Origin of the sequence: Lysinibacillus sp. A1, from assembly GCF_000801965.1 — a bacterium.
GTDB classification, from domain to species: domain Bacteria; phylum Bacillota; class Bacilli; order Bacillales_A; family Planococcaceae; genus Lysinibacillus; species Lysinibacillus fusiformis.
Map to the genome: position 1 here is coordinate 1 of NZ_JSZM01000008.1, position 57,671 is coordinate 57,671.

General features: G+C 37.5%; 46 protein-coding genes and 1 pseudogene (1 of these 47 running past the window's edge). 17 read left to right on the forward strand and 30 right to left on the reverse strand.

Features of this window, described 5'->3' with window-relative positions:
* Window positions 1–648 precede the first annotated feature (648 nt).
* On the reverse strand, window positions 649–2,838 hold the full coding sequence (locus PI85_RS05230) for a DNA topoisomerase III (protein WP_036127568.1): 2,190 nt from the start codon (window positions 2,836–2,838) through the stop codon (window positions 649–651).
* A 132-nt stretch (window positions 2,839–2,970) separates the two neighbouring features.
* On the opposite strand from PI85_RS05230, the pseudogene PI85_RS24825 reads away from it, so the two are divergent.
* Window positions 2,971–3,177 (forward strand): annotated as a pseudogene (locus PI85_RS24825) (hypothetical protein); the annotation flags it as partial.
* A 237-nt stretch (window positions 3,178–3,414) separates the two neighbouring features.
* Here the strand turns inward: PI85_RS24825 and PI85_RS05235 are convergent.
* The 5 genes from PI85_RS05235 to PI85_RS05255 form a co-directional block, all read right to left on the reverse strand.
* The gene (locus PI85_RS05235) at window positions 3,415–4,485 is read right to left on the reverse strand and encodes a glycosyltransferase family 2 protein (RefSeq protein ID WP_036122797.1); all 1,071 of its coding nucleotides are present in this window, start codon (window positions 4,483–4,485) and stop codon (window positions 3,415–3,417) included.
* Window positions 4,486–4,622: 137 nt separating this feature from the next.
* Complete coding sequence (locus tag PI85_RS05240) at window positions 4,623–5,375, reverse strand: hypothetical protein (protein WP_036122794.1); 753 nt, start codon at window positions 5,373–5,375, stop codon at window positions 4,623–4,625.
* 1 nt (window position 5,376) lies between these two features.
* Complete coding sequence (locus PI85_RS05245; RefSeq protein WP_036122791.1) at window positions 5,377–9,159, reverse strand: ATP-binding protein; 3,783 nt, start codon at window positions 9,157–9,159, stop codon at window positions 5,377–5,379.
* A 112-nt stretch (window positions 9,160–9,271) separates the two neighbouring features.
* Window positions 9,272–9,826, reverse strand: coding sequence for an NADPH-dependent FMN reductase (locus PI85_RS05250; RefSeq protein WP_036122789.1), 555 nt, complete (start codon window positions 9,824–9,826; stop codon window positions 9,272–9,274).
* A 119-nt stretch (window positions 9,827–9,945) separates the two neighbouring features.
* Window positions 9,946–10,791 carry an oxidoreductase gene (locus PI85_RS05255; protein ID WP_036122786.1) on the reverse strand — a complete coding sequence of 282 codons (846 nt, stop codon included), beginning with the start codon at window positions 10,789–10,791 and terminating at the stop codon, window positions 9,946–9,948.
* Window positions 10,792–11,012: 221 nt separating this feature from the next.
* On the opposite strand from PI85_RS05255, the gene PI85_RS05260 reads away from it, so the two are divergent.
* From PI85_RS05260 to PI85_RS05280, 5 genes are all read left to right on the forward strand, one after another.
* Complete coding sequence (locus tag PI85_RS05260; RefSeq protein WP_036122783.1) at window positions 11,013–12,059, forward strand: PseG/SpsG family protein; 1,047 nt, start codon at window positions 11,013–11,015, stop codon at window positions 12,057–12,059.
* 204 nt (window positions 12,060–12,263) lie between these two features.
* Window positions 12,264–12,449 (forward strand): SE1832 family protein, encoded by a 186-nt coding sequence (locus PI85_RS05265; protein ID WP_008176146.1) that lies wholly within the window; start codon window positions 12,264–12,266, stop codon window positions 12,447–12,449.
* 34 nt (window positions 12,450–12,483) lie between these two features.
* Window positions 12,484–14,049: an ABC-F family ATP-binding cassette domain-containing protein gene (locus PI85_RS05270; RefSeq protein WP_036122779.1), complete on the forward strand. Its 1,566-nt coding sequence runs from the start codon at window positions 12,484–12,486 to the stop codon at window positions 14,047–14,049.
* Between the two features lie 410 nt (window positions 14,050–14,459).
* A complete protein-coding gene (gene spx / locus PI85_RS05275) occupies window positions 14,460–14,864 on the forward strand; it encodes a transcriptional regulator Spx (protein ID WP_008176149.1) in 405 nt (134 codons plus the stop codon).
* A gap of 23 nt (window positions 14,865–14,887) precedes the next feature.
* Window positions 14,888–15,334, forward strand: coding sequence for a MarR family winged helix-turn-helix transcriptional regulator (locus tag PI85_RS05280; RefSeq protein ID WP_008176151.1), 447 nt, complete (start codon window positions 14,888–14,890; stop codon window positions 15,332–15,334).
* Window positions 15,335–15,447: 113 nt separating this feature from the next.
* On the opposite strand, the gene PI85_RS05285 is transcribed toward PI85_RS05280, so the two are convergent.
* Complete coding sequence (locus tag PI85_RS05285) at window positions 15,448–15,996, reverse strand: RNA polymerase sigma factor (protein WP_008176154.1); 549 nt, start codon at window positions 15,994–15,996, stop codon at window positions 15,448–15,450.
* Between the two features lie 313 nt (window positions 15,997–16,309).
* On the reverse strand, window positions 16,310–17,443 hold the full coding sequence (locus PI85_RS05290; RefSeq protein ID WP_036122773.1) for a LuxR C-terminal-related transcriptional regulator: 1,134 nt from the start codon (window positions 17,441–17,443) through the stop codon (window positions 16,310–16,312).
* A gap of 193 nt (window positions 17,444–17,636) precedes the next feature.
* Here PI85_RS05290 and PI85_RS05295 point away from each other — a divergent pair, with 193 nt between their 5' ends.
* From PI85_RS05295 to PI85_RS05310, 4 genes are all read left to right on the forward strand, one after another.
* Complete coding sequence (locus tag PI85_RS05295) at window positions 17,637–18,392, forward strand: SDR family NAD(P)-dependent oxidoreductase (protein WP_036122772.1); 756 nt, start codon at window positions 17,637–17,639, stop codon at window positions 18,390–18,392.
* 20 nt (window positions 18,393–18,412) lie between these two features.
* Window positions 18,413–19,156 carry an SDR family NAD(P)-dependent oxidoreductase gene (locus PI85_RS05300; protein WP_036122770.1) on the forward strand — a complete coding sequence of 248 codons (744 nt, stop codon included), beginning with the start codon at window positions 18,413–18,415 and terminating at the stop codon, window positions 19,154–19,156.
* A gap of 291 nt (window positions 19,157–19,447) precedes the next feature.
* Window positions 19,448–20,374 carry a serine O-acetyltransferase EpsC gene (epsC, locus tag PI85_RS05305; protein WP_025115502.1) on the forward strand — a complete coding sequence of 309 codons (927 nt, stop codon included), beginning with the start codon at window positions 19,448–19,450 and terminating at the stop codon, window positions 20,372–20,374.
* Between the two features lie 257 nt (window positions 20,375–20,631).
* Window positions 20,632–22,014: a dipeptidase gene (locus tag PI85_RS05310; RefSeq protein WP_036122767.1), complete on the forward strand. Its 1,383-nt coding sequence runs from the start codon at window positions 20,632–20,634 to the stop codon at window positions 22,012–22,014.
* 66 nt (window positions 22,015–22,080) lie between these two features.
* Here PI85_RS05310 and PI85_RS05315 read toward each other — a convergent pair whose 3' ends face one another.
* Both PI85_RS05315 and PI85_RS05320 read right to left on the reverse strand, forming a co-directional pair.
* Window positions 22,081–22,653 (reverse strand): nitroreductase, encoded by a 573-nt coding sequence (locus PI85_RS05315; RefSeq protein WP_036122764.1) that lies wholly within the window; start codon window positions 22,651–22,653, stop codon window positions 22,081–22,083.
* Window positions 22,654–22,747: 94 nt separating this feature from the next.
* Window positions 22,748–23,242 carry an amidase domain-containing protein gene (locus tag PI85_RS05320; protein ID WP_036122761.1) on the reverse strand — a complete coding sequence of 165 codons (495 nt, stop codon included), beginning with the start codon at window positions 23,240–23,242 and terminating at the stop codon, window positions 22,748–22,750.
* A 188-nt stretch (window positions 23,243–23,430) separates the two neighbouring features.
* Between PI85_RS05320 and PI85_RS05325 the strand changes: the two genes are divergently transcribed.
* Window positions 23,431–24,453, forward strand: coding sequence for a DUF2804 domain-containing protein (locus tag PI85_RS05325; protein WP_036127564.1), 1,023 nt, complete (start codon window positions 23,431–23,433; stop codon window positions 24,451–24,453).
* 85 nt (window positions 24,454–24,538) lie between these two features.
* Here PI85_RS05325 and PI85_RS05330 read toward each other — a convergent pair whose 3' ends face one another.
* Window positions 24,539–25,255, reverse strand: a complete 717-nt coding sequence (locus PI85_RS05330; RefSeq protein WP_036122757.1) for a glycerophosphodiester phosphodiesterase — start codon at window positions 25,253–25,255, stop codon at window positions 24,539–24,541.
* A gap of 152 nt (window positions 25,256–25,407) precedes the next feature.
* Between PI85_RS05330 and helD the strand changes: the two genes are divergently transcribed.
* A complete protein-coding gene (helD, locus tag PI85_RS05335) occupies window positions 25,408–27,636 on the forward strand; it encodes an RNA polymerase recycling motor HelD (RefSeq protein ID WP_036122754.1) in 2,229 nt (742 codons plus the stop codon).
* A 256-nt stretch (window positions 27,637–27,892) separates the two neighbouring features.
* Here helD and PI85_RS05340 read toward each other — a convergent pair whose 3' ends face one another.
* The 4 genes from PI85_RS05340 to PI85_RS05355 form a co-directional block, all read right to left on the reverse strand.
* On the reverse strand, window positions 27,893–28,759 hold the full coding sequence (locus tag PI85_RS05340) for a GNAT family N-acetyltransferase (protein WP_036122751.1): 867 nt from the start codon (window positions 28,757–28,759) through the stop codon (window positions 27,893–27,895).
* A 368-nt stretch (window positions 28,760–29,127) separates the two neighbouring features.
* Window positions 29,128–30,960 (reverse strand): ABC transporter ATP-binding protein, encoded by a 1,833-nt coding sequence (locus PI85_RS05345; RefSeq protein WP_036122748.1) that lies wholly within the window; start codon window positions 30,958–30,960, stop codon window positions 29,128–29,130.
* A complete protein-coding gene (locus PI85_RS05350; RefSeq protein ID WP_036122746.1) occupies window positions 30,960–32,681 on the reverse strand; it encodes an ABC transporter ATP-binding protein in 1,722 nt (573 codons plus the stop codon). The genes PI85_RS05345 and PI85_RS05350 overlap by 1 nt, the downstream gene beginning before the upstream one ends.
* Before the next feature lie 66 nt (window positions 32,682–32,747).
* Complete coding sequence (locus PI85_RS05355; protein WP_036122744.1) at window positions 32,748–33,641, reverse strand: DMT family transporter; 894 nt, start codon at window positions 33,639–33,641, stop codon at window positions 32,748–32,750.
* Window positions 33,642–33,827: 186 nt separating this feature from the next.
* Here PI85_RS05355 and PI85_RS05360 point away from each other — a divergent pair, with 186 nt between their 5' ends.
* Window positions 33,828–35,852: an EAL domain-containing protein gene (locus PI85_RS05360; protein ID WP_036122741.1), complete on the forward strand. Its 2,025-nt coding sequence runs from the start codon at window positions 33,828–33,830 to the stop codon at window positions 35,850–35,852.
* 53 nt (window positions 35,853–35,905) lie between these two features.
* On the opposite strand, the gene PI85_RS05365 is transcribed toward PI85_RS05360, so the two are convergent.
* Window positions 35,906–36,382 carry a threonine/serine exporter family protein gene (locus tag PI85_RS05365; RefSeq protein ID WP_036122739.1) on the reverse strand — a complete coding sequence of 159 codons (477 nt, stop codon included), beginning with the start codon at window positions 36,380–36,382 and terminating at the stop codon, window positions 35,906–35,908.
* Between the two features lie 12 nt (window positions 36,383–36,394).
* Complete coding sequence (locus tag PI85_RS05370) at window positions 36,395–37,147, reverse strand: threonine/serine exporter family protein (protein ID WP_025115515.1); 753 nt, start codon at window positions 37,145–37,147, stop codon at window positions 36,395–36,397.
* 326 nt (window positions 37,148–37,473) lie between these two features.
* On the opposite strand from PI85_RS05370, the gene PI85_RS05375 reads away from it, so the two are divergent.
* On the forward strand, window positions 37,474–38,880 hold the full coding sequence (locus PI85_RS05375) for a polysaccharide deacetylase family protein (protein WP_036122737.1): 1,407 nt from the start codon (window positions 37,474–37,476) through the stop codon (window positions 38,878–38,880).
* A 57-nt stretch (window positions 38,881–38,937) separates the two neighbouring features.
* Here the strand turns inward: PI85_RS05375 and PI85_RS05380 are convergent, their stop codons facing one another.
* From PI85_RS05380 to PI85_RS05395, 4 genes are all read right to left on the reverse strand, one after another.
* Window positions 38,938–41,034 (reverse strand): beta-propeller domain-containing protein, encoded by a 2,097-nt coding sequence (locus PI85_RS05380; protein WP_036122733.1) that lies wholly within the window; start codon window positions 41,032–41,034, stop codon window positions 38,938–38,940.
* Between the two features lie 134 nt (window positions 41,035–41,168).
* Window positions 41,169–42,362, reverse strand: coding sequence for an acyl-CoA dehydrogenase family protein (locus tag PI85_RS05385; RefSeq protein WP_036122730.1), 1,194 nt, complete (start codon window positions 42,360–42,362; stop codon window positions 41,169–41,171).
* Window positions 42,363–42,371: 9 nt separating this feature from the next.
* Window positions 42,372–43,544 (reverse strand): saccharopine dehydrogenase family protein, encoded by a 1,173-nt coding sequence (locus PI85_RS05390; RefSeq protein ID WP_036122727.1) that lies wholly within the window; start codon window positions 43,542–43,544, stop codon window positions 42,372–42,374.
* Between the two features lie 26 nt (window positions 43,545–43,570).
* A complete protein-coding gene (locus tag PI85_RS05395) occupies window positions 43,571–45,049 on the reverse strand; it encodes an aldehyde dehydrogenase family protein (RefSeq protein ID WP_036122724.1) in 1,479 nt (492 codons plus the stop codon).
* Window positions 45,050–45,462: 413 nt separating this feature from the next.
* Here PI85_RS05395 and PI85_RS05400 point away from each other — a divergent pair, with 413 nt between their 5' ends.
* Window positions 45,463–46,263, forward strand: coding sequence for a TIGR00266 family protein (locus PI85_RS05400; RefSeq protein ID WP_012292620.1), 801 nt, complete (start codon window positions 45,463–45,465; stop codon window positions 46,261–46,263).
* 40 nt (window positions 46,264–46,303) lie between these two features.
* Here the strand turns inward: PI85_RS05400 and PI85_RS05405 are convergent, their stop codons facing one another.
* The 4 genes from PI85_RS05405 to PI85_RS05420 all read right to left on the reverse strand — a co-directional run bounded on the left by PI85_RS05405 (window position 46,304) and on the right by PI85_RS05420 (window position 51,085).
* Window positions 46,304–47,266, reverse strand: coding sequence for a D-glycerate dehydrogenase (locus tag PI85_RS05405; RefSeq protein ID WP_036122722.1), 963 nt, complete (start codon window positions 47,264–47,266; stop codon window positions 46,304–46,306).
* Window positions 47,267–47,484: 218 nt separating this feature from the next.
* Window positions 47,485–48,777, reverse strand: a complete 1,293-nt coding sequence (locus PI85_RS05410) for a globin-coupled sensor protein (RefSeq protein ID WP_036122720.1) — start codon at window positions 48,775–48,777, stop codon at window positions 47,485–47,487.
* A 291-nt stretch (window positions 48,778–49,068) separates the two neighbouring features.
* Window positions 49,069–49,902: an undecaprenyl-diphosphate phosphatase gene (locus PI85_RS05415; protein WP_036122717.1), complete on the reverse strand. Its 834-nt coding sequence runs from the start codon at window positions 49,900–49,902 to the stop codon at window positions 49,069–49,071.
* Window positions 49,903–50,005: 103 nt separating this feature from the next.
* Window positions 50,006–51,085: a metallophosphoesterase gene (locus PI85_RS05420; protein ID WP_036122714.1), complete on the reverse strand. Its 1,080-nt coding sequence runs from the start codon at window positions 51,083–51,085 to the stop codon at window positions 50,006–50,008.
* A gap of 308 nt (window positions 51,086–51,393) precedes the next feature.
* Between PI85_RS05420 and PI85_RS05425 the strand changes: the two genes are divergently transcribed.
* Entirely contained in the window at window positions 51,394–52,542 is a 1,149-nt protein-coding gene (locus tag PI85_RS05425; protein ID WP_036122710.1) for an acyl-CoA dehydrogenase family protein, read from the forward strand.
* A 40-nt stretch (window positions 52,543–52,582) separates the two neighbouring features.
* Here PI85_RS05425 and PI85_RS05430 read toward each other — a convergent pair whose 3' ends face one another.
* From PI85_RS05430 to PI85_RS05440, 4 genes are all read right to left on the reverse strand, one after another.
* Entirely contained in the window at window positions 52,583–54,787 is a 2,205-nt protein-coding gene (locus tag PI85_RS05430) for an MFS domain-containing histidine kinase (protein WP_036122707.1), read from the reverse strand.
* 15 nt (window positions 54,788–54,802) lie between these two features.
* A complete protein-coding gene (locus PI85_RS24510) occupies window positions 54,803–54,958 on the reverse strand; it encodes a hypothetical protein (RefSeq protein ID WP_008176206.1) in 156 nt (51 codons plus the stop codon).
* Complete coding sequence (locus PI85_RS05435; protein ID WP_036122705.1) at window positions 54,936–55,628, reverse strand: response regulator transcription factor; 693 nt, start codon at window positions 55,626–55,628, stop codon at window positions 54,936–54,938. The genes PI85_RS24510 and PI85_RS05435 overlap by 23 nt, the downstream gene beginning before the upstream one ends.
* A gap of 76 nt (window positions 55,629–55,704) precedes the next feature.
* Window positions 55,705–56,583: a DMT family transporter gene (locus tag PI85_RS05440; protein ID WP_036122702.1), complete on the reverse strand. Its 879-nt coding sequence runs from the start codon at window positions 56,581–56,583 to the stop codon at window positions 55,705–55,707.
* Between the two features lie 151 nt (window positions 56,584–56,734).
* On the opposite strand from PI85_RS05440, the gene PI85_RS05445 reads away from it, so the two are divergent.
* Entirely contained in the window at window positions 56,735–56,965 is a 231-nt protein-coding gene (locus PI85_RS05445; protein WP_036122699.1) for an excisionase, read from the forward strand.
* 65 nt (window positions 56,966–57,030) lie between these two features.
* On the opposite strand, the gene PI85_RS05450 is transcribed toward PI85_RS05445, so the two are convergent.
* Window positions 57,031–57,671, reverse strand: the 3' portion of a protein-coding gene (locus PI85_RS05450) for a homoserine dehydrogenase (protein ID WP_036122696.1). The gene runs 346 nt beyond the window's last position; 641 of the gene's 987 nt are visible here — the last part of the coding sequence; its start codon lies beyond the right edge, outside the window; its stop codon occupies window positions 57,031–57,033.

The window sequence follows — 57,671 nt, forward strand, 5'->3', positions numbered from 1 at the left end:
CAGTTTTCAAGGTTCATTTTTATTTATCGTCCTGCGACAAGAATTAATATTATCAGAATGTAATACAATAGTCAACAACTATTTTAATATATTTTTTTCGTTGTCGAAGTGACAGAATATATAATATAACATAATAACATTTTATCTGTCAGCACTTTCCTTCAAATGTTTAACACTACGAATCGCTGCTCCTATTTCGTTAGGCGGTGTAAAGGTGAAAAGAATGAGCGGTGTACTTTAATGTCCACTGTTGTATTTAGTTTTAAAGATACATCCTCAAGTTAGAGAATCGGCAACTTTTGTTACTGAAAGACATCCACATCGTATGAGTATTTTGCAAATGAGATATATCTTCCAGTCGCGCTGGAATTATGGGAAATTTGCAGCCCCATCAATAAAAACACAGGTACGCTACACATCTATGAAACAATGGCGCACTCATTGAAGTAATTCAAATTTTGATGAGAGCATGATAAAAGTGTCACTACTAGGAAAATACCAGAAGTACGTTTAGCTTATTTAAAACTGAAAAATACCTTATTTAAAATCGCTAAAGTCATTGAATCATAATCCCAAACCCGGACTTAAATAATATTAAAAGAAACCAGACACGTCTTTTGAACGTTCGGGTTTCTTTTAAATTAATATTTATTTTTCTACATTAAAGCCTTTTAATAAATCTGCAAAAGCATTATTCAAAGGCTCTGCTTCTTTCTCTTGCTGTTTCATGTACTTTTGTACACTACGTTTATCCACTTTACCTCCACCTTCTTTTTTACGGCGAGCTTCAAAAGCAGATAACTTCTCACGATAGCCACACTTACATACGAAGATTTGACCATCACCTTCGCCACGTAATTCAAGCTTTTTCTTACACTGAGGACAACGTGCATTCGTCACACGCGACACATTCTTACGGTGACCACATTCACGATCTTGACAAACAAGGATTTTACCTTTTTTCCCATTCACTTCAAGCATTGGCTTACCGCATTCAGGGCAAGTTTTTGTTGAAATATTATCATGCTTAAATCTCTTATCGCTATTTTTAATATCAGCTACAATTTCTTTTGTATGTTGCTTCATTTCATTAATGAAGGTTTCTTTTTTCAGTTTACCTTTAGCGATTAATTCTAACTTTTGCTCCCATTCGGCTGTTGTTTCAGGAGATTTTAACTCATTAGGAACTAAATCAAGTAACTGACGACCTTTAGAAGTGATATGAATATCCTTACCACGCTTTTCAATTAGGAATGAATTGAATAACTTATCAATAATATCGGCTCGTGTTGCCACCGTTCCTAATCCACCTGTCGATTTTAACGTATCAGCAAGCTGCTTATTTTGCGTGTTCATATACTTTGTAGGATTTTCCATTGCCGATAAAAGTGTAGCCTCAGTGAAACGTGCTGGAGGCTTCGTTTGACCTGATGTTTGAGTAATTAAATTTACTTTTAATACTTGGCCTTTTTCGAGACGAGGCAATAATTGTTCCTTCACATCTTCGTTTGATTCCTCATCATCAAAGCGATTTGAGTAAACTTCTTTCCATCCGGCAGAAATTACTGTTTTACCACGAGCAATGAATTTTTCGTTACCAATATGAGCTTGCACTGTTAACTGTTCATATTCATAAGCTGGGAAAAGCACCGCTAAGAAACGTTTTACAACTAAATCATAAATTTTACGTTCTTTATCGGTAAAGTTTGCAAAGTTTACGTATTCTTCTGTAGGAATAATTGCATGGTGATCAGATACCTTGCTGTCATCCACAAATGATTTATTCGCTTTAATTGGTTTTGAAAGCACTTTGTTTGCTAACGTTCGATATTCTCCTATACCGCATGCTTTTAATCGTTCTGGAAGGGTGCTAACGATGTCTGAAGATACATATCGCGAATCAGTACGAGGATAAGTAAGCACTTTATGAGACTCATATAGTTTTTGCATGATATTTAATGTTTCTTTAGCTGAGTATCCAAATATTTTGTTTGCATCACGCTGTAGCTCCGTTAAATCATATAACCCTGGAGAGAAAGATTTTTTCGGCTTACGTTCAATTTCGATTACTTTTGCATCTTGTTTATCTAATGAATTAACAACAGCATCTACTTTTTCTTTACTAAAGCTGCGTGAATTACCATTCGCATCTTGCCATGTTAATTTTAATTCTTTTGTTTGTGCCTCAATTCCATAAAACGTTTGTGCCTTGAAGTTCTTGATTTCATCTTCACGAGTAGCAACCATTGCTACTACAGGAGTCTGAACTCGCCCTGTATTTAACTGAGCATTAAATTTAGTAGATAGCGCTCTACTTGAGTTCAATCCCAAATACCAGTCTGCTTCACTACGAGCTACTGCAGCTTGATATAGATTGTCGTAGTTCTTTCCAGGTTTTAAGTTTGCAAAACCATCTTTAATTGCCTTATCAGTAACAGATGAAATCCATAGACGCTTGATTGGTTTATTCACTTTCGCACGATCAATAATCCAACGAGCCACTAATTCCCCTTCACGTCCGGCATCTGTTGCGATGATAATTTCATTCACATCATTACGTGTAAGTTGAGATTTAACTGCATTATATTGCTTACTTGTTTGTTTAATTGTTGTTAATTTCAGACGCTCTGGTAGCATTGGTAAATCTTCTAAGTTCCACTTTTTATATTTTTCATCATAGCTCTCTGGGTCGGCTAAAGTGACTAAGTGGCCTAAAGCCCATGTAACAATATATTTATCTCCTTCAATATAACCATTTCCTTTTTTATGACACTTCAGCACGTTTGCTATATCACGTGCAACTGAAGGTTTTTCTGCTAACACTAAACTTTTAGCCATATATAACATCCTTTCGTACTTCCTCATGTTTAATATAGCACATGCTTTATACTTAAACTTCTTTTAAGCAAAACAGAAAATCAACTGGAAATTAACAGGAGTTCTCTTTTAGATGCTATACAACGATTATGAGAGCTTCGCGGCGAAGGCGATGGTCCAATCTTTATATGTAAATGTGGCTATCGTGAAAAACTTTCTGCCTTTGAAGCAAGACGAAAAAAAGAAGGTGGAGGCAAGGTTGATAAACGTTCCGTACAAAAATACTTAAAGCAGCAAAATAATGAGGAATCTGTAAACAACGCACCTGCGGAAGCCTTAAAAGGTTTAAAGTTAGATTAACGATAAAGAGCAAATTCACACCAAATGTGAATTTGCTCTTTTATTATGCATACTCAAATCCACTAAACATATCTTGAATTAACTGAATATTCTATATATAAAAGGAGGTTTTTATGGAAGCAAAAAATTTTAGGCCTCGTAATGTGATTTTTATGACGATTGTTGTTGGTGTATCTGTGTTAATTGGTCAAGCTATTTATGTTTTGTTTATTGATGTACCATTCCCTTAATAGAGATTTATATCTTTAAGCGACTGAGTAGATATTTTTCATTTTCTTTGATTTCCGAATGATTCGGTTTCCATTTTCGTGCCTCTAGGTTATGTTGATAGGCATTTTCGTATAACCGTAACTCCCTATATAACAGACTTAGTTGTAAATGAGGTAGCCATGTTGAGTAAGCTCGTTTTTGAATAGTCATTGAATCGACGGAAGCTTGTTGCAAAGCTTGGGAGTACCAATAGATAGCCTCTTTATGTTTCGTTTTCTCCATAAAAAATTGGCCCATTCTGCAACATGCTTCTGGCTTTGGTCGATCATACAAAAAAGATTGTAAAATAGCTTGTTGAGCGTGATGATCATCCTGTAACAATCGATAGCATTCCCCTATATGCAAACATGCTTCAATGTGATCATCTGTAGCGCCTAATTCGCTATCTAGAAATGTATTATATTGATTTATGGCTTCTAAATATCGTTTATGCAACTTTAATTCATTTGCATAATGAAATGAATCCCTTGCTGAAAGAGTATGCCCCTTTTGAATTAAACCTTCATAGATACATAAGTTGCGATGAATATCCTTTGTTAACGGTAAATGTGTGACAGCTATATCACTGTGAAGGTGCTGACCAGATACCTTTAAATATTCATGGACAGCGCCCTGCCATTGAAAGTGATTGCCTCTTTTTACTAGACGATACTTTCGCTCACTGCACTCCACTATCCCATCGTCATCTAGTACTAGGTAATGATCCATAGTGACGGTATCAACCGTTGGATACAAGGATTGCTTTAGTAGTAATAATTTATGTTGGTTTTCCTTTGTCATAATATCGTCTGCGTCTAGCCATAATATATATTCTTTTGTTGCCTGCTGAAAGGAAAAATTGCGTGCATTTGCAAAATGATCACACCATGGAAAATCAAAAATACGAGAGGTATAATTTTGGACAATATCTTTTGTACGATCAGTTGAGCCTGTATCAATAATATTCATCTCATCCACTATATGCCGAACTGAATCTAAGCATCTTTCAATCGTACATTGTGCATTTTTAACAATCATACATAAACTAATCGATACCATCTGTCCCCTCCTTATCATGTAGTAATATACTATGCTAGTTCATTCATTTTTCAAAACAATTTTTCGATATCACCTCACTTTTAGAGCTGACATGGTAAATAAAAAAAACGAACGCTATCCACGCTCGTTTTTTCGTTCTATAAATATTGCTCACGCCACATCAATTGTTCTTTATCAGTAAGTTGTTGTTCTAGACGGTGGTCCCATTGATTTAATAACATATTCCACACACGAACAAATAGTATATCTTGTTCCTTATCGTAAAGGATAAATTCTAAGCATGGACTATCATTAATTTGTTGGGCTTCTACTTCAACAACACTTGCGATCATTCTTTGTGAGTTGCCTGTGGTGTCTTCTTTTTCCACTTCTTGTAAGGCAGCTATAATGAGTGATTCATCAAATCGCTCCTGTTGTTCAGCTTCTTTATCTACATACCGATAAAGCTCTGGTAACTCATCGTATTCATCATTATTTACATCACTAGTCAAAAATGATTGATGACAAGGACTAAAGTAAAGAGTGGATGCCTCTACCTCAAGCTCCTCTTCAAAGATACCTTGTGCAAGCTGTTGCTGCCCTTTTTCTGTTAGCTTAAAGAAGCCTTCCTCACTTTTCATAAGACCTACGCGAATCATTAAAGACGTCAGGTCTTCGATAAATAATGGATCTACAAGCAATAATTCGCTCAATTCTTCCACATTTCCAAAATCCGCCTCTTGAATGCTCAGTAGCAGCATTGTCATTAAGACATCCATCGTAGAACGGCGAACTGGCTCGAACGTTACATCCACTGTACGAATTGGAATACACCATTCAGCAGTTTTGACAATTTTAATATTGCGATTTTGTTGCAGCTCACGCATTAATCGTTGCTGTAATTTTAACACTCTACATCACCAATCCTTCATGATTACGCAAGCCTTCGTAGGATTTTACAGTATTTAATAACTGGGTATACATATCTCTTGTATCTTGATGTTTTGCACGTTTCGCAAACATGTCTGCACTTCCTACAAGTAGTAGTAACTCCCGAGCACGGGATAGAGCGACATTTAAGCGACGATAATCTCTTGCAAAGCCAATATCTCCACCTTTTGGTGTATTACGAACCATACTGACGAGAATTACGTCCATCTCCATACCTTGGAATTTATCAACTGTCCCCGTTCTAAATTGTAAATGCGGCAACTGTAGCTCCTGCTGTAGGAGACGATTTATTTTCTTCACTTGCTCGCCGTAGAAGCTAATGACTCCAACGCTTTTCAAGGCATCCTGTGGCATACGCCCTGCTTCTTTTGCTACCTTCACTGCATCATTTAGATCTAGCAAAATACGACGAATTGTTTGTAATTCCCCTTCATTATAACGACTTGTTCCTCCCTTAACCTGTTCCTCTAAATAAGGTTTTTCGGTTGGAATATCAATCCATAATAAATGGTCATCACGTTTGACAAATTGTCCCTCTAAGCCATGATCTCTCGCCGAATCTGAGTCTGGCAAGCCACATTGCAACCCATTTTCTTCTTGCGCGTAAAACGGGGTAATACTTTGCATAATTTTTTCATGCATGCGGTATTGAAGAGCCAACATTTGCTTATGGGTTTGAGGCAAATTATTGAATAGGCGCTCAAATAATGATTCACGTAGTAAATTTTTTAATTCCTGTGCGCCTTCAAAATTCGGATTTTCTTCTAGCATCGCCTTCAATGTTTCCTCCAATGTATCGTCACCAAGTAGGGGTGGTAGCTGGTGATGATCCCCTACCAAAATAACCTTTTTCCCTTTCAGCATTGGTAATAGTAATTCTGGCGGTGTTGCCTTTGAAACTTCATCAATAATAACAACATCAAAGGTTGGGTAATTTTCCATAAACTCTTTACTCGCCGAAGCTACACATGTGGTACCAATAACATTTGCATGTCGTACGTACAATTTTCTAATTTCATCTAAATCATATTCAGTAGCGTTTTGAAGTTTCTCTCGCCATTGCTCTTGCAATTTTTTTCGAAGTGGTAGTTGTTTTTCCTGACGCTGTAAATCTTCAATAGCTTTCTTTGAAGTTTGAATAGCTTCTCTAACCTCTTCTGCTGTTCGCTCTGGCGTCGACTGTAATAGCTTTGTGTATGTGGCCAATTGCTTTTCCTTTTTCAATCCCGCGACATTGATCTCCTTTAACCGCTCTTCCATTTGTGATAGCAGTAGGTCTACTTCCTCCAAGCTAGCTTGTACGGTTTGAAGTGAAGCTTGTTTTGGTACTAATTGAACGCTAGCCTTTTCAACTCGTTCTAGTTGCTGATTGGCTTCCTGAAGAGATTCTCGTAATTGTCCCATAAGAATTTTTAAATATTCTACGGATTCCTCTGGTACTTCTTCTAATAGGAAGTTGCTTGCTAGCTGTTGTAATCGCTCTGTATGCTGTATAAATGGCTGCAATTGCCGCTGAATGCTTTGTACATCAAAGCTTGTAATGGCACACTCTTGATGCAGTAAACTAACAAGATTTTTTCGGAATGACTCGTATTCTTCGTCTTTATGGTCTTGTTGCTGCTTAAGTGCCATTCCTTTTTGCCATACAAAATCACGACGCATATAGAGCCCCAGCAAATAGCTTTCAATTTCATGAATGGCAGGCGTTTGATCATCTTGAAATGCCTTGTTTAATTGAGCAAATACACCCGTAAGATTTTGTAAAGAAAAGGATTGCACAGGCTGTAATCTACTTTTTGCTTGCGCTTTCTCCTTTACCTCATCCGTCACTAACGCCTCTAGCTTTGCAATGGCTTTTTGGAGACGACTATTAATGGTAGACCATGCCTCTAAATCTTTTGCATCCTCTAAATGTTGTATTCGATTCATTTGCTGTGAAAGGACATGAGAAGGACGAATTTGATAATGCTGTAAATATCGTTGGATACGCTCATAGGACGTCAATGTATGGACATACTTTTGCGCTTCCTTCATAATGATGAGTCGATTATTTTCTGTTTCATATTTTTCTTGTACATCCTGGAATTGAACTGTTAATTGTTGTTTTTGCTCCAGCAATTCTTTATATTGAGCAGCTGCCTCTAATTGCTCCACCTTTTGTGAAGCCTCTTGAATGGAAAGCTGAAGATTTTCAATTGAAGGATGATCAGCAAGTGTCTGTTCAAGCTGCTGTATAATGGGCTCTATTTGTGCGAGCTGCTTCTCATAATGTTCTTTTTGAGCTTCATATGTCTGTTGCTCTGTTTTGGCAGCTTTTAAGTCTTTTTTTAACGCTTGAATTTCCTGCTGTAAAATTGGTTCTTCAATAGCAGCTTGCTCTTTAGCGGCTATTTCCTGCGTCAATTCCTCAAGCCATAACTCTAATTTTTCAAGCTCAGCTTTTGCTTTGGTCAAATTGTCCTTGAACGTCTGCTCACGTTCAGGAAAGATCAAGATTGCCTCTTCAATCGCTGCCAATGTTTGCTCACGCCACTGCAGAGCTACATTTTCTTCAATAAATTTTTTTCCCTCTTCCTCAATACTTTCCGTTCTACCATAGCGTAAAATTCGAATTTCTTGATTGGAAAGAAGCCGTCCTAAAGCATTATCTACCGCTAGATTTGACTGAGAAGCAACAAGAGTTTTTAAACCAGCTTTCACATTTTGCTGACAAATCTCTGAAATGACAGTTGTTTTCCCTGTACCAGGTGGACCTTGTATGACAAATAAATCTTCAACAGATAAAGCGCCTAAAACCGCTCTTCTTTGATATTCATTTAAATTATTATGAAATTCAATATCTTCTTGAAGCTTCGATGCTCGTACAGAGGGACGTTTTTCAAATAGGATCGTCTCTAAATTAGGATTAACAGCCTCACCCTTTTCTAACTTGGTAAAGCCATTACGTAATCTTCTAATTTGACTTAATGTTGCAAAGTTGCTGAAGCTCGCTTGTTTCGAACGAAGATTAAGCTGATCCTTGCGAGCCAATTCTTGTGTAAAAGGTTTTAAATCAATTTCAACTGTTTGCTTTCCAGCATGTGTCTTCAACACTTGTCCTATTTCACCACGGACACCTTGAATACTAACACTCAAGCCTTCTAATTGCTTCCATTCCTTATTCTTTATGTAGGGACAAACAAGCGTTAAGCGTGTAAAGTCTTCATTGAAATAGCTTTGCTTAAATTCACTATGAATATCGTCAATAGTCGCATCGCGCTCTTGTATTTTTAAATAACCTTCCCAGCTAGCAATACGTTTTTTTACATATTCAGTCCGTTCTTCCGCAATCGGTAGCTGTCTGATCTTCGTATGAAGCTCCAGTGGAACACCTGCTCCGTTATTAGGCTTTGTAACAAATTGCAGTGCTGCTGCTAAACGGCGATTTGTGTTAATCGGCCCTCGCATATGCACAAAACGAATATTTGTAGCTAGTAACCCTTCTAGCTTTAATACACAGTCCATAATCACCGTTTTCTCGGCAATACTATCACTTAATTTTTCATTGTCTTCAGCATTAAAATAGATAGATAAAAATATTTCACCCACTGTTTTTGCTTTGCGTTTTTCAATGTAGACCGTAAAAGATCTTTGTAACGCAAAAAAGGCATGCTCGTTTGCTGAGCATTCCTCTACCGCTTCCTTTGCCTTATTAGTCAAAATAAGACAACAGCGTTGTTTTTCTAGTAAAGCGATGTCCTGCATGAGCAGCCCTCCTTCCAGTGTCACTAAAGTTTTATTTTATCACATACTAAAAGAATACTTACAAAGAAAAATCCCCTGCACAGTGATTTCTTACCACCGTGCAAGGGTACTATTAATGTTGATCGATTGTTTCCTTCGGCAAGTTCTTGCTCATCTCACAGTATTGAACAAATACACGTGCTAATTCACGTAAGCGGCTATGAACATCCTCATCCACAATACGATTATCTGCATCAAAATGGGATGTATGTGTATACACATAGTTCGGTGTAACAAGAGCACGGAAGTAGTCTAAAATAGGTTTTAATTGATTTTCAACAACAAGATGGTGTTGATATGTGCCGCCATTTGCAACGATAGATACAGGTTTATAGCGCATTGTTTTAGGGTGTAGGAAGTCAAATGCATTCTTCAAAACGCCCGGGATTGATGCTTGGAAAATTGGCGTTGCAATAATATAAGCATCCGCCTCCTCAAATTGTTGGATCATTTTCTTCATATCTTCATTTAATGGTGAGCCATCAACAATTTGATGTTTATATTCACTAAAATGCATCATTTCTAAATCGAAACTAGCATCTAATTCTTTAATGTATTGTTCCACTTGCTCTAAAATAGCACCAGTTTTTCGACCAAACATTGTGCCATCAACGAGTAAAATTTTCATCTTCACTTTGCCTCCACATTCATCTTCTACAATAATATTGTAACAAATGAAAAGTGGCTCGGAAAGAATAGGAATGAGGAAAGCAAGAAATTCAGTCTTTAGGCGGAAAGTAAGAAAAGTTACTCTTTATCATCTGGTCGAAAATGAACTTCTTTATCGACAACCTTATCGTGGATAGTATATTTCTCACGGTCAATCACTACATCGCGATTAACCTTTTCCTCTTCATGAAGCGAATCTGCTTTTTTAACTTTATCCCAATTAAATAATGTCTCCCTCGAAACATCTTCTTCTGCCGTTTCAGGAAATGCCGATATTGCTAATTCATGAGAAGGATAAATCGTCACTAGTTGTTGCTTACCGTGTAGCGCAATAATCATCATTGCCTTTGCTACTTGAGAGGCTTCAATAGCTCTAAATCGCTTTAGTGGTCCTATTAACAAAGGCTTGGCTAGTTTTAATACCTTTTCTCCTACCTTCTCCCCTAAACGAAATTCATTTCGTTCTCCTACTAAGAGTGAAGGTCGAATAATAGAAAGCTGCTGTAAGCCCAACTCCATTAAATCATGTTCTAGCTTTCCTTTAACTCGGTTGTAGTAAAAAGGAGAACTCTCGTTAGCCCCCATTGCAGTGATGACCAGAAAATGGGGAATCCCACGCTTTTTCGCCAATGAAGCAATCGCTAAAGGATATTCAAAATCTACCTTTTCGAACGCCTTTCGAGAACCTGCCTTTTTTATAGTTGTGCCTAAACAGCAATATAGTTCATGCGCAAATGCTATATCTTGTTCCTCTAACCTATCAAAATCACGAATTTTCACTTCTAGCTTGGGATGCTTAAAAGTTGGTGTTCTTCTCGCGATTACTGTCACGGATACATATTCATCATTTTCACATAATTGTTCTACTAGAGAGGAGCCCGCTAATCCAGTTGCTCCAACCACAATTGCAGCACGCATACCCATACTTCTTCCCACCTTTCATCATCACCATCTTTGATATGTATCTTAATAAACTCACTATATATATCGACCACTTTTTTAATGATTAAAAGTTATTTATCGTACCTATAAGATAGCTATTTGAAAGATTTATTTAAAAAGATCATTTATCAAATCCTAAATTTTACACATACTTGCTCTTCCTTCGCCATAATTTAAAGAGACAGAGAAAGGGTGGGATACATTTGCAAAACGAAACGCAAGCAATAGTACCGAAAAAAACGATTGTTTTCATTATTGAAAGCTGTATTGATAAAGGGCTGTATCCTTTTGAACGGGTTTCAACATTAGCTAAACTTCTGACGAATGAGAAGGTTTTTATATTTGTAAAAACTCCTTCAAATGACGGGATTCAAATTTTAATAAATGAAGGTCTAACCCCCGTTTTATTTGATCATTTTAATGAGCTTCCTAAGCAAATGAAAGGCATCCAGCCAGATTTAATTGTCAGAGATGGCCGCAATTCCGAGGCTTTGCAAGTACAGGATTTACGACCTTTCTGCAAAACAATTATTCACTTTGATGATTTTGGTGAAGGTGGTCAAGCCTGTGACTGTGTACTACTAGCACTCTATCACGAGGTAAAAGATTATTTACCGTCTCATTATATTGGCGGGAGCTTTGTTTTTGCACTACCCGAAGACTATCAAAACTTTAGTGATAGACCTGAAAGCAAAACACCTGAAAATCCTCCCCATATCGTTGTAGCTTTTGAAGATGGGGACGAGCATAATTTAACCTATCGTACACTTCGACACTTAACACAGCTCCAAATTCCACTACAAATCACAGTTATGATTGACGACAGCTACCGCCATGCTATAGACGACTTGCAAATGATGGTTTTAAGTCGTCGCAACACAGCCATCCTTCGTGATAAAAACGCGCTTCTCAAACTTTTACCAAAAGCAGATGTTATTATTTGCAATGCCAATTATACGCCTTACAAAATTGCCTCTTATGGTGTGCCATGCATTACGCTTGCACAATCGGAGGCAGAGCTATTACATGCTTTCCCAAGAGAACAGAACGGTTTTATTCATCTAGGGCTAGGTCGTAAAATGAAACAATCACAAATACAAAATGCTGTTATGGAGTTTCTTTTACATGAAGCACGCAGTGAACGTGCCGTAAAAAAACAACGCCAGCTCAATCTCGTTAGTAATAATGAAACACTCTTAGAACTACTTTTAGACTTTGCTTATGATCGTCATAATATCGCTTCTACTTAGTGCTACTTCAAAGACGATTATGATACAATATATAAGAAATTTTCACTTTAGTATCTCATCTTATAAAAGTTGGGACTTAGGTAAGTTCAAATTTTTTCAGTTCCCGATTGATTTTAATGACTAAGCGGTGGGGGATCAATAAAACCCCCATCGCTTTTTACACGCATTCGCTATACAAATATTCTTAAAAAAGGAGCAACCATCATGCCAACCAAAAATGATTTAGAATATCAAATTAAAGAATTAAAAATGGACTATATCAATTTACAAGGCGATATTGAAAAACTTGAGTCTACAGGACACAACGATCAAGTAGCACAGGCAGAGCAACGTCTTGCAAATATGGAATCGAAGCTTGCAGAGCTGAATAAGCAACTTGCAGAACTATAAAATGTAAACTTGAAAGACAGTTGGAGGAACATATATGGCAATTTTAACAGTAGAAAATTTAGGTCATTCATTCGGAGATCGTACACTTTTTAAAGATGTATCGTTTCGTTTAGTAGAGGGTGATCATATTGGGCTCGTTGGGGCAAATGGTGTAGGTAAATCAACTTTAATGGGCATTATCACTGGTCAAACAATTCATGATGAGGGAAAAGTGGAATGGCTCCCCGGTACACATTATGGTTATTTAGATCAACATACAGTACTCACAGCTGGTAGAACGATGCGCGATGTATTGCGTGACGCATTTCTACCCTTGTATAAAAAAGAAGAGGAACTCAATGAAATTACAGGTAAGATGGCTGAAGCTACACCTGAAGAATTAGAAGTTCTATTAGAGCAAATGGCTGAAGTTCAAGATGCGTTAGATGCAGGTGACTTCTATTCACTCGATATGAAAATTGAAGAAGTTGCGCGTGGACTTGGGCTCGATGCTATTGGCTTGGAGCGAGATGTGGCTGCTCTTTCTGGTGGTCAACGTACAAAGGTTTTACTAGCTAAGCTGTTATTAGAAAAACCAAAAGTTCTATTATTAGACGAGCCTACAAACTATCTTGATGAAGAACATATTACATGGCTAAAAAACTATTTAAAGAACTATCCATATGCCTTCTTATTAATTTCGCATGATACAGAATTTATGAACGAGACAGTGGATGTCATCTTCCAACTTGAATTTTCAAAGCTAACTCGTTATACAGCAACATACGAAAAATTCTTAGAGCTTGCTGAAATCAATAAGCGTCAGCATATTGACGCGTATGAAAAACAACAAGAATTCATCAAGAAGCAAGAGGATTTTATTGCCAAAAATAAAGCGCGATACTCTACTACTGGCCGTGCCAAGTCTCGTGCCAAGCAGCTTGACCGTTTAGAGCGAATTGATCGCCCAGAAACTGCTGTAAAGCCTGAGTTCGGTTTTAAAGAAGCACGTTCATCAGGTCGCTATGTTGTAGAGGCTGAAAATTTGGTGATTGGTTATGATAAAGACAAGCCATTACTTCCCCCACTCACTTTTGCGATTGAACGAGGAGAGAAGATCGCTTTAGTCGGCATGAATGGTGTAGGTAAATCAACATTATTGAAAACAATGCTTGGTAAAATTAATCCTCTAAATGGCAAAGTGATTCGAGGAGATTACCTTTATCCCTCTTACTTCGAACAAGAAGTAAAAGCGGAAAAGATCACACCAATTGATGATGTTTGGAATGCCTTCCCTTCAATGGAGCAAGCACAAGTACGTGCTGCCTTAGCGAAGGCTGGCTTAAAGACTGATCACATTACACGTCCACTGAATTCATTATCGGGTGGAGAGCAAGCGAAAGTTCGTTTATGTAAATTAATGATGGAAGAGGCAAACTGGCTTCTATTTGACGAACCAACGAACCATTTAGATGTGGATGCAAAAAATGAATTAAAACGTGCGATGAAAGAATTTAAAGGCACTATTGTACTTGTAAGTCACGAACCTGATTTCTATGATGGTCTCGCTACGAAGGTCTGGGATGTTCAAGATTGGTTTACTTCTGGACAACAAGGCTAAATATAAAAGGGTAGTCTCAAATATCATTTGGGACCACCCTTTTTTTCATTTGCGAAATTCCACAAATAATTTTAAGTTTTTATGTATACTTCTCGTCATTTAAACATACTATAATCAGTGGACTGATATTTTTTAGCTTGTCATTTCTCTCCTCTTGGACAAGCCTATGCTTCATGTAGTCCCTATTCAATTTCCCTAAACTTACATCATTGTAAGCTGTGAAAATGAAACTTTTTTATGATGATCTTCGTATATGTTAATATACCTGAAAAAAATCATGGTGTTATAGATATTTTTTTAAATAGCTATTGATTTATATATAGCTTACTAGTAAGATATATATAAACATTTTACCTTACTAATAAGATATTTATAAAATATAATCTAAAAAAGAAAGCGAGGAATGAAGAATGACAGTTACAATTTACTCACAAGCGAGCTGTTCTTCATCCAGAAAAGCACTTAAATGGTTAAAAGATCACAATATTGAATATAAAGAAAAACGTATCACTTCTCATCCACTTACTCTTGCAGAGTTTAAAGAAATTTTAAGCATGACTGAAGATGGAACAGATGAAATTATCGCAACAAATTCGAATGATTTTAAAAACTTAAATATCGATATCGACCAACTTTCTATTCAGGAGCTATTTGCTATTATTCAAGCACATCCAAGAATGTTACGTAGCCCTATTTTAATAGATGAAAAACGTATTCAAGTTGGTTACAATGAGATGGACATCCGCCGTTTTATCCCGCGCAAAGTACGTGCTTACGAATTAAATGCGATGACAAGATTGGCACAAGAAAGTTAAAACAGTTTTGGAGATGACCTTCTATGGATCAAGAAAAACAAAAAGCCATTACCTCGTTGTTTGAAGTTGTTTCATCTATTGAGCGTAAGTGGGCGAACGAGTGGAATAATCATAATGCGCTCGGCTTTTCAAAATCCCATATTTTAATTTTAGACTACTTATCGCAGGAGGGCCCGAAACGCCCTTCTGCTATTGCTGAGCGGTTAAAGGTAACGACAGGTGGCGTCACCGTTTTAACAACGAAGCTTATCAACGCTGGCTTTATTGAAAAAACACAGCACGCTACGGATCGACGAGCATCACAGCTCGTTATTACTTCTGAGGGCGAGAGCATCTTAAAAGAGTCTCGCCAACAAGTGAGTGAAATTATCAACAATATGTTTGGAATGCTCACTGCTGAAGAACTGCAAACATTGCGCACTATTTTTTCAAAATGTCTATTGGATGTAGAATCCAATCGTCCAGAATAAAGTCTTAACCATAAAAAGATGCATCGCAATAATATGCGAATGCATCTTTTTTTAGATTAGTCGACCGAATACTTCCGTCTAAGTACATATGGTGTGCGACCAATCAGCTTTAATCATGCTGGTAGCACAGATTCCACAATGGCCGTATCAGACATAAGCATTTCTTTTAATCGAGCCTTTGCACGGAATAAACGAGATTTCACAGTACCAATGGAAACTTTCATAATCGTAGAAATTTCTGCAAGTGAATATTGGTCTATGTAGAAATACCATAAAGTCTTTCTATAAATGCCATCTAATTGCTCCATTTTATCTTGTACGAGTTTTGTGACAATATCCTTTTCAACCTTTTCTTCTGTCGAAATTTCATTATTGGGAACCAAATCTAATATCGGTACGTCTAATGTTTCAGGTTGGTTCATCATATATTTACTGCGACGAACCTTTTTACGATAGCGATCTCTGAAAGTATTCATTGTAATAGTTGTAAGCCAAGCCTTAATATGCTCTACTTCAGCTACGCTGTCTTCATAGCGCACGACCTTTACCCAAACTTCTTGCATTAAATCTTCAGCCTCTACATTATTGCGAGTTAGTTTTAAACATAAGTGATATATATAACGATTGTATTCCTCGTATACGCCTTCTAATTTTTCATTCATTGTGTATGCCTCCGCTTCTTGTTCTTGCTTCTATACACATTCTCGCAAAATAATGTATTACACTCTATCGTATTGGCTTTCAATTTCATTACAATCGTGTAAGCTTAAACGCTTTTGCTTGTAATATTCGTAAAAAATGTTTTACTACTATATTACTCAACCTGTAAAACACGGCTCTATAACATTAAACCTCTATTTTGATTGCTATATTTTAAATAATAATTATTATCTAAAAATTAAAAATCTGCCACTTTAACAATGACTTGTAAAGTAAGCAGATATATATTACGGATTACACATTTATTTCCCTTGGCTAACTTAATAGCCCTAAACGAAAAGCGGAAGCAACGACCTGTGTTCGATTTTTAGCTTTCAGCTTTGTCATTAAACTACTTACATAATCTCTTACCGTATGCTCACTTAGAAATAGTAATCCCCCAATTTTTTTATTATCATATCCCTCTGCAAGCAAACCTAAAATCATGGACTCCCTTTCTGTTAAGTGAAGTTCTGTATTCTTTTCAACCTTTTCACCCTTACGTGATAAAAATAACCCCAACCGCTTCCCTACTTCTTCAAGTAACAATAACTCATCCTTTGTACAATCAAATTCTTCACCTAGCTGATCAAATGTCAGCCAACCAAATAATTGATCCTGTTGAATAATTGGGATAAATATAATCGACGATAAATTAAATAATTGTATATGTTCCTCCTTCACATAATTTTTGGGGTTTTTTAAATAGATAGGTTTTCTTGAGCCAAGAACTGTATTTTCACCGGTCAGCTCCCCTTTCATGCTTTGAACCTTTGGAAGCTCTGCACCAATAACCCCGTAAAATTGATTGGACCATGGCACATAGGCATAAAATACACATCTTTTATAACTAAAATACTCTTCACATTTCTTTAAGATATAAGCTAAATCCTGATAACCAGAGGAACTGATAAGCAATTTATCAAGTTTATCCAGCAATTGCAGCTGTCTCAACTCCTCATTTTCAGGGGTAGTTCTACGACTATTTTTATGATCTACTTCGGCATCACAGTAAAGCTGTACTAAAAATGTAAAAATCGATAATACATACATTAGTATGGCATTCATTCGACTAATTTTCTGCTGAATCATAAAAGTGATCAATGATTTCTCTAAAATCAATTGGAATAGAAGAAAGCTTCTCGTATCGATAATGGATAGCTGCGATTGAAGCCATGTCTTAAAAAAACTTCTAAAATCATCATGAAGCTCTTCGATATTCGTATGCGTCATTAAACGTAGAAACGAATCCAGTAGCATTGCCACCCTTTCTCGATCGGCTTCAGCAATAGAAGGTTCTAGATTGAGGTAAATATTCGTATTCTCTTCAATTTGTTTATTATGAATTTTGATGAATAACACAAATTCCTGAAGTGTCATTTCTTCAAAGGATTGAAATGAGTGTGTCATAGGAAATTCCTCTCCTTCATACTAAAAATACCCCTATAAATGGAGGATACTCACTCCCTATATTATACAGCATCTTATAGGATAGTATTTCAAATTGAAAGGAGTAAGATGAAGGTATCGCTAAAATAAAGCGAATACTTTTAAATCCTAAGGTAACCATATAACCAGAAATAATGGAAGGTGCGTGCTTGAAATGAGATTGGAAAATAAAGTAGCCGTTATTACAGGTGGAGGTACAGGCATCGGGAAAGAAACTGCACTATTATTTGCGAAAGAAGGAGCAAAAATAGTCATTACTGATATAAATGAACATTCTGGGAACGAAACCGTTAGTGATATCCAAGCAATTGGAGGCGAAGCATTATTTATACGTCATGATGTAAGCAATGAAGGTGATTGGAAAAAAGTTGCAAATGAAGCGCTTCATACATTTAATAAAGTTGATATCCTTTTCAACAATGCAGGCATTTATATAATTAAACCACTTGCGGAAATTGAACTTTCTGACTGGAATCGCTTAATGTCCATCAATGTAACTGGTGTTTTCCTTGGTATGAAACATATCATGCCGCTGATGGCTAAACAAAATAAAGGCTCTGTCATTAATGCATCTTCCATTGCAGGCTTAACAGGTGCTGCTGGACATGTTTTATATGGCGCTAGTAAAGGTGCTGTGCGTATTATGACCAAAGATGCAGCAATGGAATATGCCCCATATGGCGTACGCGTAAACTCTATTCACCCTGGCTATATCGATACAGGAATGGCCGATTATGCATCTGCAACAACTGGAAGTTCTAAAGATGAATTAGGAAAAAACTTATTCCCATTAGGACGTTTAGGTTCTGTAAAAGAAGTGGCTCAAACAGTGCTGTTCTTAGCTTCTGATGAATCCTCCTTCTCAACAGGTGCCGAATTTGTTATTGATGGTGGAGCAACAGCAAAATAAATATTAAGGTGGTCATTGACATGAAATTAGCAGATAAAGTAGCAATCGTCACAGGTGGCGCTAGCGGTATCGGTGAGGCAACAGTTCGCCTCTTCGCCCAAGAAGGAGCACAAGTAGTCATTGCCGATTTTTCAGAGCGAGGACAAAACATCTCTGAACAATTAAATAACGATGGTTATGATACGCTCTTCGTAAAAACAGATGTAACAAGCGAAGAAGATATTAAAAACATGATAAAGGAAACTATTAATAAATACGGAAAACTTGATATTATGTACGCGAATGCAGGTGTAGCTGACGATGCACCCGCTCACGAGTTATCTTTTGAAAAATGGAAAAGAACCATTGATATTAATTTATCCGGAGTATTTCTTTCTGATAAATATGCCATCGAACAATTCCTTGCGCAAGGAACGGGTGGTGTCATTGTTAATGCTGGCTCTATCCATAGTTTTGTTGCCTTACCAAATCCAACAGCCTATTCATCTGCAAAAGGTGGTGTAAAACTATTAACACAAAACCTTTGCACAGCTTATGCAAAACAAGGTATTCGCGTAAATGCTGTATGTCCTGGCTATATCGACACACCTCTATTGGCTGAAGTAGACGCTCAAAAGAAAGAATATTTAGCTTCCCTTCATCCGCAAGGTCGACTTGGTAAACCAGAAGAGATTGCCAAAGCTGTTTTATTCTTAGCAAGCGATGATGCAAGCTTTGTTAATGGTACAACACTCCTTGTTGATGGCGGCTATACTGCTCACTAATAAAAAATTCACGGGTCTGAATTCGGTATTGTTCCGGAATCAGACTCTTTTTATTTGATTAAAATTCTCCCAGTGCAAATCGGTCTAGATCATACCAAGAAGCAGTAAGCTTTAAAACCAGTCGTATTTTATGGTAAAACAATATAAGATTATTTAATTGCAACTCCACATGCAGGTATTTTTTCTATAATATAAATATTAATATATTTTAAAGCTAAAAGAGTTGCTATTACATGAAATGCTTTGTACTTTTATTACATCAGTTATTATGAAATTGAGGGGTGTTTTACAATGAGTTTAAATGATTGGCTAAATGAAAAGGTCCCAGAAATTACAAGTTCATTAAGTGATATTAACCGGCAGTATGTTGATATTGAAAATTCAATTGGCTTTGTTGGGCGCAATCAAATTTATAAAATCTTAGATAATTTTCATGAAGTACTGTTCCCAGGTATCCATACTGCTCCGCCGATCGATACTACACGCGTCAATATTGTAAGTAGTAATAAACTGCGTGAAACGGCATTGGATTTACGTGATATTATCGAAAAAGTTTTAATTTACAATTTGGAGTACAACAGCAATCTTGAAAACTGTACTTGTCAAGCGGATGCAGATCGTATTGTGATGGATTTAATTTCACAATTCCCAAAAATTCGTAAAACCTTGCAAACAGATATTCAGGCAGCGTACAACGGAGATCCTGCTGCCCTTTCTACAGAGGAAATTTTACTAAGTTATCCATCAATTGTTGCGGTATACATTCACCGTATTGCACATGAATTATATGAAGTGGGCGTACCAATTGTCCCACGTATTATGTCTGAGTATGCACATAGTTTAACAGGAATTGATATTCACCCAGGAGCGACAATTGGTGAATCCTTCTTTATCGATCACGGCACAGGTGTCGTAATCGGTGAGACATGTATAATCGGCAATAATGTTAAAATATACCAAAGTGTAACATTAGGGGCATTAAGCTTCCCTCTTGATGAAAATGGTAATCCAATTAAAGGAATTAAACGTCATCCGAATATTGAAGATAATGTTGTTATTTATGCAGGTGCAACCATTTTAGGTGGCGAAACGACAATTGGTCACGATTCGGTGCTAGGCAGTAACATTTGGCTAATGAATTCAATACCACCATATTCCCGCGTGTACAACTCACCACCAACACCTAACATCAGTAGTAGTAAATCGAAAAATGTTTAATACACACTCTCTTTAAGTAGATAAAAATTGCACTCACCTATAGACGACTATCGAAAGACACTGTAAAGAATTTTTTCTACAGTGTCTTTCATTGTACATAGCTAAAGACATTCAAAAACAACCATTGGCCTTGTTATAAAAATGGTTGATGTCCCCCTATTAGAGCTTATTTATTTATGAACCCATGTTAATACTTTCTAGTTTTGATATGCTATACTATTTCTATTATCGAAATATATTAGAAAGAGGGATGCTAGATGACAAATTTACAGCAAATTGATGCTTATTTTGCTGAACATCGTGAGGCTCATTTAAACGAATTGAAAGAATTTTTACAAATTCCAAGTATTAGTTCTTTATCTGAGCATAAGGAAGATATCCAGCATGCTGCACAATGGCTTGCTAATGCATTTGAAAAATTAAATCTTGAGAATATCTCAATTACACAAACTGCAGGTCACCCAGTTGTCTATGCCGATTGGTTACATGCAGAAGGCAAACCAACTGTATTATTTTATGGTCACTACGATGTACAACCTGTTGATCCCCTAAATTTATGGGAGAGCGAACCGTTCAATCCTACCATTCGTGACAATAAATTATTCGCTCGTGGTGCTAGTGATGATAAAGGGCAAGTATTTATGCACTTAAAAATGATTGAAGCTTTATTTGCAACAACAGGAACTTTACCTGTGAACGTTAAATTTATTTATGAAGGTGAAGAAGAAATCGGTAGTCCGCATCTACCTTCCTTTGTTGAGGAATATAAGGAAAAATTAGCGTCGGATCTCATTTTAATTTCTGATACTGGACTTTATGGTCCTGGTAAACCTGCAGTATGCTATGGCTTACGTGGTTTAGCAGGCATTCAAATTGACGTGCGTGGAGCTAAAGGAGATTTACACTCAGGTCTCTATGGTGGAGGTGTGCAAAATGCCATCCACGCATTAGCTGAAATATTAGCATCCTTCCGTGACGAGCATGGCACCATTCAAGTGGAAGGTTTCTACGATAATGTATTACCTTTAACAGAGGAAGAACGTGAAGCTTATCGTGCGCTTAATTTTGATGAGGAGTCAGTAAAACAAGAGGTCGGTGTAAAAGAACTATTTGGTGAGCATGGATTTACCTACCTAGAACGTACTTGGGCTCGTCCAACATTAGAGGTTAATGGGGTCTTTGGTGGTTTCTCGGGAGAAGGCATCAAAACGGTATTACCTGCTGAAGCAGGCGCTAAAATTACATGCCGTCTCGTTCCAAATCAAGAGCCGGACGAAATCGTTGCGCTATTAAAAGCCCACGTTGAAAAGCATAAACCTGCTGGAGTGGAAATTAACATTTCGGAGTTCGATAAAGGCCCTGCATTCTTAACACCATTTGATCATCCATTCATTCAGGCAGCTGGACGTTCTTATGAAAAGGTTTATCATGTACCTACTGCTTACACACGTGGTGGCGGTTCTATCCCTATCGTCGCTGCATTTGATGAAATTTTAGAAATCCCTGTAGTATTAATGGGCTTCGGTTTATCTAGTGAAAACTTCCATGCACCTAATGAGCATTTCCATTTAGAAAACTTCGATAAAGGTTTACGCGTTTTAAGTGATTATTTATATGAAGTTTCGGAATTACAAAAATAATTTTCTATTCCATAACAAATCCCCTCACCTACTTCAGTGAGGGGATTTTCTTTGCTTTTTAGGCGATTACTCACCAAAAACTGTCACTATTTCAGCCGATTTTTTACGATCTTTCCCTTTTGGTACCTCATCAAAATAACCGACTTGTAGCATCGCAATAACACGTTCTCCAGGCTGTATCTTTAAAGCTTCGCGGAACTTAGGATTATCTAAAAAGCCTGGTGTTTTCCAGCAAGAGCCTATCCCTCTATCCCATGCTAACAGTTGCATATTTTGAATAAAGATACTCGCTGCTCCATAATCCTCTAAACGTTCTTTTTGACGTGCATCCTCCGGTACGATAACAAAAGCATAGCCACCAGGTAACGTAAATTTCAACATCTGCTTCGCCAAGTCTTCACTTAAAAGCTCTTGCCATTTTGGAATCGTCAGGTCGCGTAATAAATGATGTAGATTTTCTAATTCCTTACCACAGGCTACAACTAAACGCCAAGGCTCACGGTTACCGTGGTTGGGTGCCCAAACTGCATCGTCGATAATAGCCAATAAATCATCACGATCTACAGGCTGACCATTAAATTTTTTAATGGAACGACGTTGAATAATTGCATCTCTAACCGATAAAAATTGTTCGCTCATATATCCATTCTCCTTCTACCACAAGACAACTTTTAAGTTTATCTCTTCTACCTTCACATTATCATAAAATGATATGCATTAAAACTACCTCATCTTAAGCAAAGCTATCCTCTATATGATAGAAAAAGTAAGTCATGCTCGGCGTATACGCAGTGGAGTCCTCATAGAAATACGGTCGATTAATACTATCCGATGTATGAGCATTTACATAAGGAATGCCGTTTTGAATACTAGTAACAATAACAGAGTGATCGATTTTCCCATTTCCTTGAAAATCATAAAAAATAACATCACCCAGCTCTAACTCTTCGGCGGTTTGCACACGTGTACCCTTCAACCCTGTCGTTGAACCTTCTAAATACCATCTTAAAGAATGTGCAACAGACCAGCTAAAGCTCCAATTCCCTTGTTGAATCCACCAGCCCTTATCTCTACTTGGTGCCCCTCGCATTGGTGCCCCACCAGCTAATAAACATTGAGATATATAGTTGGTACAGTCTACGTCAAAGTTAGGAAAAGCTGGATTGCGTCTATTCCACCATAAATTGGCATACTGTACAGCAGCTTGCCTATTATACATCTTTGCCATACATCTCCTCCTCATGCCATCATATGTCTATGTCTCTTCAAGTATTTCTATTAGTTAGGTCCTTACTCATATTATTGTCGAAAATAGGTATAATCAGTATGTTCCTTTCCATTTTCAAGATCATTTTTGCTACAATAAGATTAAAAGAAATGCATGATTTTATTTTATGACCAGAAGGGATGTTAAATGTGAAGCAGCATGCTGAGAAAGAAATTTTACAGCCTACTCTTTTATGCGATAAAAAGGGGAATTTAAATCCAGCAGCCATCGGATTTGCACGTAAACCACTTATCAACAGCAATTTAAGCGGCCATCTCATGCGCAAAAAGAAATGGAACTATTGGTGTGTCTACGGTGATGAAATCTTATTTTCCGCTACGATTAGTCATCTAGATTATGCAGCAGTTTGCTTCGTCTATTTCCTTGAATATGAAACGCAGCGCTATTTCGAAAAAACGATTACCATTCCCTTAGGCGGCAAATTGAAAATGCCTACACAGGTTTTAGAGTCCGTATCGTTTAAAAATAGTGAAATGATGATTGATATATTATATGTACAAAATGAAACACATCTATCTGTTTCTATTCCAAATTTTGATGGCGATATTTTACGTGCAAAGCTCATCATTCAGCATCCCGCTACAGACGAAACCTTAAATGTTGTCATCCCTTGGAATCGTAAAACATTTCAATTTACAGGTAAGCATCATACACTCCCTACTTCAGGTGTGGTCACAATTGGTACTCGTCGTTATAATTTCTCGGCAGAAGAAAATTTTGCTGTCTTAGATTACGGTCGAGGTGTATGGCCGCGTGAAGCCGTATGGAATTGGGGAATGGCCTCTCAACGGGTCCGTGGAAGAAGAATTGGACTTAATTTAGGGGGAAAATGGACAGATGGCACAGGTATGACCGAAAATGCTGTTTTCGTTGATGGCAAAATGACAAAAATACATGAGGATTTATTATTTGATTATGATTCCGAAGATTATATGCAACGTTGGAAAGTAAAATCAAAATTCTCTCATCAAGTGTCACTAACCTTCTCTCCGTTTTTTGAACGTGTAGCCTACACAAATGCAAAACTAGTAAAATCAGAAGTACATCAATTATTTGGTTATTATGACGGTTCCATTTTGCTCGACAATGGTGAAACATTAGTTATTCGACAAATGCTTGGATGCATTGAGGAGCATCAGGCAAAGTGGTAACGAATCTTATAAAAGACGCCGCGTTCCGTGGGTATTACTTCATTTATCATTCCACGGAATTCGAGCGCCACCCCCTCACATTGCTCTAAGTAAGGGCTTTTAATATTTTCTCTGGGTCGTCAGTAAATATTGCTTGTATTCCAAGCTGCTGTAAATATCGAGCATCCCGCTCCTCGTTGACTGTATAAACACGTACAGTTGCCCCTTCAGCGAGCGCTAGTTTTACTGATTTGCGATACGCTGTAGGCAAACTAACATGCAAGCCTTTAGCAGGAATAAGCGCAACATAAGTTGTAAAGTCTACTAAAACTTCAGCAAACAATGCAGCATTTTCAATATATGGTGCGATTTGTGCGACTGTTTGCAAAGATTCATGATTAAAAGAAGAGATAATAACTCTCTCTGTCATTTGTTGGGCAGCTACTTCCTTTAGAACTAATGCCTCGATCCCTTCATAGGCAAACACATCTGTTTTTAGTTCAATGTTAATGCGATGGTTTGTACCTGCAAATAGTTCTAAAACTTCCCCTAATGTGGGTATCACTTCTCCACTATAATCCAATGAGTACCATGAGCCAAAATCAAATATACGTAATTGCTGTAATGTAAAATCCTTTACATAGCCTGAACCATTGGAGGTACGGTTAATGGTTTCATCATGAATAACAACTACCTCTTTATCTGCTGTTAAATGAACATCTAGCTCAATTCCAGCGATAGGAAGCTTAGATGCCGCTTGGAATGCAGCAATCGTATTTTCCGGGTAGCTTGCAGAAACACCTCTGTGTGCAAAAATATCCAAAATAATGAACCTCCTCTTTTAGTAACATTCATTCAAAACCTCTACGTAATAGTAACATATTCAGCTTTTAAGCTTTCACTTGATGGTAAATATTATATATAGTAGTATGATAATCTACTTTGAAATTGTAAGTACCTAGGAGGTGCTAAAAAATGACTGTAAAACATCCAGATTTTCAGACTGAAGTAGAGCGATTAGCGTATACCCAAAGTTATATGCAGCAAATTTTAAATGAGTCACAAAGAGATTTAAAATCCGCTCAAGAAAATATTCGGAAGTCGATGGCAGATCTCGATTACTTAGATTCTAGTTTGAGTTATTTAAACATCTTAACCAATGCCCGATTCTTTGAAATGGCCCGTAATCAAAAGGAAGGGCTAGAAGCCGTTCAAAAGAAGCCTTATTTTGCCAGAATCCATTTTCAAAAGACAGGTGACCCTGAAGAACTTCTTTACATTGGAAAAACCTCGTTATTTCATCGTGAAACACATGAGCCAATTATTGTCGATTGGCGCTCACCAGTAGCGAATGTCTATTATGATGGCCGTCTTGGTGACATGGAGTACGATGTCCGCGGAGAAATTCATAAAGGGCATCTATTTGCTAAGCGACAATATAAAATTGAAAATGGCGATTTGCTCGATATACGTGATATTGACTTAACTACGAACGATGAACTGTTACAAGAAGCATTGGCTGGTAAAGCTGATGTTCGTCTAACTGAAATTGTCTCGACAATCCAAAAAGAGCAGAATGAAATTATTCGCGCACATCTTCGTCAACCAATAATTGTCCAAGGAGCAGCAGGCAGTGGAAAAACCACCATCGCCCTACATCGAATATCCTATTTCCTCTACACAATGGGTGAGCATTTTAATCCTGAGCAGCTCATGATTTTAGCACCGAATAAGTTATTTATTGATTATATTGGAGATGTCTTACCAGAACTAGGCGTCGATAAAATATGCCAAACTACTTTTACCGATTACGTACTATCCGCCACTAAATTAAAATTAAAGCTTCAAAATCCAAATGAGCAATTAGAGTCGCTTGTAGCCGGAGGAAATTCTCAGCCATCTGCTTGGATTTCTGAAATGAAAGGCTCTCTTTATTATCGTGATGTTATCGAACGCTATATTCAAAAACTGGAACAAGATATTGCAGAGCAATTTGAAGATGTTTATATTGAAAGATACTGTATCATGCGGGCTTCTCACCTTAAGAAGCTATTTTTATATGAATTTTCTTATATGCCAATCGAAAAACGACTGGCACATATTAAAAAAGTGTTAGCTAGCCATGTTCGTCAGAAGAAGCAGTCTGTTTTAGCTACACTCCATAAAAAATATGATGAAGCACTTGGAAAGGCATTAAATGGTATTCGAGATGATGAAAAACGGCGTCGTGTCGTAACAAAATTTATCGATGAACGAGATGAGCGAATTCCTGCTATTGAAAAAGAAGCCAAATCTACAGCAGCTGCTTATATGCGTCGCTTTATCAAACACAATATTAAAACTCTTTATCGTTCACTTCTCACCAATGCAGAGCTGTTAGCAGAACTGGCTCCTGAATGGCATTATCTCGAACAACAGCAATTTTTACAATCACATCGCAAGGAACAATGGGCCCTTGAAGATTTAGCTGCACTTTATTATTTACAGGCGCGCTTAAAAGGCATCCCTGATGAATGGAAAATGCGCGTTGTCTTTATCGATGAGGTTCAAGACTATAGTCTATTTCAGCTTGCCGCTTTAAAAACAGGTTTGGATACGGATATGTTTACAATGGTTGGTGACTTAGCTCAAGGAATTCATAGCTATCGTTCATTAACTGCTTGGGAGCCTGTCCAAAGTTTATTCCCACGAGCAAGCTTTCGAACTTTGCAAAAAAGCTATCGTACAACCATTGAAATTATGGAAGTTGCTAATGAAATTTTAGCGCAAATGGATGAACAACTTCCGTTAGTGGAGCCTGTTGTTCGTCATGGCAACGTGCCAAGCTTTATTCAAGCGGATCAATTCGACGCCTTACAAATTAAAGAAATTTTTGAAACAATTCGGCAACATGGACATCGATCCATTGCTTTAATATGCAAAACAACTGCTGAAGCAATGATGATGCAAAAAGATTTAAAAGCTCACCAACTACCTGCACAGCTACTAACTGAAAATGATTCTATTAATCAGGAAATGTTGCTTGTTGTTCCAAGCCATCTAGCGAAAGGGCTTGAATTTGATGCGGTTATAGTGGCTGCGTTTGATACGCCCTTTTACGACACGCCCATTGACCGAAAGCTACTCTATGTAGCACTCACACGGGCAATGCATGAACTTTACTTAATAGGTCCCTCTAAAAATACATTTTTATTAGAAAATTAAAAAGTCGCTATAAGGCGACTTTTTTATACCTCATCAATTTCTCGGTGGTAATCGATAGAACTTTCCTTTCGATAGATAGGCCTTAACCACCTTCCACCACGAACTAGGTGCTTCCTTCGGAGGAGACTTCTTTTTAGGCAATGCTGGCATGCGCATAATCACGACTCCTTTCATAAGGCTTATTAATACTATATGAAGATAGTACGCAATTATGATAAAAAGGGCGATGAGTTAAAATCACTCCTCGCCCTTTTTGCTATTGTTTTACATAATAATCAATTTGCTGCGCCTTCATAAATCCAGCCTTTTCATAGACAGATATTGCTTTTTTATTGTCTATTTCAACATCTAACATGACGAAAGTGGCACCGGTTTTACTCGCATAATCCTTTGAAAAGGACAATAAAGCCGTCCCAATACCTTGTCCTTCACAATTTGGGTGGACTGCAAGGGCTGTTACCCATTGTATTTCATTTTCCTGAGCTGTCGTTACCGTGCCAACAACTCCTCCATCTCGATAAGCAATCCATAGCTTTCTTCCATTAGTGGACGTATTAAAGGCGATGAGCTCTGTTGATTCTTCTGGTAAATCACCAAATGCTTCACTATAAATAGCAATTAGCTCAGCCTGTTCACCATTATAGGGAAGAATAGTAATATCGCTTCGTAATGCTACAGGTTCTGCCTTTGTTTCTAAGGTTGCTTCTGAGAAGCTGTAAACATAATCTTTATTTTCAATAAATGTGTGTCCATGTGGGGAACCATCAATCACAACAGCTAACTGCCCCTCTGCCCCTCGCTCTTTTAGCCCGACTTGTATGCCTTCAACTAATGCAGTCCCAATCCCCTTTTGGCGATATGCAGGTGTCACCACTAGTGACCACTCATACGTATGGAGTCCCATTAAATCAATGGCACTTGCAACTCCAACTAACAAATCCTGATCATCCTCATACGCCAATACCATAAAGCCCTTCGATTCAAAAGAGCTAGCCATTGGCACATTCAAAATAGTTTCGTATACTCGATAATCATGAATTGTCGCTTCTTCACATAATAATTTTACTTCCTTCAATGTTTCTCCATCCAATGGGAAAGACACTGTCATCACTGAAATATTCATTGTTTACTCCGTTCCTGTATCAGACTATTGCCCTATTGTAGCAAGAATGAAAATAAGCTGGCAACTAAATATATTATCACCCTCTATTAATCAGAATTTTACTTTAAATACGCCAATAATAAAAGGATTTTTACTATAAAAGTTCACGAAAACAACTAAAATTTACTATGAATTCTAGATATATAATAACCTAACAAACTCATAAAATTGTCACTATTAACGCTTTTCATTTAGTTACTTTCAAACTATATACTATTCCCTACTTATTTATATTAATTATACTATTTATTCAAATTAATTACATTTGTTAATATGATTAAAAAAAGAGTAATTTCATTTGAAATTACTCTTTTGATAGTTGTCAATGGCTATTCTTCTAAATGATGGGAGGATGAATGGAGCATCTGAGCATATAAACCGCCCGATTCAATTAGTTTTTGCTGTGAACCAGCTTCCACTAGCTCACCTTTATGCATAACTAACACCATGTCTGCATTATGCACTGTATTTAATCGGTGTGCAATAACAAAGCTAGTGCGGCCTTGCATCAATGTATCAAGTGCCTCTTGAATCGCCATTTCTGTTACTGTGTCAATACTGCTTGTCGCTTCATCTAACAATAAAATTTTCGGGTCCGCAATAAGTGCGCGTGCTATTGATAGTAATTGTTTTTGGCCTTGTGAAATTTCTCGTCCATCTGCAGCAAGAATCGTATCATATCCATCCTTAAGCTTCATGATAAAATTATGTGCATTAGCACGCTTTGCTGCTTCCTCAATATCAGCATCACTTGCATCTAATTGACCATATCGAATATTTTCACGAACAGTTGCCTCAAATAAAAATGGATCCTGCAATACAAAAGCCATTTGGGAACGCAAGGATAGACGATCAATTTCCTGAACATTCATGCCATCAAATAACACTTCGCCCTTTGTCACTTCATAGAATCTTGCAATAAGTTGAAGGATTGTCGTTTTCCCTGCTCCTGTAGCTCCTACAAGCGCTACCGTCTGCCCAGGCTCCACTTTAAAATTAACATTTTTTAATGTGTAAGATTCCTGGTCTTGTTCATATTTAAAATACACTTGCTTAAAAGCTACATGTCCCAATAGCTGATGTTTTTTCGCTGAGGTAGATTCTCCTTCTGGTTGTTCGTCCAGTAACGCAAATACTCTCTCAGCACCAGCAATAGCTGATAGCACTGTATTAAATTGGTTGGCTAAATCATTTAATGGGCGTGTAAATTGCCGAGCATATTCTGTAAATATAACAATAACCCCTATTGACACATGCCCATATAAAGCAAGTACGCCCCCGATACCCGCGACAATAGTAAAGCTCATATTATTTAAAAAGTTCATGACCTTTGGAATATAGCCAGAATATGTCTGTGCCCAAAACCCCGTTCTTCTTAACCGCAAGCTTTTTTCCTGAAACTCTGCCTTCATTCGTTCCTCTTGGGAAAAAGCCTTCACAATGCGCTGTCCAGATATGGTTTCTTCGATCATGCCGTTCAGAGCCCCAATAGCTGCCTGTTGCTCCTTAAATAAAGGAGCAGTTCGACGTGTAATCCAACGCATTGCCCAAAACATAATGGGAATAATGGTCATAGTTAAAATGGTTAGTAATGGACTTAAGCTCAGCATAATAATAATCGTTCCTCCAAGCGTTAGTACACTTGAAAACACCTGAATAAAGGAACTATTCAGCGTTGAGCTGACCGCTTCTATATCATTCGTCATACGGCTCATTAATTCGCCATGCTGACGACGATCAAAGAAGGCAATCGGCAGTCGTTGAAAATGACCAAATACAGTTGTTCTTAGCCTATAAATCGTTTGCTGAGCAATACCAATCATCCAATAATTTTGTAGGAACAGGGAGACGGCCAGCAACAAATAAATGCCGATCAATAAGACAATCCCCTTACCTAAGCCAGCTAGCTCTCCATGCATAACATAGTGATCAATCATTTGGCCAATTACATAGGGACCTATCAAAGCCAAAATTGAACTAGTCATCACTAGTAAAAGAACTACGATTAGAAGTGCTCGTTGCTCATCGACAATTTTCCATAACCGTAGCAAGGTACTTTTCCAATCACTTGCTCGTGGCCCTTTCTTTTTCTTCACAGCCTGTTGAAGATCATCTTTAGTCAAAATCGGCTCATAGCCAAAAGGTTTTTGGAAAAATCCCATTATTCCTCCACCTCCTGTTGAGAGACTGCAATTTTTTTATAAAGTGCGGAACATTGTAAAAGCTCTTCATGGGTTCCATAGGCAACTACTTTTCCAGCTTCAATCAGTAAAATACGGTCTGCACCTTTAGCGGTACGAATTTTTTGCGTGACCACAAGCATCGTAGCATGTTCTTCGCCCAGTGCCTCCCAAAGTGCCTGTTCTGTTTTAACATCCAATGCACTTGTACTATCATCGAGCATTAATATATGTCCCTTTCTCAAGAGTGCTCTCGCAATGGATAGCCTTTGTTTTTGCCCTCCTGATAAGTTGACCCCTTTTTGCCCAACCTTTGTATCATAACCATTCGGAAAATCCTCAACGGATGCATGTATTTGAGCCTGCATCGTAGCCTTTAGTACAGCGTCCATTTCAGCATGCGTATCTCCCCAACGCACATTATCCGCAATACTGCCTGTAAATAACAAGGACTGCTGAGGGACATACCCAATGACTTCACGTAATTCTTGTAAATCCCACTGTTGAACATCCTGTCCTTCTACTAGTATTCTTCCTTCTGTTACTTCATAAAAACGCGGAATAAGCTGTAGCAAAGTAGATTTACCAGCACCGGTTGCCCCCATAATCGCTAATTTTTCACCCGATTTAACTTGGAAATTGACGTCTGATAGGACTGGCACCTCTCCGCCTGGATACGTAAAACTAACATGTTCAAACGTTAATTCACCATAGTGTTTACCCTGGCTAATTTCCTCTGAAAATGAAACATCCTCAACCTCATTTTCTGTAGAAAGAACTTCTGCCATACGCTCAGCTGAGGCCTTTGCACGCGCATAAAAAATAATAATAAAAGCGAACATTGAAAAGGAGCCTGTCATCCGCATCGCATAGTTAACAATCGCTACAATATCTCCAAGTGGTGTTGTCCCTGCCGCAACTTGTTTTGTACCAAACCATAGGACGGCGAGCAGACTCATATTCATAATGAATAAAAGAGCTGGCATAATGTATTCCATTATGCGTAAAGCCTTGACAGTATCGAATTTCAAACGAGATGCGACTTCATCAAAGCGTGAAGCCTCATAAGTCCCCCGTAAGTATGCTTTTACTAAACGTATGGCCTGTAAATTCTCCTGCAAAACCCTATTTAAACGGTCGACTCTTTTCTGCACCCGTCCAAAATAAGAGACGCCCTTTGCGACCATAAAAATAAGAAAAATTAAAATGATAGGTGCACCTATGACTAAAAATAAGGCTAATTTTGCATTCACAATAAATGCCATTACTATGCTTCCTATCACGGCAAGAGGTGCACGAAGCATAATACGTAAGCTCATAAACAGCACCGTTTGCACTTGTGTGACATCATTCGTTAATCTCGTAATGAGAGATGCCGTAGAAAATTTTTGATAGGTTGCTAGTGTAAAGGATTGGATTTTATCAAACATGGCATTTCGTAAATCATACGAAATGCTTTGAGCAGTATGAGATGAAAAGTAAGAATTAACGATACCCGCCATAAAGGCAACAAATGAAAGTACGAGTAAAACAGCACCCCATTGCATAATCATTTCGTGATTTTGAGCTCTTACCCCGTCATCAATGATTTTGGCCATTATAAGTGGCTGTACAAGCTCTACAAACAACTCCAACAACATTAAACATAAAGCAAAAATAGCTGTCCATTTATAAGGTCTTACATAGGAAAAAATTTCTTTCACATTCTTTCCCCCTTGTCCTAAGATGAAATTTATAGCTAGTTAAAAACTACTACCACAATAGTATATTTATGCTTTCTCACCAGCGATTGAAAGCCATGTTACACACACAAGCATAACGAATACCCCTACTAATTGCCAAAACCCTAAAGAAGTACCAAAGACAATAACTGAAATAATCATAGCCGTTAATGGTTCAATGCTGGAGAGAATACTCGTCTCTACAGCTGTTATATATTTCATACTACTTAAAAACAATATGAAAGCGACTGTTCCAAAAAATATTAAAGCAACCATTAAAAGTAGTGTTTTAAAATCAGTAAAAACGATCCATTGGTTAGACAGCCATACCCGACTCACTATACCTAATGTGAGCCCACCTATTAGCATCCCCCAGCCAACTACTAACAACACATTCCACTCTCTCATTAAACGCGCAGGATATAATGTGTAAAAAGCAAAGGTTAAACCTACTGCTACACCCCATAGCAATGCTTTTGGACTAATAAGCAAACTATCAAATGATGCGTTCGTTAGTAGTAGAAATAACCCCATAAGGGTACCAATAATTCCTATTACTTGATATTTTGGTGGCCATTTCTTTAAACTAAGAGAGACATATGCCACAACAAATATTGGCGCTAGAAACTGGAGTAAGGTCGCTAGCACTGCATTACTTTCATGAATCGCTGCTACAAATGCAAATTGAACACCTAGCATACCTACAATACCAAAGACAATGAGCTGTCTACCCCATAGTTTGTGCTGCCAAATACCAAAAATATTTTTTCCCGTTAACAATAAATATGTAAGTAGTATCATACCTGCAACCGATAAACGGATTGTTAACATAAAGGAAACAGTCAATGATGTATGGTTCAGTAACCACTCCATCAAGGGGCCAGTCGCTCCCCATAACATAGCACCCGAAACGATAAATAGTATTCCTTTTAAACGTTGCATACCAATCCTACTTCCTATATACGTACTAAAAAATGTTACTTTTCTTCAAATCTTTTCTTAAACATCATTAGAAAAGTCCTAATTCTTTTCATTATCAAATATTTACAAATATATTCATAATGACTAATTCCATATAATTATCTATAATATTAGTATATATTGATTACCCAAGGAGATCGAAAACTCATGAGTCATATGCATAAATCATTTACGATTGATGAACATTATTTAAATTCACTTCCTTTTCCTGCAATTATCTTAAATCAAGATGGACAAGCCACTATCTGGGGAAAGAGCGCTGAACATCTGATTGGTTTATCAACTAATGATATTACAGGAAATACTACTCCATCTATACACGAAAATCTACTACGTCAGCTTCCAGTAGAAACTTTTCAAGCTATCCTACAAAGCGAGGAAAGTACGTATATAGAAAAAATTCAAATTCACACCTCTTTAAAAACAGAAATGTCGACAGCACTGCTTGCTAAACCTTATACAGAGCAAGGAGAACGTTTGATTCTCATAATTTTTATGCTGCCAGAATTAATGACTAATGCCGTCTCTCATTGCAGTACATTTGTAGACCTTAAACAAGGATTGGATGCTACATTTATGACTGTAACACTTGACCACGATGGTTTCATCTTAGAATGTAATAATGAATTTCTAAAAACAAGCCAATGGACGCCAAAGCGTGTTATCGGCAAAACATTTTGGCAGTTGTTCCCAGATAATGACCGTAGTGAAAAAGTGACAAATATTATCTGGCGTAATTTAAACAACGGGCATACATGGCAAGGTGAAGTTGAAAAAATCACCAAAGCGGGACAATCCTATTGGGTATTACTAACAGCTATCCCAACCTTTAATCTGGAAACAGGTGAACAACAATTTTTCTTAATTGAAAAGGATATTACTAAATCAAAAACTATCCAACACCAACTTGAGAAAATAGCTTATATCGACACGGAAACTGGGCTAATGAATGCCCACCGACTTGAAAAGGTCATTAGCAATATGATTGAGGATGACAGACACTTTTCATTTGTTTATTTAAGTATTGATAAATTTTATACTTTAAAAGAACTACACGATCAACAAATCGATCAAAGCCTAATTATTGAATTTACAAATCGTATTAAGATGTATTTCCAAGATAGCACGATGGCGCGTATCAATGAAAATGATTTTGTAGTCATCACACCTTTAAGTGAATGGTTTATTCAAGGCTTTTTATCTTACTTACAACAGCACCCTATTTACAGTGGCAATATTGCTGTGCCAATCTCTATTAGTGGGGGTATCACTAGATATCCTGAAGATCAAACAACATTTTCTCAGCTTATGAAAGCTTCTATTGCTACAATTTCAACTGTGCGTGAAGCTGGCGGAGATAAAATTGTTTCGCTATCAACAGCGACACATAAAGCTTTAAATCGTAAAGCATTAATTGAAAAGCGATTACTACAAGCGCTTGATCAAAAGAATTTAAAGGTCCTATACCAACCACAAATCGATGTTTATTCTGGAAAAATTACAGCTGTTGAGGCACTTGTACGTTGGGAAGATGAAGTGATTGGTGTGGTTTCACCTGATGAATTAATTCCAATTGCGGAAGAAACAGGACTAATTAATAATATCGGTTCCTTTATGCTAGAGAGAGCTTGTGAACAGGCGTTAATTTGGAAAAAGGCTGGCCATGATTTAAAAGTGTCCATCAACTCTTCTGTACGAGAGTTCCGAGATAAAAATATGGCTAAGTCCATTCTTGAAATGATTGCTAAAACAGGCTGTCCAGCAAACCTTCTACAAATTGAAATCACTGAAAAATTTGCGTTAGAGGCAGAAGCTGCTACATCTATTGCTCAGCAAATGCGCAAATTAGAAAACGAAGGCATTTCCTTTATTTTAGACGATTTCGGTACGGGCTATGGATCATTTAGATATATGCAAATTTTGCCAATTGATACAGTGAAAATCGATAAAACGTTTACGAATTCTCTGTTAAAATCCGAAAAAAGCCAAAAGCTTATGAACGGTATGGTACAGTTAGGTAAATCTATGGAACTTAAAGTTGTAGCTGAAGGTGTCGAAACAGCAGAGCAGGCTGATCTGTTAATTACTTATGGTTGCGATGCTATTCAAGGCTACTATATTAGCAAGCCTGTAACATCAGATGAAATCGAATCATTGCTTGTCAAAAAATAATACGATAAAAAGGAGGCTGCGTAGCATAGTGTACACGCAGCCTCCTATTATTTTTATTTTTTATAGACTTTTTGGAATTTCACCTTACTTGAACGGACTGAACGGAAAATGAGCTGAATAATTACTTCTGCAAAGACCAGTCCAATAACAATAGCCCCTGTTATTAGAAATGCCTTTAAACCATATTGTAAGCCTTGTAAGTAATCATCCTCTACAACATTTCTCATGGCATTATAGGCCATGCCTCCTGGCACTAACGGAATGATTCCACCAACAATAAAAATAATCATCGGTATTTTAAAGCGCCGCGCATATAAATGAGCCACGATGGCAATGACAAACGAACCGAAGAAAGAGGCTTTAACAACATCCATTCCTTGCTCTGTTAAAATATAATAAATAATCCAGCCAATTACCCCAACAAGACCGCAATGAAGGAGCGTCTTTCTAGGTACATTAAAAATGATGGCAATTCCAGCTGTAGCGAAAAAACTAACAACTAATTGTATGATAATGTCCATTATGTGCATGCTAGTCGCCTCCTAAAATCCTAGGGTGACGGCAATAGCTGCCCCTATGGCAAAGGCAGTTAAAAAGGCTTCTGCTCCTTTTGCCATCCCTGACATAAAATGACCTGCCATTAAATCACGAACTGCATTCGTAATCAAAATTCCTGGTACGAGCGGCATAACAGAACTAATGATGATTTTATCTAGCTCTGTTCCGTAACCATATTTTACTGCAAAGAAGGCAACAAAGCCGAGAACGAGTGATGCTGTAAATTCAGAGAAAAATTTAACTTTTGTTAAATGATTCGTTATTACAAGCATCAGGAAGCCTAACCCCCCTGCTAAAACAGCGATAGGAAAATCGGACCACCCTCCCTTAAACATAATAAGGAAGCAACCACTTGCAAAAGCAGCCGCAATAACTTGTAAATAGGTTGGTAAAAAATAATTTGTTTTTTGTATCGACTTTAGCTCGTCATAAGCTTCTTCTAATGTTATCATGTGAGATGTGAGTCTCCGAGATACTGAATTTACCAAGGCTATTTTTTGTAAATCTGTAACCCTGCTGGAAATTGATGAAATTCTCGTTGGCTGTGTCTTGCCTAACGAAAAAATGATTCCAGTCGGTGTGGCATAACATTGAGCATTCGGCATATTTTGAGAATGTGCCATCCTCAGCATCGTATCCTCCACACGGTATGTTTCTGCACCACTTTCAATCATAATACGCCCTGCAAGCAACAAACAGTCAATCGTAAGTTCATTATCCGCTTCTTGTAAGACCATTGCAGCTATCTGCCTCCTTCAAAATGTTCCTTGCCAATAGTATCGAACTGCCATTAAAAACACAACTGAAAATTTCAGCAAAAGATTGGGTTTTTTTCAATTTAATTTTACATAATTGACCTTTGGTTGTTCTATTTTTAGTAAGGATTTTTTATCCACTAATACAGTAGTATAACCACGTTCGATATACTACTTCAAGAAGGAAGAATGGCTAGCATTAATTTCTATAAATTAACAATAAAAGTTTATAGATTTGTATAACTTTTTTCATGATTGGCACGTCTGATTGTATAGAAAATAAAAATGAGGGGAGCGTATCCAACACCATGCAGGAACGCAGAAAAAAACGCGGCCCACTAATAGATTTTTTATTACTTGGCCTCATTGTAGCTTTAACAACTATTATACTCGTTATTATCCTATCAAAGGATGAATTTAAGTTTCAAAAAATTAGTGCTTCAAAAGAAACCGATACAGAATCGGTTAATAGTAATATATCAACGGAAAGTTCTGCGTTTCCAGGGATACGAATTGTAACAGATGTTTCTAATGATAAACGTACACCTTTTGCCATTCATTACCCACAAACAGATAACGAAGTTTTTAATGATACCGTATTACAATACATAACGGATTCAAAAGAAAACTATCTAGCCTCTATGAAAAAAGATAAAGAAGTTATGGGTGAATTAAATATTAGTCTTGAAACATTTCCGTACCGAGAGCATTACTATTCATTTGTGCTAACAAAGATGCTTTACGTAGGAGGAGCTAACCATGAGGTCACAACGAAAACATTCTTTATTAATAACGAAACTGGCGAGCAAATAACTATTCAAACATTATTGCAAAATGACGAGAATAATTTATCGACGTTAGCCGCAAATGTGCGAAAAGATTTGCAGAAGAATCTCCAAATAAAGGATGAGCTTTTAAAGGATGAATTATTAAAAGCTACTGAACCAAAATGGTCCAACTTCACTCGCTTTGCAATTGCAGACGATTCGTTACAATTCTATTTCGATGAATATGAGATTGCTAGCGGGTCAGCAGGTGCCCCAATAGTGAAACTACCACTTTCGCTCATTAACCCATTGTTAGCCTCTGATTTTCAAATTGCTATGGAAAATGTAAAACCAATTACACCACCACCTACTGGTGATCCAAATAAAAAACGAATTGCGCTGACTTTTGATGATGGTCCACACCCAAAAGTGACGGAGCAGATATTAAACATTCTCGATAAATATCACGCAAAAGCAACCTTCTTTATGCTTGGTAGTCGTGTACAATATTATCCTGATATTGCAAGAGATGTACTTGCACGTGGGCATGAAATCGGAAATCACTCATGGAATCACCCGGTTTTAACGAAACTTACGCAAGAACAAGTGATGAAAGAGTATAATACAACAGCCTCTGAAATAGAGAAGGCTATTAATCACGGTGCCACTGTTTTCAGACCACCTTATGGAGCAACTAATGACACGATTGACGCTGAGATTCCTGTTCCAGTCGTCCTTTGGACAATTGATACATTAGATTGGAAGCATCGCAATGCACAGCAATTATTGCCAAATGTAAAAAATAATCTACACAATAATGCAATAGTACTAATGCATGATATCCATCAATCTACTGCAGATGGGCTCGATGCTGTTCTTGCTTATTTACAAGGTCAGGGCTATGAATTTGTAACAGTTTCTGAGATTTTGCCCTACCGTCAAAAGTAAGATCTACCATAAAGAAAAGTCCAATGAATTCTAATTGAATTCATCGGACTTTTTTTGTCATTTAATGATTAATGTATCTAGAGGTTTAAAGTCTTTTAACTGATAGCTCTTCACTTCATTACGCGCTACTGTATAAAGAGCGCCCTCTATATAAACAACCCTTTGTACGACCTGCTCCCAATTTTCATATGGCTCACCGTTCGTAGCATTCATAATATTCCCTTTTAGAGTAATTCCTTTATCTGCAGTAATTTCATAAATTTGAGCACCCTGACCTTTATAAACAATATTGTCTCCTTTACCCGCTTCATATTGGACAACTGGGAAGCCAAAGTAGTTGTATTCCTTATTTCGGAATAGCGCTTTTGGATTGTATTGAACTTCAGAATAGGATCCCTTTCCGCCAATTTTCACGGTGGATTGTTCTTTTGGATTTTTGAAGTCTGATACATCAAATAATGACATCTTCATATTCGTCGTTACCGTAAAATTACGCTTCGTATACGAATCATAGCGTTGTTCTGTATCATAGCCGATACCAATTAAATGTGTGTCATCTAATGGATGCAGGTAATTACTAAAGCCCGGAATTTTTAACTCCCCTAGGACCGCTGGTTTTTTCGGATTTGCTACATCAATGACAAACAGTGGATCGACTTCTTTAAATGTCACCACATATGCCTTATCTCCCATAAAGCGAGCAGAATAAATCTTTTCCCCAGGTGCCATATCTTTCACTGTACCTAAAGCTTTTAAATGTTCATCTAAAATAAAGAGGTGGTTATAGGAGGTACTTTTCTCATCCCACGTATTACCTTCTGTTGTAAAGATTCGTAAGTTGCCCTTATATTCATCCATAGAATATTGATTTAATACAGTTCCCTTTACTTCAGTACTACCAGTGAAATTCAATGTAGTTCCATCTATATTCCATTTGAAAATTTGCGTGTCAGCTGCTCTCGGCATCCATATCATATCCATAGCGCGTTTTTCTAATGGAATAGCAGTATTACCTTCATAAATTGGTGTCGTTAAATAAAGTGCATTCTCTGACATATAAAGTCCACTACTGCCGCCCAAGTATCCTTTTGTATTAGCCGTTGTTTGGGCACCATTTTTTAAATCGATAGCTGTAATTAAACTATAGGTACCATCCATTGTATTAGGCAAAATCGAAATTTTTTCTACAGGTAGGCTTGTGAACTTTTCTCCTGTCAAACTATCATATGTTTTTGGTTTTAAATCTGCTTTTTGCTCTTGTTGTAATACCCAATAGTTCGGATACATATTACCAATTAAATAGAGTGTGTCTTTTGCAATACGGATATCCTTTAGATATCCTTCTTGCCCCACATCGCGTATATGCTTTGGCTTGTTTGGATTGGAAATGTCATAAAATGAAGCTGTGACCATTCCCGTGCCTGCTTTTTCAATATATTGATCCCCAATCGCTATTAATAAATTATCATATAGCGCAAGCTTTGAAATATATTGCGACTCTTTTAGCTTAATATTTGCAGCCTGTTTTAAATGCTGCGGGTCTTTAGCGTTCACAACTGTAATGCTTTGATCTTTTGCAGTAAAAATAAAACCGTCTTTGACAACAACAATATCGCCTTCTTCTACACCTTCCACTTGATTATTAGTTGTAGACTCGTTATTCGCTGTTGCTTTATCTTCACTTTTTGCACTTAGAGACATCTCTTCCTCTCTAATTTCACCTCTAGGAGCCTTTAACAAATTCTTAAAATATTGTTCTAATTCTTTTTCTGATTGAACGGCTGTTAACGTTTCAATAATTGTAAATGGAATAACTTGCGAAGCTACATTAAGTCCTCCCTGTGCAAAGGCTTCTTTTTTTACATGTAATTGATAACTGCCTGGTACAAGTTCCTTTACAACTAATGTTTTTTGATCTTCTAACAATGCAATCGTTGCAGGTACTTTTTTCCCTTTTTCTGTCGTTACATACACATTGTCCTCTGTAATTTTACTTTTCTTTAAGCTTACAGAGAATGATGCCTGCCAACTTTGGGTAGCCATACCCACACTAGCAGCCTTGGCAGTGACCTCTGTATTCATTGCCCATGTGAAAATACCAGGCACGATTGCTATAACAGCTATCAACATGAATGCCAGCCATTTACTTTTCATAATTTTACCTCTCCTTCATATACTTGTTTATCCATTAGACTAAGAAAAAGATGGAAAGTTACATTATTCTGAAATTTTTTTAAGGAGTGGTTACCCCTACACAAAAAAACGAAAGGGAATAATTTCCCCCTCGTTTATTCTTCAAACGGCCATTTTGGTAGCCTATTAGCTAATGGCTTATCTTGGCGTCTGCCTAATACATAATCTGCCTGCATAATGGTATGAATTTCTCGCGTACCTTCATAAATAACAGGTGCTTTGGAATTCCGCAGATAGCGCGCTACTGGATATTCATCTGAATAGCCATATGCACCATGAATTTGTACTGCATCATCCGCAGCCTTATTGGCAAAATCGCACGCCTGCCATTTCGCTAAAGATGTTTCTCTAGTATTACGAACACCTTTATTTTTCAACTCACCAACACGATAGACCAATAGACGGCTCATCTGGTAACCAGCCTCCATATTAGCGATCATTTGTCCGACAAGCTGATGCTCTCCTATAGGCTTACCAAATGTTTCTCGTTCATGACAATATTTCACACTTGCCTCTAGACACGCTTGGATTAAACCGACAGCCCCCGCAGCTACAGTGAAACGTCCATTATCTAGGGCAGACATGGCTATTTTAAAGCCTTCTCCCTCTGCACCGAGACGATTTTCTACTGGTACACGTAAATCTTCAAAGAAGAGCTCACCTGTATTACCTGCACGAATCCCGTATTTCCCTTTGATAGCCTTTGATGTAAAGCCTGCCATTGAACGTTCAACAATGAATGCACTAATACCATGATGTTTCTTGGACTTATCTGTATAGGCAAAAACGATAAAGTGATCGGCTATATCACATAAGGAAATCCATGTTTTCTGTCCATTGATGACATAATGGTCCCCATCACGGACAGCTGTAGTAGACATAGCTGCCACATCAGAGCCAGCACCCGGCTCCGTAAGACCAAATGCACCAATTCGTACTCCTTTTGCCTGTGGAATAAGATAGCGCTGCTTTTGATCTTCAGTGCCCCATTGCATTAATGTCATGCTATTCAGACCAGTGTGAACGGATACCGCTGTTCGGAATGCTGTATCTCCACGCTCCAGCTCCTCGCACACAATAGCAAGGGAGTTATAATCCATTCCACTCCCACCATACTGTTCTGGCACACAAACGCCCATTAGCCCAAGCTCCGCAAGCCTCGACCAAATTTTAGCATCAAAGCCCCCTTCAGCATCCCACTTTGCAATATAGGGAATAATTTCTTCATCAACAAATTGCCTTACCGTTTTTCGTAGCATTTCATGCTCCGTGGACATGTCAAAATTCATGGTCAGCACCTACCATTTCACAATCATAGCAGACTTATGAGACGTCTCTTTTATTACTACACCACGTTTGGCCATTTCTTCAATATACGTATCGCCAGGGACCACGGATTCAGGCGGGAAAACACCGTGCTCTTTAATAACACCCGCACCTATCATCTGAGCTACAACCGAAATAGTATTAGCTGTAGCACGGGCCATCGCTGTTTCATTGATAGTCATATCCTTACGCACAACCATTTCATATTCATATGTCACTTGCTGTTGCGCTTTTTCGCCAGCAACAATGACACGTAATAGAACCGCATCTGGTTTTGTTCCCAGCTCCAGTTTCTTTTTAAGCGCCTCACGAACTACAGAACGAACAGGCACCTCTTGATTATCAACCTCTACCTTATTCGCTGAATCAAGGAAGCCTAAATCTGCTAATAGCTTAAACTTCTCTGCATGCCCCTTATAACGAATTGTTTTATACTCTAATGTGCGGACATTTGGGAATGTTTTATACAATGTGGAGATGCCTCCAGATGTATAAAATGCCTCAAGCACACCGAAATCATCAAAATAAATAGGTTCAACACCTGAAAGGGAAGGAACTTCTTGTAATTTGCCCTTTTGAATCGTTTTTGAAGGCTCAGTATAATGATCAAAAACACCATCTAAAGAAAATACACGTGTATAATGAAGCGGAGGCTTTGGTTCAGTCGGAATGCCACCCACAAATAGTTTAATAGACTCAACATCATCTAATTTAGAGGCACCATAGCCAGCCAGAATATTGATCATACCTGGAGCAACACCTAAGTCAGGGATAATTGTGACACCTTTTGCTTTTGCTTCCTCATGAAGATCTAATATATTTTCGGTAACACCACCTATATGGCCACCTAAATCTACAGAGTGTACACCCGCTTCAATAGCTGCTCTCGCAACGCGCTCGTTGAAGGAGTAAAATAATGCATTGATGACAACATCACCTTTTGAGATGACCTTCATTAACGAATCATCGTGCTCTGCATGAAGCTCTACAACTTCTACCCTATCTGTATTTAAAGTATCCACAAAGTCCTGTGCCACTTTTACATCGATATCACCTAAAAATACACGATCGACTTTATCATTTTTTATTAAATCACGAGCTACCTCTTTACCCATTAAACCTGCACCTAATACAACAACTTTCATCAAGAACATCCCCTTTCGTTGATCTGTTACTCTGTATCGATTTGTGCTCTTTGTAATTTACCGCTGTAGTCTACGTAAATGCTCTTCCACTCCGTATATACATCTAGGGCTGCAACACCTGAATCTCGATGTCCATTGCCAGTTCCTTTTGTACCGCCAAATGGTAAATGAATTTCAGCACCTGTTGTGCCGGCATTTATATAAACAATACCAGTGTCTAATTCACGCTGTGCGCGGAAAATTGTATTAACATTTTGTGAGAAAATTGAGCTTGATAAGCCAAATTTCACGCCATTATTTACTTCAATTGCTTCCTCTAAGCTTGCTACCTCAATTAGAGAAACGACAGGACCAAAAATCTCTTCTTGGGCAATAATCATGTCAGGCTTCACGTTCGTAAACAATGTAGGCTCGTAATAAAACCCATTGTCATATGGTGGCTCATTTAAAATTCTACCTCCAGCTAGTAACGTGGCACCTTCCTGCTTGCCTATTTGTACATAGTGATTAATTTTTTCCACTGCAGCTTTATTAATCACCGGCCCAATTTTAACTCCTTCGTCTAGACCATCCCCAATTGTGAGTTTTTGCATTTCATCTAAGAGACGATTTTCTAATTGCTCTTTAACATCTTTATGCACAATTACTCGGCTACATGCTGTACATCTTTGACCAGCGGTACCAAAGGCACTCCAAAGTATACCCTCTGTAGCCAGTTGAAGATCTGCGTCATCCATAACAATGACAGCATTTTTTCCACCCATCTCTAAGGAAATCTTTTTCAAATGCTTACCGCCAAGTTCCGCTACTTTACTGCCTGTTGTCGTCGACCCAGTAAAGGAAATGACCTTAACATCAGGGTGTTCAATGAGCGCAGTCCCTACAGTCGGTCCTGTACCAAACACAATATTTGCTACTCCATTAGGTAAACCTACTTCTTCAAAAATTTTACCCATTTCATAAGCCATCATAGGTGTCTCATTAGATGGTTTCCAAATGAATGTATTACCTGCCACAATAGCAGGGAATGATTTCCATGTAGCGATTGCAACGGGGAAGTTCCATGGCGTAATAAGTGCTACGACTCCAATTGGTGCCCTTACACTCATTGCAAACTTATTGGCCAATTCAGACGGAGTTGTTTCACCAAACAACCTACGACCCTCTCCTGCCATATAATAGGCCATATCAATTCCTTCTTGCACTTCTCCTCTTGCTTCTTCAATTACCTTACCCATCTCTTTTGTTAAAACGGTCGCCAAATATTCCTTTTTTTCTTTCATTTTTTGACCGATGGCATATAAAAATTCTGCACGCTTTGGCGCAGGCACAAGTGCCCAGCTCTTTTGTGCTTGTTTGGCTGCTACTACAGCCTCATCTACCTCATTAGAAGTAGATAGTGGTATGGTAGCAAGTTGCTCACCATTTGCAGGGTTCGTCACTGCTATACTTTGTAAATGTGAATGTGTGCTCCATTTACCACCAATATAGTTTTTAATCTCCACTCCATACACCCCCTGAAATACTCTATGATGCCTCAGCTTTTGTTACCAGTTGTATTCCTCAGGTACAAAATCTATGAATCTTAATAGAATAAAATACTTCAATATTCCGAATTTTCAAGATGTGATATACCCTGTCATACTATGATTATCAGTGACAATTGCCAGAGGCTTTATTTTCACTTAACTGCTTCCCCTCTATTAGAGAATATTCCAAAAGGAGGAATCGCTTAAGGTTATGTATATTCATAACACCCTTAGTTATATGAAAATAAATAATACACATTCTAGTTTTTTATATTCGCCATTTTCTATTTAATTCCCTTTTTTTCTAAATTATTTAATTTCTTATTGAAACCAAAGTGTTTTATAATCGTATAGAATATCAATAAATTTACTTTTGGAGGAATCCCTTTATGAATAATCATGAGATTGACTACAAGTTATTTGGTGACGACATGCAATATGTGCAAGTTGAGCTTGATCCACAAGAAACAGTTGTGGCGGAAGCAGGCGCTTTAATGATGATGGATGACTCCATCCATATGGAAACTATTTTTGGCGATGGTTCAAAAGGCGGCTCACAAAGTGGACTAATGGGCAAATTATTAGGTGCTGGTAAACGTTTAGTAACAGGTGAAAGCTTATTCATGACGACATTCACAAATGTTGGCTCAGGTAAGAAGCATGTTTATTTCGCTTCCCCGTACCCAGGTAAGATTATTCCGATGGATTTAAGTCAATTAAACGGGAAAATTATTTGTCAAAAAGATGCGTTTTTAGCTGCAGCTAAAGGTGTTTCTGTAGGCGTAGAATTCCAGAAAAAAATCGGTGTAGGCTTCTTCGGTGGTGAAGGCTTCATTATGCAAAAGCTTGAGGGCGATGGTATGGCATTTGTACATGCAGGAGGAGCCATTCACGAAAAAACATTACAGCCTGGGGAAGTTTTACGTGTAGATACAGGATGTTTAGTTGCGATGACTTCAAATGTAGATTACGATATTGAACTTGTTGGAGGCGTAAAAACTGCATTGTTTGGCGGTGAAGGGATTTTCTTCGCTACATTACGTGGACCAGGAACTGTTTGGGTACAATCATTACCATTCAGCCGTTTAGCAAGTCGTGTCTTTGCAGCGGCACCAATTTCACAAGGCGGTGGCGGTCAGTCAAAAGGTGAAGGCGGTATTGGTGGTTTATTCGATTTATTCAATAGATAAAATAGAAGGAGCATATCCATCAGTGATATGCTCCGTTCTTTTAATCAATTCGATTTGAAATAGCCTTGCCCTGTCCATAAGCAGCCAATGCTTTCACATTTAACATGAGCATAGCTGTTCTTGTTTCTAAGGACGCACTACCGATATGCGGCAGTGCCACTACATTCGGGAGTGTCAACAATGGATGATTCATAGCAACAGGCTCCTGTTCAAAGACATCCAGCCCTGCTGCCCATAACTTGCCACTTTTCAAGACATCGTATAGAGCTGCCTCATCAATAATTCCACCGCGTGAAGCATTTATTAAGACAGCATCCTCTTTCATTAACGCTAATTCATGTGCTCCAATGAGACCCTCAGTATCACTATTGTAGGGTGTCATAATTACAACAAAATCAGATTGTTGTAAGAGGTCCTCTAATGATACATAGCGAAAGCCATACATTTCTTCCGCCTCATGACGACGTCTTCGGTTATTATATAAAATTTTCATATCAAAACCTTTTGCTCGTCTAGCAACAGCCTGACCAATTCGGCCCATCCCTATTATTCCAATAGTCGCCCCTGATACGTCTTTACCAACCAGCTGCATCGGGTACCAGCTTTTCCATTTCCCCTCTCGTAAATATCTCTCACTTTCTGGAATTCTACGAGCAGTTGCAAGCAGTAAGCCAAATACTAAATCAGCCGTTGTATTCGTTAAGACACCAGGCGTATTTGTCGCCATAATACCTCTTTTTCGTAAAGCCTTCACATCAATATTGTTAAAACCAACTGCTAAATTTGTTACTAGCTTTAGGTTTGGCGCTTGCGAAAGTAATTCCTCATCCACTTGATCTGCAATTGTTACCCACAACACTTCGCAATCAGCAACAGATGCAAGTAGTTTATCGCGGGGGATGACAATCTCCTCCTCTTCCCACCGAGAAACTTCATAAAACTCTTTTAATGGCTCAACAATATGTGCAGGAAACTTACGTGTAATAAATAATTTCTTTTTCATGTTCCAAACACCTCTCTACTCATTTCCCTAATTCGCCTATAGCGTAACACTTAAGGGAAGCATTTTCTAGAGGTTTCTAGTTTGCAACCTTCTATAATAAGCTGTAATTTCCCCTTTTATCAGCTTAAAGACTTTGTTTATCCGTGAAATCAATCATTTTATCCACTTTGTAAGCATAAAAAAACTATGCATAAGCTGTATGCATAGTTACATCTCATTTAAAATTCTCTGATGGTCGTATTCAAACGATTGGCAACTCTCTCTAATTCATCAGAGGATTCACCTATCGTCTCAATAATATTTGCTAAATCTGATATTTGCTTCCCTACGTTTTGGAAATTTGAAATGGAATCCTCAACGGAGGTAGATATAGCATCAAATGCCTTTAAGGACTCGGCATTCTGTTCAATACTATTATTTACGAGCTCTTGTATATCCTGTATCGCTTGAACTACTTGTGTGGTAATTCCATTAGACATCTGAATTAAATCAGCAATCTGCTCAACGGAACTTTTCGTCTGATCCGCAAGTTTACGTACTTCATTCGCAACAACCGCAAACCCTTTGCCATGCTCCCCAGCACGCGCCGCCTCAATTGCCGAGTTTAATGCCAATAAGTTTGTTTGACCCGAAATACTTTTAACCATTTCAACCACAGCATTGATTTTTGAAGAGGATTCGTCCAGCTGCTCCACCATATTAGCCATTTCAAATGTCTTATGATGAATTTTCCCTGTTTGTTCATTAATAGAAACAATCTTGGCATAGCCTTCACTTGAAACCTTTTGCATCGATTCTGCCTCATGAATGCTATCCTTCAATGAATCGTTCACCTTTTGGGCACTATTAACGAGCTCTGTTACTGTATCCGATGTATTTTGTGATTGAGCCTCTATGTGAGTAGAAATCCCACCTATTACATCCTTTACATGCTCTCGAACGTTATTGCGCTGTTCCTCAATCAATGTATTTGCATAGTTATCGTATTCCTCTAAAACAATTTGCTGTTCAAAATTACATATTTTACTGATCGCATCGCAAAATTTTTCTTCCTCCCCCTTAGATAAACGAAGTTCAAAAATTATCTTACGTAAAGATTTTTCTAGAATTTGAAAGGCTGCTAAATACCACTTCGGATATAAGTTAATCTTCACATGCATTTTTGCCACACGTCTACGCTTTTCAAGGAAAGCTTCATCTATTCTCCCCTCAAACATTTCAATAATATGATGGCGTAATGTTTGACGCAGGCGCTCACTGGAACTATTCCTTTGAATAACTTCACGTAATGCTGGCACACTTTCAATTGCATGATAAAATGCCTCAACAACTTCTACAACATTTCTTTCCACATATGGCTTTAAACTATTAATTAATTGAAGATCATATACGCTTAATTCCACAAGATTCAATTGCAATAAACGATCAGGATCTTTAATAAAAATGCCTATATTAGCTTCATTACTTATTTCAATTGTATTTTTCTTAGATCTACTTACAATTTGAAACATTTTATCCACCTCATATTATAATTATATACCGAACTAAGTCTATTATCCTACATGCTATTAAAAAACAACAAATAAGTAGATACTTTATGTATCAATTATAATCTCTAACCTACCAAATGAACAATATATGGGTAAATGTTGTCTGTATTTATTAAATACAACAATACATTTGCCTCGAATCCAATACTATATACCTAATTTTATTCATTTTAATTGAAAGATGGATTGAAAAACCAATAAATTTAAGGCAAAAAAGCCACTGCTTCTTGTGAAAGAAGAGTGACTTTTTGTTTACATGAAAATAATTACGCAAAGAACTGCTGCTAAAACTAAACGATAAATTGCGAAAGGCATTAATTTCACTTTTGAAATAAGTGCTAAGAAAAACTTGATTGATAGTAACGCAAAGATAAATGAACTAATAAATCCGACAGCGTAGAATCCGAAATAATCCATTGATAATGTATCCCAGTTTTTCAAAACAGATACTAAACTAGCTCCTGCCATGATAGGTACAGCCATAATGAATGTAAAATCGGCTGCAACACGGTGACTCATACCGAATAATACCCCACCAGAAATGGTCGCACCTGATCGTGAAAATCCTGGCCATAAAGATAAACATTGAACTAGCCCAACTTTAAAAGCTAAACCATATGAAATCTTATCTAAAGAATCTACTTTTGGTTTTCTTGGTGCCAACTTATCGGCTGCAATCATTAGAATTGCTCCTGCTACTAGTGCATAAACAACATGCTCTACTTTAAATAGATGATCGTCAATAAAATCCTTAAATGCAAACCCTAAGACAACTGCTGGTAGCATACCGACAATAACATGCAATAAGTTAAAACGACTATTAATGGACTGAGACTGACCATCAATTTTGTATAAGCCGACTAGGCTTAACATACGCTTCCACATCACCACGATAACAGCTAAAATGGAGCCCAATTGAACGACAATTTTAAATGTATTGGCAGGATATTTACCTAAAAACTCCTCTGTTTTTAACCACATATCGTCAACAATAATCATATGGCCAGTTGAAGATACCGGGGCAAACTCTGTCATACCTTCAACAAAGCCTAAAATCAGTGCTTTTAATAACTCTATAATTTCCACCTTGTCACCTTACCTTTATTAATCAAATACTCACTTATTATAAATTACTCCATTTTCATATACTACTGCTATTTCACCTATAAGTCACCCACAGCTGTATCCATTAACGAAATTTCATATCCACTATCCAAAGCTCTGACCTACTACCGATTCTCATTGGCGGACCCCAGAAGCCATAGCCTGATGAAACAAGTGTATGCATTTGGTCTTTCAACTTATAACCATAATCCAGTTCAAACACTCGAGCGGTAATATACTGATTTGGCCACAATTGACCTTTATGCGTATGACCTGACATGTGCAAGTCCACCCCCAGTTTCGAAGGGGTTAGCAAATCGTCAGGCGTATGATTCATTACGAGCCATGGTAAGCTTTCGGAAGACTTTAACTCTGCTAGTGACTTTCTATCTTTATTCGTCCTGTCCTCTTGCCCTGTTAATATAAACGCATCATCTATACGAATTGTTTCATCAAGTAGTATATTTACATTGGCATTTTTCATTTCTTTTATAAATTCAGGAATCTTTTTACCATAATATTCATGATTCCCCAATATACCATAAGTTCCATATGTAGATGTTAATTGTTTCATGACATCTGCCATTTCCACTTGAACAAACCATTTTGGATCATCATCGACAATATCTCCAGCTAGCAACACAATATCCGGCTGTGCTTCATTCGATAAGTCAACAAAACGTTGTAAATGCCTTTTATGCGATAAAACACCTAAATGAAAATCAGATGCCACAACAGCTCTCAATGACTTCAGTTCACTATCCTTCTTATCAACAGTTATTTCTAAATGGCGAACGACTGGAGAATAGGCTAAATAAGAGCCGATAATACTTAGCATAAATAATACAGCAATTGCTATACTACCAATTATTTGTACATTGTTAAAGGGTGTTAGCCAAATAATCAATTGTGCTGCTAAACATAGCAATAAACCGTATTCAAAAATAAACATCCAGTAATTACCAATAACTGAAAAGAATCGTAAGGACTCATGCAATCTTCCAATAATAATACTGAAAGCGACAAGGTACAGTACTAACCAAAATAAGATGGGGTAACGGAACCAGCTCATAGCCCCTAGCCACTGCTTTACTCCCCACCCCAAATAGAAAGTCAACGCACTATAAATACTAATTAAAAGTATACCACCGATTACTTTTGGCATATCTTCGTCCTCTACTTTCCTATATATATTTAGTTGATTATATCATTTATATGTAACAGTCATATGGGATGAAGTACTTGAATAATCTTCTAAAGAAAATAGGGACTAGATGCTTTAACCACTACATTGTAAGCATAGCTCATTTTTTTGTATCATTCTTTTGTTTTACATGACATTTCACTGGACATAAATGACAATTTCGTCATTTATGAATAAAAAGCTACTATTATTTTCACAAATATTCCAGTAACATAATAGATGATAGAGAAGATTTACGTATTTACGAGCAAAAAGGGGTGCTAATTCAAATGACACGTTATAAATTTGAAACAACAGAGCATGAGTTATTTCGTAAAACCTTTCGTAAGTTTTTAGCAGAAGAAGCCGAGCCATATTATGCGCAATGGGAAAACGATCATCTTATCCCGCTTACATTTTGGCGAAGACTTGGTGATATGGGCTATCTTTGCCCTCAAGTGGAAGAGCAATATGGCGGACTAGGTCTTGATTTTAGTTTCGGTGTTATTATTCAAGAAGAGCTTGAGCGTATAGGTTCAAGTCTGATTGGGATCGGTCTGCATAATGATATTGTCGTACCTTATATTGAATCCTTCAGTACACATGAACAAAAATCACGGTGGCTGCCAAAATGTATTTCAGGCGACTATATTACAGCGATCGCCATGACTGAGCCTGGTACAGGTTCAGACTTAGCAAATATTCAAACAACAGCTATTCGTGATGGAGACCATTATATTGTAAATGGCCAAAAGACCTTTATTACAAACGGAATTCATACCAACTTAGCGGTTGTCGCCGTGAAAACAAACCCTTCCTCTGAAAAAAAACACCAAGGTATTAGTCTACTTGTCATTGAAGAAGGTACACCAGGCTTTACAAAAGGGCGGAAGCTGGAAAAGGTCGGTATGCATGCTCAAGATACAGCTGAGCTATTTTTTGAAGATTGCCGAGTGCCAGCACAAAACCTACTTGGTGAAGAAGGTAAGGGCTTTGTTTATATGATGGAAAAACTTCAACAAGAGCGCTTAGCTGTAGCAATAGCTGCACAAACAGCAACCGAGGATATGCTTGCCTTAACACTAGACTATGTAAAATCACGCCAAGCATTTGGCAAGTCCATTGGAGACTTTCAAAACACACAATTTAAAATAGCTGAAATGGCTACTAAAATGGAGCTCGGTAAATCATTTTTGGAATCATTGATTGAAGAGCATCTCGCAGGAAAAGATGTGGTAACGAAAGTATCCATGGCAAAATACTGGATAACTGAAAATGCCCGTGAGATAGCCACGCAATGCATGCAGCTTCATGGTGGCTATGGCTATATGGAGGAATATAAGATTGCACGAAGGTACAGAGACATTCCTGTTATGTCCATCTATGCAGGCACGAATGAAGTCATGAAAGTAATTATCGCCAAGAACCTAGGCTTATAATGAAAAAAGATGGTGGCAATCAGCTGCCACCACCTTTTCCTTATACTGCTGAAATTCGAACTGTCACTTTAAATAAATCGCCATCCACATCAATTGTCATGCGAGCTCCATGCAAATCTACTATAGATTGCGCAATGGCTAATCCAAGTCCAGATCCTTCCGTATGACGTGAAGCATCTGCACGTTTGAAACGTTCAAATAGTTCCTCAGCATCTTCATTAATTTCATACTTTGCTACATTTTTTACCGTTAATTCAGCATCACCATCTGCTGTTCGTTTTAACGTCACATAGACGCGAGTACCCTCTAACGCATATTTCAATACATTAACAATTAAATTATCAATGAGTCTCCACCATTTTTGACCATCCACATAGGCATAAATAGGCTCATGAGGCATCGTCATTCGTAAATCTAAACGCGACTGTAATAAATCTTCCTTATGCTCCCCTACTGCCTGCTGAATAAGTTGTGTCAAATCTACGCGACTTCGTTGAAGCTCGATATTACCACTAGCCATTTTCGATACTTCAAAGAGATCTTCAATCAATACTTTTAATCGTTCTGATTTTTTATCGAGAATATGAATGTATTGTTGACGTTCTTCCTCTGTAAGATTAGATTTTTTCAAAAGATCCGTATACGTAATAATCGAAGTTAACGGAGTTCGTAAATCATGACTCACATTGGTAATAAGCTCTGTTTTTAATCGTTCACTTTTAGCCTGCTCATGCATAGATGTTCGAACGCCTTCTCGTAAATGATTAAGATTTTCAGCATGACTAGCGAGCGGGGACTTCCCTTTCACTTTCACGTCACGATTCAGTCGCCCATTGGCCATATCTTTCGTATCCTTCATAATACGGTTTAAGTAACCCATTCTTGATAAGAAAACAATCAAGGTTGGAAACCCTACGAACATACATACACCTAGAACAAGTACTGGGAAAGCTCCTCCTCTTAGCATAGAAGCGACAAGGCTACCTCCTCCAAAGAAGGCTGCCCCTAACATGAACAATGCGTGCATCGCTATAGAGCGATTAATAAATAAATCCGTAATCGAATCCCCGAGTGACCATAAATAACTGGATTTCACATTTTGCTCTAACTTTTTCAACGTATCTATTCTTGTATAAAGCCAAATTAATTGAATAAAGAAAGCAATTCCTATAATAATTAACACACCTAATTTAAAGGCGAAATCTAGTATAGAGCGTACATAATTATATTGGAAATTGTAATCGTAAGTGTATTCAATCGATTCAAAAACAATTTGAGATGAAATAAGATACATAAACCCTGTGATCAACACTAAAACAACTTGAAAATCAAATTTCACCTTATTTAAAACGTCTTTTTCCTTCATTCCTCTAACCGTTTGCAGTACATCCTTACGACCTCTCCAAGCAAAAATTGCTGTTATTATGCTAGTGAGCCATATAAAGAAGTAGGTATATTGATTACGGTGAAAACGATTATAATCCTGCATAACACCTAATGATTGAACTGCTTTTTTAGAGATGGTTAAGACACCTGTATATTCAGTTGTTTCATAAAGATTATCGACATCCACATAAGTTTCTGTCCGGTAAAAAATATCCCTTACATTATTACTAATATTCCCCACATACAATGGATTTCGCTCAGAATACTTTATTTTATAGGCACTACTTTCTGAAACATCACCTGCACGGTATGTTTCTCCTGTTTCCGTATTCGTCAACTCATAAGACCAGTAATCATAAGACTTTTTAAAGTTCTTAGCTTCACTCTGTGCTGCTTTTATATATTTATCGATGAGTGCTTCTTCTCCAGCAAGAATCTTCTTTCGTACATGTTCATCGTTTTCAAAATTTGCCGTAATGTCTTTAATTTTATTATCTCGTTCAGTCTCTAACTTTAATTGTAATTCTCCCGCATTGGCATCCATTGCTTCCTGAATTCGCTGTTCATATTGTTGTTTAATATTATCGATTTGCTGTCCTAATGTACCATAATAATTACGATGCTCTTCTATTTGAGACTGCGTAATCTCTATTTTCCCTTTTAAGTCTTCAGCCTTCGGTAAATTTATTACTAACGGCCCAAGTTCTGAAGTAAAATTATCGATTTCATGTTGGAAATTTTCTGATTCGAAATAGGACTTACCAATATACTGATAGCCCACATGCCAAAAAGTAAAGATGCCGAAAATAGTCCAAATGAGACTCATTAACACCAGTAGGGATTTCCATTTTTTTATCATACTACTAACACTCCTCTAAAAAATTCTTTCTAGTAACTGTAAAACCTCTGAGGAGCGAGAATCAACGATTTGATAAGCATAAACGCCAAAATAAATAAGTCCAACAACACCTGCAATGAATCCTGCAATAGTCATATACTTCTCTATTTTATTTTTCCATTTTATAGCCAACGCCCCATACCACCTTTAGATAACGTGGGTTTTTTGGGTCCGCTTCAATTTTTTCACGAATTTTTCGAATGTGCACAGCTACAATATTTTCAGCATTGTAGGCTTCCTCATTCCAAACTCGTTCATAAATTTCACGAATCGAAAAAACACGCCCTGCATTTTTCATTAATAATTCCGTAATTTTATATTCTATTGGAGTTAGTCGAACTGGTTCTCCTTCTAAAATGATTTCTTTAGCATCTTCATCAAGAATAAGCCCGTCAATTTCTACTTTTGTTGCACCTTCACTATACGTTCCTAGTTGTACATAGCGTCTAAGCTGCGATTTCACTCGTGCTAATAGCTCTAATGGATGGAATGGCTTTGTTACATAATCATCCGCGCCCACCGATAATCCATGAATTTTATCGCCATCTTCTGCCTTTGCACTAAGCATAATAATAGGAATATTGCGCTCTGCTCTAATTTTAAATGTCGCAGTAATTCCATCCATATTTGGCATCATTATATCTAAAATAATTAAATGTACTTCATTATTTTCTAGCTTGTCTATTGCATCTAAGCCATCTGCTGCTTTTATAACATTATAGCCTTCATTTTTTAAATAAATTTCAATACCATCACGAATATCTTGATCGTCGTCTGTAACAAGAACTGTTAGTTTCGTCATGATAGACACCTCGCTCTCAAATATAAGTGTACCTTTCAAATCTTAAAATCCAGCTAGTAAAAAAATGAAGAATTTCTTAAGGTTTTAGCTTATTATGAAGCCTTCCTTGCCTCCCACCTATCGTCAACACAACAATGCTGCCTAATAGCATTGCTACACCTAGCCAGGACACACCACTTAATTGTTCTCCAACTAGAAAAACGCCAAGTATTGCGGCTGTCAATGGCTCAGCTAAGGATAGCGTTACAGCTGTTGATGAATTTATTTTTTGCAAACCGTTTAAGAACAGTAAATAAGCTACGCTTGTACACATAATTCCCATAAATAGTATCGTCCATAAATTTTGCATATTTTCTAACCACGCAAAACCATTAGACAGTGAAAACGGTAGTAAAAATAAAGTACAGAGCGAAAACGTCATAGCAACTGCTGGTAAAGCATCTTCCTGCGCCATTAATTTCTTACTAATATTTGTATAAAAGGCAAAAGATAACCCTGCACAGAGCGCTAAACCAAAGCCACCCATTTGTACAGCTTCCTCCCCATTATTGATAAACAATAAAACACAACCCATGATCGCTATCAATGTAGCTAGCCCCCAAATAATTGATGGTCGGTTTCTCCATATAATCCATTCAATAATGCCCGAAAATACCGGTGCACTTCCAATGGTCGCAACCGTTCCAATCGCTACACCTGTTAGACGTATTGATGAAAAGAAAAGACCTTGAAAAAGAGCAATACTAGCCGCAGCTAAAATCGTCCATTTCCATGACCAATGTAGAAAATTAATTTTTCGCAAAAAAATTGTAATTGCTAAGAGAAGTCCACCACCAATGGCAGAACGAATAGTGGCGACTGCAATCGGAGATACATTATTATCTAAAAACGTTTGGGCAGTTCCTGTCATGCCCCATAAAATAGCTGCTAACAATACAAATAACGGATTTAACATGTAGACCCCCTCCGCCTTCTTCCTTCTAATACTAATCATACATATTTATCCAAAATCAAACAATTATCATTTTTGCTTTTTCTTTCATCCACTCCAGTATGCATTCGGTTAAATGGACGTTATAATGAATACAGTTAAAGGAGCGAGTTGTATGTACAAAACAATTGAAGAGACAGCAATTGAGCTAGGTATGCCTGAAGAACAAATAATACGCCTAGTTTATGAGGGACGCATCCGTTCCGTTTTCGATGGAAATATGATACTCATAAATAGTGGACAATTTAGTACGTATTTTAATCAATTGGAACGTATTAAAGAGGAGATTGAAATATGGAGATCTACCCCGATACCAGAGGATATTGACGTAAAAGACGAGGATTAAAAAGCCCACCATTCAATCAATAGATCATTGTTGAATGGCGGGTTAACTTTATAAAATAATAATGATTAAATCGTTACAACAAACCCTGCCCTTTTCCCGATAATTTCAGCATAATCTTCTACCATCACACTTGCTGTTGGGTACATTCCAGCACCAGGACCTACCAAGGTTAAAGTACCAATATAATTTGTTTCTAATGCAACTGCATTGAACACATCATCGACTGGATAAAGTGGATGTTCTTTATCAACCAGTTGTGGTCCAACTTTTGCTACAATTTTCCCATTAGCTAGTTTTTCCACTTCAGCTACATGACGGTAACGTAAACCCTTTTCACATGCCTCATGGACCTGCGAAGCTGAAATACTATCTATGCCGATAACTTCTACATCCGCCCAATCAGGTTGTTCTCCAAATGCTAGGGCGCTTAAAATCATTAACTTTTTAAAGGCATCCTGACCAGAAACATCATTATACGAATCTGCCTCAGCGTAGCCTAAACTTTGCGCTTCTTTTAAAGCTGTATCAAATGACCAGCCCTCTGCTCGCATTTTAGTTAAAATATAATTACAAGTACCATTTAAAACACCTTGTATACGACTAACATCATTAACAAGTAATATATTTTTCATCGTTTTAATAACAGGTACTCCTCCAGCAGTTGTCGCCTCAAAGCCTACAAAGACACCATTTGCTTTTGCAAGTT

What these genes read in the sequence shown, in the direction of transcription:
- epsC (WP_025115502.1), top strand. Translation starts at nt 19,448, where the DNA reads ATGAGTTTAAATGATTGGCTAAATGAAAAGGTCCCAGAAATTACAAGT.
- PI85_RS05285 (WP_008176154.1), bottom strand. Translation starts at nt 15,996, where the DNA reads ATGAATGAAAAATTAGAAGGCGTATACGAGGAATACAATCGTTATATA.
- PI85_RS05430 (WP_036122707.1), bottom strand. Translation starts at nt 54,787, where the DNA reads ATGATAAAAAAATGGAAATCCCTACTGGTGTTAATGAGTCTCATTTGG.
- PI85_RS05370 (WP_025115515.1), bottom strand. Translation starts at nt 37,147, where the DNA reads ATGGTCTTACAAGAAGCGGATAATGAACTTACGATTGACTGTTTGTTG.
- PI85_RS05250 (WP_036122789.1), bottom strand. Translation starts at nt 9,826, where the DNA reads ATGAAAATTTTACTCGTTGATGGCACAATGTTTGGTCGAAAAACTGGT.
- PI85_RS05360 (WP_036122741.1), top strand. Translation starts at nt 33,828, where the DNA reads ATGAGTCATATGCATAAATCATTTACGATTGATGAACATTATTTAAAT.
- PI85_RS05310 (WP_036122767.1), top strand. Translation starts at nt 20,632, where the DNA reads ATGACAAATTTACAGCAAATTGATGCTTATTTTGCTGAACATCGTGAG.
- PI85_RS05405 (WP_036122722.1), bottom strand. Translation starts at nt 47,266, where the DNA reads ATGAAAAAGAAATTATTTATTACACGTAAGTTTCCTGCACATATTGTT.
- PI85_RS05400 (WP_012292620.1), top strand. Translation starts at nt 45,463, where the DNA reads ATGAATAATCATGAGATTGACTACAAGTTATTTGGTGACGACATGCAA.
- PI85_RS05425 (WP_036122710.1), top strand. Translation starts at nt 51,394, where the DNA reads ATGACACGTTATAAATTTGAAACAACAGAGCATGAGTTATTTCGTAAA.
- PI85_RS05420 (WP_036122714.1), bottom strand. Translation starts at nt 51,085, where the DNA reads ATGCCAAAAGTAATCGGTGGTATACTTTTAATTAGTATTTATAGTGCG.
- PI85_RS05235 (WP_036122797.1), bottom strand. Translation starts at nt 4,485, where the DNA reads ATGGTATCGATTAGTTTATGTATGATTGTTAAAAATGCACAATGTACG.
- PI85_RS05435 (WP_036122705.1), bottom strand. Translation starts at nt 55,628, where the DNA reads ATGACGAAACTAACAGTTCTTGTTACAGACGACGATCAAGATATTCGT.
- PI85_RS05445 (WP_036122699.1), top strand. Translation starts at nt 56,735, where the DNA reads ATGTACAAAACAATTGAAGAGACAGCAATTGAGCTAGGTATGCCTGAA.
- PI85_RS05295 (WP_036122772.1), top strand. Translation starts at nt 17,637, where the DNA reads ATGAGATTGGAAAATAAAGTAGCCGTTATTACAGGTGGAGGTACAGGC.
- spx (WP_008176149.1), top strand. Translation starts at nt 14,460, where the DNA reads ATGACAGTTACAATTTACTCACAAGCGAGCTGTTCTTCATCCAGAAAA.
- PI85_RS05290 (WP_036122773.1), bottom strand. Translation starts at nt 17,443, where the DNA reads ATGACACACTCATTTCAATCCTTTGAAGAAATGACACTTCAGGAATTT.
- PI85_RS05270 (WP_036122779.1), top strand. Translation starts at nt 12,484, where the DNA reads ATGGCAATTTTAACAGTAGAAAATTTAGGTCATTCATTCGGAGATCGT.
- PI85_RS05230 (WP_036127568.1), bottom strand. Translation starts at nt 2,838, where the DNA reads ATGGCTAAAAGTTTAGTGTTAGCAGAAAAACCTTCAGTTGCACGTGAT.
- PI85_RS05320 (WP_036122761.1), bottom strand. Translation starts at nt 23,242, where the DNA reads ATGGCAAAGATGTATAATAGGCAAGCTGCTGTACAGTATGCCAATTTA.
- PI85_RS05340 (WP_036122751.1), bottom strand. Translation starts at nt 28,759, where the DNA reads ATGAATATTTCAGTGATGACAGTGTCTTTCCCATTGGATGGAGAAACA.
- PI85_RS05365 (WP_036122739.1), bottom strand. Translation starts at nt 36,382, where the DNA reads ATGCACATAATGGACATTATCATACAATTAGTTGTTAGTTTTTTCGCT.
- PI85_RS05280 (WP_008176151.1), top strand. Translation starts at nt 14,888, where the DNA reads ATGGATCAAGAAAAACAAAAAGCCATTACCTCGTTGTTTGAAGTTGTT.
- PI85_RS05385 (WP_036122730.1), bottom strand. Translation starts at nt 42,362, where the DNA reads ATGAATTTTGACATGTCCACGGAGCATGAAATGCTACGAAAAACGGTA.
- PI85_RS05355 (WP_036122744.1), bottom strand. Translation starts at nt 33,641, where the DNA reads ATGCAACGTTTAAAAGGAATACTATTTATCGTTTCGGGTGCTATGTTA.
- PI85_RS05440 (WP_036122702.1), bottom strand. Translation starts at nt 56,583, where the DNA reads ATGTTAAATCCGTTATTTGTATTGTTAGCAGCTATTTTATGGGGCATG.
- PI85_RS05265 (WP_008176146.1), top strand. Translation starts at nt 12,264, where the DNA reads ATGCCAACCAAAAATGATTTAGAATATCAAATTAAAGAATTAAAAATG.
- PI85_RS05390 (WP_036122727.1), bottom strand. Translation starts at nt 43,544, where the DNA reads ATGAAAGTTGTTGTATTAGGTGCAGGTTTAATGGGTAAAGAGGTAGCT.
- PI85_RS05380 (WP_036122733.1), bottom strand. Translation starts at nt 41,034, where the DNA reads ATGAAAAGTAAATGGCTGGCATTCATGTTGATAGCTGTTATAGCAATC.
- PI85_RS05245 (WP_036122791.1), bottom strand. Translation starts at nt 9,159, where the DNA reads ATGCAGGACATCGCTTTACTAGAAAAACAACGCTGTTGTCTTATTTTG.
- PI85_RS05255 (WP_036122786.1), bottom strand. Translation starts at nt 10,791, where the DNA reads ATGGGTATGCGTGCTGCAATTGTGGTTGGAGCAACTGGATTAGCGGGC.
- PI85_RS05315 (WP_036122764.1), bottom strand. Translation starts at nt 22,653, where the DNA reads ATGAGCGAACAATTTTTATCGGTTAGAGATGCAATTATTCAACGTCGT.
- PI85_RS05375 (WP_036122737.1), top strand. Translation starts at nt 37,474, where the DNA reads ATGCAGGAACGCAGAAAAAAACGCGGCCCACTAATAGATTTTTTATTA.
- PI85_RS05300 (WP_036122770.1), top strand. Translation starts at nt 18,413, where the DNA reads ATGAAATTAGCAGATAAAGTAGCAATCGTCACAGGTGGCGCTAGCGGT.
- helD (WP_036122754.1), top strand. Translation starts at nt 25,408, where the DNA reads ATGACTGTAAAACATCCAGATTTTCAGACTGAAGTAGAGCGATTAGCG.
- PI85_RS05410 (WP_036122720.1), bottom strand. Translation starts at nt 48,777, where the DNA reads ATGTTTCAAATTGTAAGTAGATCTAAGAAAAATACAATTGAAATAAGT.
- PI85_RS05345 (WP_036122748.1), bottom strand. Translation starts at nt 30,960, where the DNA reads ATGGGATTTTTCCAAAAACCTTTTGGCTATGAGCCGATTTTGACTAAA.